The 55699-nt window shown below is 46.2% G+C and carries 73 protein-coding genes (1 of these 73 cut by a window edge); 2 read left to right on the top strand and 71 right to left on the bottom strand.

Translation table 11 applies throughout. The features are described 5' to 3' along the window. The 21 genes from cpaB to DCCM_RS10955 all read right to left on the bottom strand — a co-directional run. Positions 1-682, bottom strand: the 5' portion of a protein-coding gene (gene cpaB, locus DCCM_RS11055; RefSeq protein ID WP_104372461.1) for a Flp pilus assembly protein CpaB. The gene continues 230 nt to the left of window position 1, outside the view; the window shows 682 of its 912 coding nt (coding positions 1-682); its start codon is at positions 680-682; its stop codon lies off the left edge, out of view. 490 nt (positions 683-1172) lie between these two features. Next, positions 1173-4445: an Athe_2463 domain-containing protein gene (locus DCCM_RS11050; RefSeq protein ID WP_128739140.1), complete on the bottom strand. Its 3273-nt coding sequence runs from the start codon at positions 4443-4445 to the stop codon at positions 1173-1175. Positions 4446-4460: 15 nt separating this feature from the next. Further along, complete coding sequence (locus tag DCCM_RS11045; RefSeq protein WP_104372459.1) at positions 4461-4961, bottom strand: hypothetical protein; 501 nt, start codon at positions 4959-4961, stop codon at positions 4461-4463. A 21-nt stretch (positions 4962-4982) separates the two neighbouring features. Then, complete coding sequence (locus DCCM_RS11040) at positions 4983-5981, bottom strand: copper amine oxidase N-terminal domain-containing protein (RefSeq protein WP_165792119.1); 999 nt, start codon at positions 5979-5981, stop codon at positions 4983-4985. Between the two features lie 272 nt (positions 5982-6253). Next, a complete protein-coding gene (locus DCCM_RS11030; protein WP_104372456.1) occupies positions 6254-6553 on the bottom strand; it encodes an AbrB/MazE/SpoVT family DNA-binding domain-containing protein in 300 nt (99 codons plus the stop codon). Between the two features lie 142 nt (positions 6554-6695). After that, positions 6696-6965, bottom strand: a complete 270-nt coding sequence (locus tag DCCM_RS11025) for a hypothetical protein (RefSeq protein ID WP_104372455.1) — start codon at positions 6963-6965, stop codon at positions 6696-6698. An 85-nt stretch (positions 6966-7050) separates the two neighbouring features. Continuing rightward, entirely contained in the window at positions 7051-7260 is a 210-nt protein-coding gene (locus DCCM_RS11020; protein ID WP_104372454.1) for a hypothetical protein, read from the bottom strand. 191 nt (positions 7261-7451) lie between these two features. Then, positions 7452-8234, bottom strand: coding sequence for a glycoside hydrolase family 25 protein (locus tag DCCM_RS11015; RefSeq protein ID WP_104372453.1), 783 nt, complete (start codon positions 8232-8234; stop codon positions 7452-7454). Between the two features lie 50 nt (positions 8235-8284). Then, the gene (locus tag DCCM_RS18630; protein WP_165792118.1) at positions 8285-8446 is read right to left on the bottom strand and encodes a hypothetical protein; all 162 of its coding nucleotides are present in this window, start codon (positions 8444-8446) and stop codon (positions 8285-8287) included. Positions 8447-8489: 43 nt separating this feature from the next. After that, on the bottom strand, positions 8490-8876 hold the full coding sequence (locus tag DCCM_RS11005) for a hypothetical protein (RefSeq protein WP_104372451.1): 387 nt from the start codon (positions 8874-8876) through the stop codon (positions 8490-8492). 11 nt (positions 8877-8887) lie between these two features. Continuing rightward, the gene (locus tag DCCM_RS18320; protein WP_128739139.1) at positions 8888-9163 is read right to left on the bottom strand and encodes a hypothetical protein; all 276 of its coding nucleotides are present in this window, start codon (positions 9161-9163) and stop codon (positions 8888-8890) included. A gap of 6 nt (positions 9164-9169) precedes the next feature. Continuing rightward, positions 9170-9508: a hypothetical protein gene (locus DCCM_RS11000; RefSeq protein WP_104372450.1), complete on the bottom strand. Its 339-nt coding sequence runs from the start codon at positions 9506-9508 to the stop codon at positions 9170-9172. Between the two features lie 2 nt (positions 9509-9510). Further along, positions 9511-10365: a hypothetical protein gene (locus DCCM_RS10995; protein ID WP_104372449.1), complete on the bottom strand. Its 855-nt coding sequence runs from the start codon at positions 10363-10365 to the stop codon at positions 9511-9513. 15 nt (positions 10366-10380) lie between these two features. After that, positions 10381-10773: a phage tail-collar fiber domain-containing protein gene (locus DCCM_RS10990; RefSeq protein WP_104372448.1), complete on the bottom strand. Its 393-nt coding sequence runs from the start codon at positions 10771-10773 to the stop codon at positions 10381-10383. Continuing rightward, on the bottom strand, positions 10773-11579 hold the full coding sequence (locus DCCM_RS10985) for a putative phage tail protein (RefSeq protein ID WP_104372447.1): 807 nt from the start codon (positions 11577-11579) through the stop codon (positions 10773-10775). The genes DCCM_RS10990 and DCCM_RS10985 overlap by 1 nt, the downstream gene beginning before the upstream one ends. After that, positions 11576-12691 carry a baseplate J/gp47 family protein gene (locus tag DCCM_RS10980; protein WP_165792117.1) on the bottom strand — a complete coding sequence of 372 codons (1116 nt, stop codon included), beginning with the start codon at positions 12689-12691 and terminating at the stop codon, positions 11576-11578. The genes DCCM_RS10985 and DCCM_RS10980 overlap by 4 nt, the downstream gene beginning before the upstream one ends. Further along, positions 12688-13074, bottom strand: coding sequence for a GPW/gp25 family protein (locus DCCM_RS10975; protein ID WP_104372445.1), 387 nt, complete (start codon positions 13072-13074; stop codon positions 12688-12690). Before DCCM_RS10975 ends, DCCM_RS10980 begins: the two co-directional genes overlap by 4 nt. A 4-nt stretch (positions 13075-13078) precedes the next feature. Continuing rightward, positions 13079-13444: a hypothetical protein gene (locus DCCM_RS10970; protein ID WP_128739138.1), complete on the bottom strand. Its 366-nt coding sequence runs from the start codon at positions 13442-13444 to the stop codon at positions 13079-13081. Positions 13445-13455: 11 nt separating this feature from the next. Further along, on the bottom strand, positions 13456-14520 hold the full coding sequence (locus tag DCCM_RS10965; RefSeq protein ID WP_104372443.1) for a phage late control D family protein: 1065 nt from the start codon (positions 14518-14520) through the stop codon (positions 13456-13458). 4 nt (positions 14521-14524) lie between these two features. Continuing rightward, positions 14525-15115, bottom strand: a complete 591-nt coding sequence (locus tag DCCM_RS10960) for a LysM peptidoglycan-binding domain-containing protein (protein ID WP_104372442.1) — start codon at positions 15113-15115, stop codon at positions 14525-14527. 12 nt (positions 15116-15127) lie between these two features. Further along, a complete protein-coding gene (locus DCCM_RS10955; protein WP_104372441.1) occupies positions 15128-17245 on the bottom strand; it encodes a phage tail tape measure protein in 2118 nt (705 codons plus the stop codon). A 59-nt stretch (positions 17246-17304) separates the two neighbouring features. On the opposite strand from DCCM_RS10955, the gene DCCM_RS10950 reads away from it, so the two are divergent. Then, positions 17305-17523 carry a hypothetical protein gene (locus DCCM_RS10950; protein WP_104372440.1) on the top strand — a complete coding sequence of 73 codons (219 nt, stop codon included), beginning with the start codon at positions 17305-17307 and terminating at the stop codon, positions 17521-17523. Positions 17524-17648: 125 nt separating this feature from the next. Here DCCM_RS10950 and DCCM_RS10945 read toward each other — a convergent pair whose 3' ends face one another. The 37 genes from DCCM_RS10945 to DCCM_RS10770 form a co-directional block, all read right to left on the bottom strand. Then, entirely contained in the window at positions 17649-18032 is a 384-nt protein-coding gene (locus DCCM_RS10945; protein ID WP_231702748.1) for a hypothetical protein, read from the bottom strand. Between the two features lie 40 nt (positions 18033-18072). Further along, positions 18073-18507 carry a hypothetical protein gene (locus DCCM_RS10940; RefSeq protein ID WP_104372439.1) on the bottom strand — a complete coding sequence of 145 codons (435 nt, stop codon included), beginning with the start codon at positions 18505-18507 and terminating at the stop codon, positions 18073-18075. Beyond that, a complete protein-coding gene (locus DCCM_RS10935) occupies positions 18482-18688 on the bottom strand; it encodes a DUF362 domain-containing protein (protein WP_207655585.1) in 207 nt (68 codons plus the stop codon). Before DCCM_RS10935 ends, DCCM_RS10940 begins: the two co-directional genes overlap by 26 nt. 5 nt (positions 18689-18693) lie before the next feature. After that, positions 18694-20103 carry a phage tail sheath C-terminal domain-containing protein gene (locus tag DCCM_RS10930; RefSeq protein ID WP_104372438.1) on the bottom strand — a complete coding sequence of 470 codons (1410 nt, stop codon included), beginning with the start codon at positions 20101-20103 and terminating at the stop codon, positions 18694-18696. Between the two features lie 31 nt (positions 20104-20134). Continuing rightward, a complete protein-coding gene (locus DCCM_RS10925) occupies positions 20135-20602 on the bottom strand; it encodes a hypothetical protein (RefSeq protein ID WP_104372437.1) in 468 nt (155 codons plus the stop codon). Beyond that, positions 20589-21194 carry a phage virion morphogenesis family protein gene (locus tag DCCM_RS10920; protein ID WP_231702747.1) on the bottom strand — a complete coding sequence of 202 codons (606 nt, stop codon included), beginning with the start codon at positions 21192-21194 and terminating at the stop codon, positions 20589-20591. The genes DCCM_RS10925 and DCCM_RS10920 overlap by 14 nt, the downstream gene beginning before the upstream one ends. Beyond that, positions 21188-21619 carry a phage protein Gp36 family protein gene (locus tag DCCM_RS10915; RefSeq protein WP_104372436.1) on the bottom strand — a complete coding sequence of 144 codons (432 nt, stop codon included), beginning with the start codon at positions 21617-21619 and terminating at the stop codon, positions 21188-21190. The genes DCCM_RS10920 and DCCM_RS10915 overlap by 7 nt, the downstream gene beginning before the upstream one ends. A 57-nt stretch (positions 21620-21676) precedes the next feature. After that, entirely contained in the window at positions 21677-23008 is a 1332-nt protein-coding gene (locus tag DCCM_RS10910) for a major capsid protein (RefSeq protein WP_104372435.1), read from the bottom strand. A gap of 337 nt (positions 23009-23345) precedes the next feature. Then, complete coding sequence (locus tag DCCM_RS10905) at positions 23346-24356, bottom strand: phage protease (RefSeq protein WP_104372434.1); 1011 nt, start codon at positions 24354-24356, stop codon at positions 23346-23348. 26 nt (positions 24357-24382) lie between these two features. Continuing rightward, on the bottom strand, positions 24383-25324 hold the full coding sequence (locus tag DCCM_RS10900; protein WP_231702746.1) for a minor capsid protein: 942 nt from the start codon (positions 25322-25324) through the stop codon (positions 24383-24385). Between the two features lies 1 nt (position 25325). Continuing rightward, entirely contained in the window at positions 25326-26594 is a 1269-nt protein-coding gene (locus tag DCCM_RS10895) for a phage portal protein family protein (protein ID WP_104372433.1), read from the bottom strand. A gap of 24 nt (positions 26595-26618) precedes the next feature. Beyond that, a complete protein-coding gene (locus DCCM_RS10890; protein WP_104372432.1) occupies positions 26619-28253 on the bottom strand; it encodes a phage terminase large subunit family protein in 1635 nt (544 codons plus the stop codon). A 4-nt stretch (positions 28254-28257) separates the two neighbouring features. Further along, on the bottom strand, positions 28258-28803 hold the full coding sequence (locus DCCM_RS10885; protein ID WP_104372431.1) for a phage protein Gp27 family protein: 546 nt from the start codon (positions 28801-28803) through the stop codon (positions 28258-28260). Positions 28804-28807: 4 nt separating this feature from the next. Beyond that, the gene (locus DCCM_RS10880) at positions 28808-29116 is read right to left on the bottom strand and encodes a hypothetical protein (protein ID WP_104372430.1); all 309 of its coding nucleotides are present in this window, start codon (positions 29114-29116) and stop codon (positions 28808-28810) included. Continuing rightward, positions 29113-29448, bottom strand: coding sequence for a hypothetical protein (locus DCCM_RS10875; RefSeq protein WP_104372429.1), 336 nt, complete (start codon positions 29446-29448; stop codon positions 29113-29115). The genes DCCM_RS10880 and DCCM_RS10875 overlap by 4 nt, the downstream gene beginning before the upstream one ends. A gap of 7 nt (positions 29449-29455) precedes the next feature. Further along, positions 29456-29905, bottom strand: a complete 450-nt coding sequence (locus DCCM_RS10870) for a guanylate kinase (RefSeq protein ID WP_104372428.1) — start codon at positions 29903-29905, stop codon at positions 29456-29458. 110 nt (positions 29906-30015) lie between these two features. Beyond that, positions 30016-30354, bottom strand: coding sequence for a Mor transcription activator family protein (locus tag DCCM_RS10865; protein WP_104372427.1), 339 nt, complete (start codon positions 30352-30354; stop codon positions 30016-30018). A gap of 31 nt (positions 30355-30385) precedes the next feature. Beyond that, positions 30386-30586, bottom strand: a complete 201-nt coding sequence (locus tag DCCM_RS10860; protein ID WP_104372426.1) for a hypothetical protein — start codon at positions 30584-30586, stop codon at positions 30386-30388. A gap of 42 nt (positions 30587-30628) precedes the next feature. Beyond that, positions 30629-31207: a hypothetical protein gene (locus tag DCCM_RS10855; RefSeq protein WP_104372425.1), complete on the bottom strand. Its 579-nt coding sequence runs from the start codon at positions 31205-31207 to the stop codon at positions 30629-30631. A 55-nt stretch (positions 31208-31262) separates the two neighbouring features. Continuing rightward, complete coding sequence (locus tag DCCM_RS10850) at positions 31263-32045, bottom strand: hypothetical protein (protein WP_104372424.1); 783 nt, start codon at positions 32043-32045, stop codon at positions 31263-31265. A gap of 40 nt (positions 32046-32085) precedes the next feature. After that, positions 32086-32484 carry a cupin domain-containing protein gene (locus DCCM_RS10845; RefSeq protein WP_128739137.1) on the bottom strand — a complete coding sequence of 133 codons (399 nt, stop codon included), beginning with the start codon at positions 32482-32484 and terminating at the stop codon, positions 32086-32088. Between the two features lie 295 nt (positions 32485-32779). Continuing rightward, complete coding sequence (locus DCCM_RS10840) at positions 32780-33091, bottom strand: hypothetical protein (protein WP_128739136.1); 312 nt, start codon at positions 33089-33091, stop codon at positions 32780-32782. A 44-nt stretch (positions 33092-33135) separates the two neighbouring features. Continuing rightward, positions 33136-33687, bottom strand: coding sequence for a hypothetical protein (locus tag DCCM_RS10835; RefSeq protein ID WP_207655584.1), 552 nt, complete (start codon positions 33685-33687; stop codon positions 33136-33138). An 18-nt stretch (positions 33688-33705) separates the two neighbouring features. Further along, positions 33706-33846: a hypothetical protein gene (locus DCCM_RS18625; protein WP_165792116.1), complete on the bottom strand. Its 141-nt coding sequence runs from the start codon at positions 33844-33846 to the stop codon at positions 33706-33708. A 6-nt stretch (positions 33847-33852) separates the two neighbouring features. Then, positions 33853-34257 (bottom strand): phage protein GemA/Gp16 family protein, encoded by a 405-nt coding sequence (locus DCCM_RS10830; protein ID WP_104372421.1) that lies wholly within the window; start codon positions 34255-34257, stop codon positions 33853-33855. A 57-nt stretch (positions 34258-34314) separates the two neighbouring features. Further along, positions 34315-35295, bottom strand: coding sequence for a site-specific tyrosine recombinase/integron integrase (gene xerA / locus DCCM_RS10825; RefSeq protein WP_104372420.1), 981 nt, complete (start codon positions 35293-35295; stop codon positions 34315-34317). 60 nt (positions 35296-35355) lie between these two features. Beyond that, positions 35356-35901, bottom strand: a complete 546-nt coding sequence (locus DCCM_RS10820) for a hypothetical protein (protein ID WP_104372419.1) — start codon at positions 35899-35901, stop codon at positions 35356-35358. A gap of 31 nt (positions 35902-35932) precedes the next feature. Beyond that, positions 35933-36283 (bottom strand): hypothetical protein, encoded by a 351-nt coding sequence (locus DCCM_RS10815; RefSeq protein WP_104372418.1) that lies wholly within the window; start codon positions 36281-36283, stop codon positions 35933-35935. Further along, positions 36280-36942, bottom strand: coding sequence for a hypothetical protein (locus DCCM_RS10810; RefSeq protein ID WP_104372417.1), 663 nt, complete (start codon positions 36940-36942; stop codon positions 36280-36282). Before DCCM_RS10810 ends, DCCM_RS10815 begins: the two co-directional genes overlap by 4 nt. Beyond that, positions 36935-37192: an AbrB/MazE/SpoVT family DNA-binding domain-containing protein gene (locus DCCM_RS10805; RefSeq protein WP_128739135.1), complete on the bottom strand. Its 258-nt coding sequence runs from the start codon at positions 37190-37192 to the stop codon at positions 36935-36937. Before DCCM_RS10805 ends, DCCM_RS10810 begins: the two co-directional genes overlap by 8 nt. 126 nt (positions 37193-37318) lie before the next feature. Next, positions 37319-37468, bottom strand: a complete 150-nt coding sequence (locus DCCM_RS18620; protein WP_165792115.1) for a hypothetical protein — start codon at positions 37466-37468, stop codon at positions 37319-37321. Positions 37469-37809: 341 nt separating this feature from the next. Then, positions 37810-38880, bottom strand: coding sequence for an AAA family ATPase (locus DCCM_RS10795; RefSeq protein ID WP_104372414.1), 1071 nt, complete (start codon positions 38878-38880; stop codon positions 37810-37812). Between the two features lie 19 nt (positions 38881-38899). Next, complete coding sequence (locus tag DCCM_RS10790) at positions 38900-40816, bottom strand: TnsB C-terminal domain-containing protein (RefSeq protein WP_207655583.1); 1917 nt, start codon at positions 40814-40816, stop codon at positions 38900-38902. A gap of 411 nt (positions 40817-41227) precedes the next feature. Beyond that, entirely contained in the window at positions 41228-41662 is a 435-nt protein-coding gene (locus DCCM_RS10785; protein WP_104372412.1) for a DnaB-like helicase N-terminal domain-containing protein, read from the bottom strand. A gap of 39 nt (positions 41663-41701) precedes the next feature. Beyond that, entirely contained in the window at positions 41702-41923 is a 222-nt protein-coding gene (locus DCCM_RS10780; RefSeq protein ID WP_104372411.1) for a hypothetical protein, read from the bottom strand. 105 nt (positions 41924-42028) lie between these two features. Further along, complete coding sequence (locus DCCM_RS10775; protein ID WP_104372410.1) at positions 42029-42292, bottom strand: hypothetical protein; 264 nt, start codon at positions 42290-42292, stop codon at positions 42029-42031. Positions 42293-42308: 16 nt separating this feature from the next. Continuing rightward, a complete protein-coding gene (locus tag DCCM_RS10770) occupies positions 42309-42515 on the bottom strand; it encodes a Rha family transcriptional regulator (protein WP_104372409.1) in 207 nt (68 codons plus the stop codon). 288 nt (positions 42516-42803) lie between these two features. Here DCCM_RS10770 and DCCM_RS10765 point away from each other — a divergent pair, with 288 nt between their 5' ends. Beyond that, the gene (locus DCCM_RS10765; RefSeq protein WP_104372408.1) at positions 42804-43388 is read left to right on the top strand and encodes a helix-turn-helix domain-containing protein; all 585 of its coding nucleotides are present in this window, start codon (positions 42804-42806) and stop codon (positions 43386-43388) included. Between the two features lie 1047 nt (positions 43389-44435). Here DCCM_RS10765 and DCCM_RS10755 read toward each other — a convergent pair. The 13 genes from DCCM_RS10755 to DCCM_RS10700 all read right to left on the bottom strand — a co-directional run bounded on the left by DCCM_RS10755 (position 44436) and on the right by DCCM_RS10700 (position 55413). Continuing rightward, positions 44436-47672, bottom strand: a complete 3237-nt coding sequence (locus DCCM_RS10755; protein WP_104372406.1) for a hypothetical protein — start codon at positions 47670-47672, stop codon at positions 44436-44438. 34 nt (positions 47673-47706) lie between these two features. Then, positions 47707-48693 carry a copper amine oxidase N-terminal domain-containing protein gene (locus DCCM_RS10750; protein ID WP_165792113.1) on the bottom strand — a complete coding sequence of 329 codons (987 nt, stop codon included), beginning with the start codon at positions 48691-48693 and terminating at the stop codon, positions 47707-47709. A gap of 128 nt (positions 48694-48821) precedes the next feature. Next, positions 48822-49193 (bottom strand): copper amine oxidase N-terminal domain-containing protein, encoded by a 372-nt coding sequence (locus tag DCCM_RS10745; protein WP_104372404.1) that lies wholly within the window; start codon positions 49191-49193, stop codon positions 48822-48824. Between the two features lie 176 nt (positions 49194-49369). After that, positions 49370-49822, bottom strand: a complete 453-nt coding sequence (locus DCCM_RS10740) for a hypothetical protein (protein ID WP_104372403.1) — start codon at positions 49820-49822, stop codon at positions 49370-49372. Between the two features lie 135 nt (positions 49823-49957). Continuing rightward, entirely contained in the window at positions 49958-51061 is a 1104-nt protein-coding gene (locus DCCM_RS10735; RefSeq protein ID WP_231702745.1) for a Fic family protein, read from the bottom strand. 136 nt (positions 51062-51197) lie between these two features. Beyond that, on the bottom strand, positions 51198-51557 hold the full coding sequence (locus DCCM_RS10730; protein WP_104372402.1) for a hypothetical protein: 360 nt from the start codon (positions 51555-51557) through the stop codon (positions 51198-51200). Then, positions 51550-51960: a hypothetical protein gene (locus DCCM_RS10725; RefSeq protein ID WP_104372401.1), complete on the bottom strand. Its 411-nt coding sequence runs from the start codon at positions 51958-51960 to the stop codon at positions 51550-51552. The genes DCCM_RS10730 and DCCM_RS10725 overlap by 8 nt, the downstream gene beginning before the upstream one ends. Positions 51961-51973: 13 nt before the next feature. Then, positions 51974-52780, bottom strand: a complete 807-nt coding sequence (locus tag DCCM_RS10720) for a Tad domain-containing protein (protein WP_104372400.1) — start codon at positions 52778-52780, stop codon at positions 51974-51976. Beyond that, the gene (locus DCCM_RS10715; protein WP_104372399.1) at positions 52774-53193 is read right to left on the bottom strand and encodes a TadE/TadG family type IV pilus assembly protein; all 420 of its coding nucleotides are present in this window, start codon (positions 53191-53193) and stop codon (positions 52774-52776) included. The genes DCCM_RS10720 and DCCM_RS10715 overlap by 7 nt, the downstream gene beginning before the upstream one ends. Further along, positions 53187-53708 (bottom strand): A24 family peptidase, encoded by a 522-nt coding sequence (locus DCCM_RS18615; protein ID WP_165792112.1) that lies wholly within the window; start codon positions 53706-53708, stop codon positions 53187-53189. Before DCCM_RS18615 ends, DCCM_RS10715 begins: the two co-directional genes overlap by 7 nt. Positions 53709-54000: 292 nt before the next feature. Next, positions 54001-54171, bottom strand: coding sequence for a hypothetical protein (locus DCCM_RS18610; protein ID WP_165792111.1), 171 nt, complete (start codon positions 54169-54171; stop codon positions 54001-54003). Positions 54172-54193: 22 nt separating this feature from the next. Beyond that, positions 54194-55120 carry a type II secretion system F family protein gene (locus DCCM_RS10705; RefSeq protein WP_104372397.1) on the bottom strand — a complete coding sequence of 309 codons (927 nt, stop codon included), beginning with the start codon at positions 55118-55120 and terminating at the stop codon, positions 54194-54196. Next, a complete protein-coding gene (locus tag DCCM_RS10700) occupies positions 55117-55413 on the bottom strand; it encodes a hypothetical protein (RefSeq protein ID WP_104372396.1) in 297 nt (98 codons plus the stop codon). The genes DCCM_RS10705 and DCCM_RS10700 overlap by 4 nt, the downstream gene beginning before the upstream one ends. Positions 55414-55699: the final 286 nt, after the last annotated feature.

Genomic DNA, 55699 nt, shown 5'->3' with positions numbered 1-55699 from the left:
CATCGCCGCTGATGGCGGCCTGTGCCACTATTGCCGCGTTATCCCGGTTCACGATGACAATAGCTATAAAGGTTTCATTTTTTGTTGCGTCGTCAACGCTGGCGGAGACCGCCTGCTGTACCATGCTGCCGGCTTTTTGGGTCACCTGGGTTATGGCCTGGCCGGCGCTTTTCCCCTTTATCTCCATGACCTTTGCCCCCTGGGATATCAGGACTGCCGGCAGTTCGGGATTGCTTATCCAATACAAGTCCACGATGTCCCCCGGCATAATCGTCCCTCCTACGCTTTTAACGGAGTTAGACGGGATGGCGATGGCCCTTTCCGTGGGCTGCAGGGATAGGCCGGGATCTGAAAGCTTTTCTTTTCGTATTTGCTCCCCGGCAAAAATAACGGTGCCGGCCATTTTGCCCACCACCTCTTTTGGATTCTGCACCGTCCCGGGCTCCTGGGCGCCCTTGGGGGCGTTACGCCAGCCTAAATAATCCTGGGTTATTACGGTGTACGGCATTATGTCCCGCCCTGCCACCAGCACCCGGGTGATTTCCTGGTTGTTCATGCTGTACTGGCGCAGGGCATAGGCGCTGGCCACGGCGATAACCAAGCTTGCCACAACAGCAATTCTAAGTGGCCAGCTGCTTTTTTCTGTTTTTCCAAAGGGTAGGGACAGTCTTCTTTTGAACAATTTTTTGTTTCACTCCTTCCTTAAAAAAGTTTCTTTTAAAAAAAGCAACTCCCGCTTTGCAGAAGCTACTATTTACTTGTTTGTATGTCCATCTATTATTTTCACCACGCATTCTTTTATATTTCAATTTCATCCGGACGAATATTGTCGTATAATTATCCAGAATATAAGGCCAATTACTGGCATTCCCAGTTCATAACCACTTTTTATCTGAAAAAGTTACACATGACTTTAGCATAATAACAAAAAATTTTTCCCAAAACACACTTTTCTATGGAATTACTCACTTATCTGTTATAGGATTAATTAATAAAAGTAACTTATCCAACAAAATTGTAGTGATTGACCATTGTATAACCAAAACATTTTTACTAAAGAAAAAGAAGAAAGCCAGGCTTTTTATTATGAAAATCAACTCTTGATTTTGCTTGAAAGCAGTGGCTCTTGCATTTCTGCAAGAGCCACTATTATTTCACGTAAAATAATTATTTTAATAACTCAACCTGTAAATATAGTCTATATTTGCTGGCACCAGCGCCGGGCAAAGGTTGCTTTTGTCCAGCTTTGAAAAATCCTTTTCAGTGTAATCAGCCTTGAGGTTCGCAAAGGCTTCCTTGAAGATAAACTGCCTCTCGTCAATCAAATCTTTAATTCGATTATGCGCAAACGCCACGTTCAAATCGTCAAAACCGGAGTACAGATTATTCCCTTCCCTGCAGCCCAATGACCCCAGTTTGGGAGCCGGTGCTATGGGTATTTCCCCCACATAGTCCGGGGATACTTTCACGGCTATTTTATTGAAGGTTATTTTTATCTCCAGTGGTCCGGTTATCCTGTAATACTCATACTCACGGTTACTTATCCTCTCTTCCTTTGTTCCGGGATAGTTTTTGCCCACCCAGTCCATAAGGCTGCCCATATTGCCCATGGTTTGCGCTTCACCGGCTGGGACGGTCTTTCTAAAGGTTTGCTCATAGGTCTTGACCGTCTCCCTGGGATTGCCGAATTCATCTTTCAGCTCTCTCGTATCATAAGTAAACTCGCCTTTTTCAACGTCGCTAACAGTGAATGCCGCCTTCACCGTTACCTCAACGTCCTCCGGCCAGTTTGTGTTATTGGTGAAAACCATGTCTCCAGCCTCATTTACCGCGCAGCTGCCCGGCGGCGGTATTTCCCCCCTTACCAGGGCGTACCCCGGCTCCACACCGGCTTCCTCCACGGTTCCGAGGTTTGGATTGTCGCCCACGGGCATAAATTTATATTTGGGAACGAAGCAAGGTTTCAGGAAAATTCCCGGCATAAAATAATTTTTAAAAGCCAGCCTGGATATTGTCAACTGCCCCTGGGTGGTTTGCTTTAAATAGTGGTCGTAGTCGCTATCATAATAGGGCGCCGGCCCGGAAACTTCGCATTTACTTGCCAGTTCAGGCTCCGCATACCTGGGTATTATGAAATAGCCCTCTTCCTCGGAGTGACATTCAAAGGGGTTTAGCCAGCCGCCCTGGGTCTCCTTTCCTTCTTTATGGTAGCCCTGGCCGTTTGCGCTGCTGACATTAAGCATCCAGGCCGGCCCTCCCGGAGCGTTAAAGCCGGTTACCCCGGTGAGCACGTTGATATGCTGCCAGCCGTCATCACCCCCGGTTTCCAGAAAATTATCCACCTTCGCGTAAAGTTTTTGCCCGCCTTTGAATTCCGCCGTGGTGGTTAATTTATTGCCCCAGTTGTCCACCATAATTTTGCTGGTGGTTGGGAACCGGTTGTTGTTTACCATTTCCACCAGTATGGTTTTATCTTCCGATTTATAATTGACCCAGGTTTTCTTGCGTTTTTTCTCCTCATTCATTTCTCCGTATATGCCGCCGTCCATTCTGCCAGACAGGGTGCGCCAGCCATTTGCCGCCTTGGGGTAAATCACCTTGGTGCTTTTTTCACCAACCGCCTCTTGCAAAACGGTCACCTGCCGTATATATCCCACCCCGGTGAAGACGCCGTTGTCGTTACACTGGGCAAATACTTCTTCCGTTTTTCCGTTTATTGCAGTTCGTATCCAAACACCTTGAACGGTAATTCCGTTAATGTCCTCCGTTTTGAGGTACAGCCCGCTGGCGCTTCTTGAAGCTTGCATATCGCTCCTGCTTCTATAACCCCCATCCCGGGAAGACGGCCACAGTATGGCCCTTACTTTTGCCTTTGGCAAGGGGGCGGGCGGCGGTATGTTTACCTGCGTCCATGTTACTTCCACATGGTCCAAATATCCGGCCCCGGCCTCAAACGCGCCTATGGTATGGTTAAGGCCTCCCTGGTATTTCTCTGGTTCTTCCCTGGCGGTTATGGTGGCCAAGGTAACATTGTCGTCGTAGGTTTCCTCCTCCCCGATGTCAGGGTCCACTATTTTCTGCCATGCTCCATACGCGTCCGTCAGGTTAATGGTGGCCGCTATGTCCACCTCGCCGGCGTCAAAGGCCTCCGATCCGTCCCAGGACCAGCTTTCGTATGTTATCGTGTCATCGCCGGTCAGAAAGAAATGAGAAGTACCTTTACCTTCAAAACCATCACCCGCATCCAGCCACCATTGAATCTGGGCCGGCTTTCCCTTGGCTTTTTCAGGCAGGTTTACTATTTTGAAGGTGGCCCGGATTTTATAGTCACCCTCTGATTCTATTTCATCCACCGGTATTCCGGCCTGGGTTACCTGCACACTCTGGGCTATCAGGTTAGCCTGACTGCCTATATACGGAGGGGGCGGAGGCGGTTGGGGCACTGTCCCGCCGCTTCCGCCGTCCTGAAGCACGGGTATGCTTTTGGAGTTTTCATTGTTGCTATACCTGTTGTCCTCGTTAATGGGGTGTGGGCCCGCAATACCTCCGTTAATTTTACTGAAAAGAGTTACACTGGCGGCGCCGGGAGGAGCTGTCCATTGAACTACAACCTGTTTTAAATCTTCAATCTGCATGTCCTGCTCTTTTATTGTCTGATTGTTCAATTGGACTACAACATGGACAGGCGGTAAGTCCTTAAAGTTACCATCCTCCTGGGTAAGGTTAATTCTTGCGGTATATTCCTGGCCTGGCACCGCCTGGTCCGTTCCCGGGCTGATAGCCGGCACACCAAAATCCGGGTGGGGATCGGGCGGGTTGGGATCTTTGAAATTCACCCGAAACGTCTCGTACCAGTTCTTCCCCTCATGGAACTCCCGTAAAGTCCCCTCCATCCCGCCCAGGCCCTCAAGCCAGGGCGTGCCCTGAACATACCAATAATCGCAGCAACTGGGGTATGTCAGCATATAACTCGGCATGTTTTGGGGAACTTGTTTTAATACGTACTCCCACATTTCCCGGGGAAGCTCAATAGAATTATCAGGGCAGTATCTATCGCCTGTGTTTGGATTTCTTGTATTCCAAGGCTCTTTTATATATTTTCTTTCATTGTGCGGCAGGTGTATCCCCGGATCGTCTGGGAACAAATCGTTTGTGTAGGGGAATCCATCAGCCGTAAACCCCAAATACCTCCATTGTCCGTCCCTGTATTCCTGTTCAGGTTTAATATCAGGGCGGTATTTTTTCACATCTTCCGGAGTTCCGAATACCGTGGTGTTATTATCTATGGCATAAGTTTTATCTAATTTAATTTTTACTTCTTCTTTTCCTTTTACGTAAGTAATGTATATAAATAAACTATTTTCACCAGCTTCATCAGCAAAAGAGTGACAAGGAAAGAATATGGCTAGTATGCAAGCCAAAGCCAATATTTTACGCAACATCATGTCTACCTCCTCTTCTTAAAAGGGTAAAAGCATACAAATATATACTGTTCCGTCATAATCCTGCCAGGTTGTTATGTCCAGGTACGGGCCTTTGCCTTCCGTACCCTTTTGATATTCAATTTTTCCATTCGTAAACACTCCATTCTTTACCTTTAAGCAATTGTCTTCAAGTGCCTTGTCTATTTCACCATTCCAATCTCTAAAATGTTTATGCACAATTTTTTCTATGCTTTTAATATCGACTTGCTCCGAGCTTTTGGGACGCAAATTAATGCCTATGTATTCCTTTTGGGCATCCATTTGGCATCTTATCGTATACGCGTCATTCCTGTAGAACCATTCATTATTTGGCACAGGTCTCATCTTGATTGACAATGTTTTTTCGATGTAGCCGACATTTTCCGGGGTATTGTTTTCGATATTTTTTTGCTGCTGTCCGAGGTAAAAAAATATCCCTGTGCCTATTGCCAGCAAAGCAAAAAAAAGAAAACAACACTTGATTGTTTTCTTTGACACTTATGAATGCCTCCCGTATTTTCAATTAAAATACATATATATTACAACCTGTTTACCACCATTACGCCAATTTTCTATTTCCAACAGTGGAGCCTTATAGGGATCACCATATCTATAAACAATTTTATGCGGTTCCCAAACTGAACCGTTCTTCTTGGCATCAGCCACATTATCCATGAAACATTTATATGCTTCATCAGCCTGTTGAGGAAAAAACTTTTCCAGAGCTTTTTTGAATTTTGGATAAACCTCCGGAGGGGCATCCACTATGTGGAAGCTCTTATCCGCCTGCCTTTGTGGAAATATGCCAATCATAATACATTTGCATTTTTGGGTTTTATTTAAGTAATAACCTAATCCGCTATAACCAACCATTAAAAATTTATCTTTGTAATCCCAACCATGGCCATCTCCCACAAGATTCTTCATCTCAACCCCAAAGGCGCTTTCCAAAAAAACCACTTCAGCAGGTTTCGGCGCCCCTTTATATATTGGCTGGGGTTTGGGCGCTTGCAGTTGCAGCAGGGCCTCTCCAGCCCTGGCCGGTCTTATGTGAACCGCATTGGCCGTTTCATTCCAGTCAACCCCGTAACCCAACGCCTCCGCCACCCACCTGGCGGGGAGCATTGTTCGGCCATTGGTTATTTCCGGCTCAATATCCAACTGATACTTCTTATCATCCAGGGCCATTACCGATGAGCCGACCACAAGGCTTATTTTTTTGTCCCCGAACAGCCAAACGGTCTGTGACGCTTCGTCCCACTGCACCTTTGCGCCCAAGGCCTGGGCAAGATAGCGAACCGGTATGTAGGTTCTGCCGTTTTTGGTGTACGGCGCGACATCAAGTTCTTTTTCCCGGCCGTCAACGGTGTATGCAGTTTTCCCCAGGGTGAATATTACATCGTGTTTATCGCTTTCTTCGGCATGCGCCGGGGTAGGAGTGATAAATTTCAGGCTAATTGTAAATAGGGCCAGAATGATAACAACCAGAAAAGCAATTAGGGCATTTCGTTTTCGCATTTTAACACCACCTCGTATCATAACTAAATGACAAAGATCAAATTTTCTTCAAAACGTCGTGATGCCCGATAGCATGAAGAACAAGGGTGTCACTATTTTGTTCAAATATTATTCTAATATCCTTATTTACATAAGCTTCCCAGAAAAGCGTTCCCTTGATCCTATGTATTTGTAAAGACGGATGTCTAGGATTATCGGACAAAAAACGCAGCGCCTTCCCTGATTGTTTTCGTTCAATTCCGGATAACTTCCAAAAATCTTTCTCAAAGGGTTCAGTCAGAATGATTGTCGGCATCATCTTCACCCAATTCTTTTAAAAGGTCACCGGAATTCGTAAATGTCTTTATCTTCCCCTCTTTAATGGCTTCATCACTTTGCTTCATTTTTTGCTGCCATTCTTCAGACCAAAAATATTCCTGACTTTTGTCATGCCATGCTACAGGCCTGATAAAAACTCCGCCATCTCGAATTTCTAACGCAACATGATCGCCTTCCTTGATAGCAATCTTTTTGGCAATTTGAGCTAAACTTACCAACATCCTTTTTTGAACCTGCTGAATCACCTCAGGCATTATTGCAGCACCCCCATATAAACATCTTTGCTGTAATTACAGTTTATATAATTTGGATCATTCTGTCAATTCTTTTCAATTGTTCTTTTCGGGCGGTGCCAAAAAAAGCATGTCCGCCTTTCATCCCCGCCCTTCGCTTTATTCAGGACGTGGACTTCTCGGCAGGAAAGTTAATTATCTCAATAGACCGTACATGTTTGATGTTTGATACACCGCCACCCTCATTGATTTCTTGATAATAGTGAACATTAATATAATAGCCATTCTTAATATTCATATTTTTAAATTTTCTTTTCATATCGCTGTCAAGACTAAGTATTTCTATTCCATTTTCGGTTTTAACTCTTATTTTTCCTAGTTGATAGCCGATATAAATACCTTTAGAATAACCTCCAGTTGGTATAGGCTGCATTGGTATATGCCGCCTTTTGGATAAATCGTCCTCACAGCCTCGGACAAAAAGAAAAATAATAAAAGCTGCCGCAAATAATTTATATTTACTTACTCAACCTGTAAATATAGTCTATATTTGCCGGTACCAGCGCCGGGCAAAGGTTGCTTTTATCCAGCTTTGAAAATTCCTTTTCAGGGTAATCAGCCTCTATTTTCGCAAAGGCTCCCTCGAAGATAAACTGCCTCTCCGCAACCATCTTTTTAACGTCGTTAAAGGCGAAGGCCACATCTTTATCGCCAAATCCGGAGTACACGTCATTACCGGCCCCGCATCCCCGGGTGAAGCGTCTCACACAAAATGTCCAAAATTCTCACGCAAAATTTCCAAAATTGTTTTCGTATAACTATACAAGAAGCGGTGGGGGATAACACCCCCTCCGCTTTAGTATATCTATAGGTTAAGCAGTCTATGGCATCATTATTTAAAAACAAATTTTCTCAAACCTTATTTGGTAGGCTGTCCAGAAGCTTTTCTAAGCTCATTCGCCAGCCGATTGCACTCCATTTTTTCTTTCGGGTCTGTAACAAAGTTATACAGAGGTCCTAAGAAAGCAGCGATAATTTTGTTTGCGTCTTCAGGTTTCATCTTATAACCCCCATAGACAGATATTAGCTTTTCTAAAGTCCCGTGGTACTCGTTTGTGTCAACATTTCCAGAAATACCTGAAACAGCACCTGAATCAGTATACTGGAGGAATGTCCACTGGCTCCAGCCTCCTGCATTCGGTGGCTGACTAACGCCATACCTGGCAAACCATAAAGGATATACAGCTAAGGATTTATCCAGATAATTAACAGCCATATCATTATTTGCATATATAAGTGGTGTTTTTCCTGAAGCCTTTTTCACTTTCTCAAGCCATTCATGGCAAACGGCGGTTATATTTGCTTTAGTGATACCTTCTTTTGTTTCTATATCCAGAACAGACGGCAAATTAAGCAGATAAAAGCCACCAACCGAGATGATAGTGTTAATGAAGTGGTCAGCTTCTTTTTGTGCTTCCGCCACATCTTTAGCCCGGCAAAAGTGATATGCTCCAACGAGGATACCGACTGCCCTGGCATTTATGATGTTTTTAGCGAACTGTTTATCTTCTATGGATTTACCTTCTGTGGCTTTCAGAAAAGCGAAAGAAGTACCAGCTGCCTTGACTTTTTTCCAATCAATATCTCCTTGCCATATTGAAACATCTATACCTTTGGCATTTTGAGGGCTACGTGTTTGCATTTCTGTTTTTCACTCTCCTTTGACGAAACTCAATGCTGCGCATTTTAAGTCTATTGTGACGTTAACTTCCTAAGCATGTTTTCAATCCTGGCTTGATTCTCCAGAACGTCCGAAAGCATTTCATAAATCATGTCATTAGTAATCTTCGACGGTTTGCCTTCCTGCTTTCTCTGGACCTGACGCTGTTTTATCTGCTCAAGTTCAACACGCATAGAATCTATCGGAACATGAAAATGATTCCCCGTTTTCTCAGCTTTAGGCACTAGCAATCACCGTCACTTTCCCGTTTTCAGCTTGTGGGTTAATTGATTCAATAACATACTCCCCAAGTTCGGCAGACGAAAAGGTTACTTCAGCAACTCCATTTACCGGGGTAATAACTGCCTGTGTTCCTGCAATATTAACAATAATATCAGTGTTGTCTGTTGGGTTGTCAATATAACTCCCGGTTTCTACGTCAAACCTCTGCCACTTAAAAGCAATAACAGCCATGTCCACACCATTATTTAAAATATTTGACTTGTCAGTGGTTACAGATGTTTTATGTTCAAAACAATAAAATTCTTTTATTATGGCCACCTGTGAGGGTGTTACAACTTCTTTTACTGTCATAACAACATTATCTATTACTTCAAAATTCATTTTATATCCTCCTATTCCAAAGCATACATAATTCCGGCATTTAAAGTAGTATTGCTTTTATATTCAAAACCTGTATTAAACCTAAAAAGCAATGGTACATCTCCAGATGGAGAAGGAGAGACAGAAGCATCACCTAAAACAACTACCCCATCAATGATTAATTTAACAATATCAGGACCATATATCAAATACACAAAACCTTTTCCAGTTACACTTAATCTAGTTGTCACTGAAACTCCAGAAGTCAAATTTGTAAAAAATTTTGGAGTTGCTTTTTTTAGATCCATATACCTTCACTCCAATACATATGCAATATTTATTTGAGGACTAGAACACTGGACATATAAGTTTGTTTCAAATGGTAACATAAAGAATAATCTATTATTTGGGGCAAAAGAAATACCATAATTATTAGGTGATTTTAATACTGTAACACCATCAATAATTAATTTTAATGCTACAGTTCCACCTGAAACATTAGATATTCCTATTAACATTCCTTTGCCTGAAACATTTAGAACTTGGTTTACAGCAGTGGCATTTTCTGTACCTTGACTATGTGACCATACAAGCGCCCCAAAATCAACCCCACCGCCACCATCATTTAACCCGCCTCTTACTATTCCCTGCATAGTTATACCACCTTTACTATGTAGTAATCGAAGGTAATGTCAGCGGATTCTGCAACAGTGCTAGTAATGGTGAATGACCCATTTGCACTTGTTACCTTCCATATCCCTTGCGGTGCAGTTCCCGAAGTAATAGTCACCACAACTAAACTGTTTACGGTACAAAAAGCATCGACAAAGGTTTGGGAAGTGTCGTTGTCGGTAAAGGTACCCGAACCAGACTTAAACTTCGCAATATCAGAAGCAACACCAATAACCCCGTTTTCATCTGCGGTGATGGTAGTACCGTTTACCTGCACATGCCCCAATACTGCTTGTGCCGCTTTTTCGGCCAAATGCGTATTAAGGTCCGCCGCAACTTCATCCACCCTGGCCGCCACATTCGGATCCTTTATGGTCCTGGTATCGGTTACTGTGGCAATAGCCCCGGCACCATCGGTTGTCACTGTAGCCACCGGCAGATAATTGGCCTGGGCGCTGTGAGCCGTCCCCCAGTGGTAGGTACCGTCCGGCTGAATATCCAGGTAGTAAGTCGCGGAGGACTGGGCCACCACAAAGAAGTTGGCATCCGCCTCAAACCTTGCCAATCCACCAGAGACTTGCTGCAGATATGCTACCCCGGATGTCACGTCAAGCTGCGTGGGTGTGCTGCCGTTTTTTGTGGCCACCATGCCGGCCACCACAAAACCGGAGGCAAATATGTCTTTAGCCAAGGTTTCCGCAAAAGCTCTTAGAAAAACATCGTTGTTGATGAGCCGCTCAAACAATGGATTGAATAGCTCTGGAGTGGCCGGCTCAATACCTAATAAGTGCAGATCCTGACTAAAATCTTTTGGGGCATGAATCGGTTGGTCAGCCATTTGTCACCAACTCCTTTATAGTTCAATGTCATGGTCAAAGATTAAAGATGTCTCATTATCTTTGGCCTTGCCAGCGAACGTCTTAATTACCGCCACATCACCATCAGCGTCAATAAGGGCTATTTCTGTGAGCACATTCCCGTTTAAATCGGGTTTGGCGAGGGTGCATGTTACCCGCGCCGTGGTGGCGGTAGGAAACGAATATCCATCAATGTTCTTCCGGCTGTCTGGTATTTCCGCCTCCAGGGCCGTTGCCGTGGCCACCGGGGGAACCGGTGTGAATGGATCCCCTGGCGCATGGCCACCGGTACCGAAAGCCATTTGAGTTATTTCCGGCAGCGGGGCATCCCCAACCATAGCTTTAGCCATTTTTTCCTTATAGGTATTTGTGGTAACCGCATTAGCCATTATGGCACCTCCGTTATGGTCAGGTTATGTTTAGCCGGGTGATGATATATCGTTTCTTTCACCCCGTCGAGCATGTGCGACCCATCCAATAGCCAGCTCCCATCTAACAGGAGCGGTATGTCTTCTTTTACTTCGTTGAACCACTGCTGGGTTTGCAAATGACCTTGGAGAGAATTTACCACACTGCCTGATTCCGCCCTGATGCCATCCAATAGCTGGCTGCCATCAAGCAACCAGGTGCCGTCCAAAAGAAGGGGTTTAACTTCGCCGCCATAAAAATTATTTGCTGATACTATATGACCTGTGATGGTTGCATCCAGAGATATTAATATCAGGGTTAGTATGGTAAGTAACGGGATAAATTCTAAATGGGCCGGTTTGACTTCTTCAACAGTTTTAATCATTTGTGAGTGCCACACTATGTCATCAATGGGTATTTTAGCTTCAAATGCATATTCACCCGGAATAACGCTAATCTTTGCGGTTTGATTCACCACAAACTGGTTTATAACCTGCTCAATTTTCTCCAGGGTCATTGTTGGAAAGCCGAACAGCTTGGCCAGCACCCTTGCCCGGCGAAGTTCTATTGTATCGCCAGCAGTGGGAACAATTCCAAGGTCTTTTTCCCACTGCTCAATGCCCCAGTTGGCTGCCTTTGCAAAAATCTGGTCTATCAAATCAAAGGTCAGGGTTTTAAGCTGGTCAAACTGTATACCCAGCACATCAAGCAGGGATCTGGTTTCTTCGACACTGTAGTACCGTGGGATCATGGCCAGCATTTCTAATGTGCTATTTGCCAAAGTCATGATAATGTCACCGTCCCGGGAACGGCCACGGATCCGCTGGCAATGGGTATATTAGCTGTGCCCTCATTGACAAGCAGGTCGGAGTAATCAATAACCCCTACAGTATCAAGAATCATTGTCCCAATCCTTGAATATCTGACCACGGTATCACCAGAAAAGGCAATGCTTTTCAAATAACCAATCAGCGCCGGCATAAAATCTGTTTGAATTTCTTCAATCGTTCTGGTGCCGTCAGTTATAATCGTCGCGGCAATGTCAACCGCCACAGAAGTGGCCGGCACCACCGTTACAGTTGCCCCAATAGGAGCCTTGCCTTCGCCCTGCCCCGGGTCAGGGGCAATATATGCCTGAACTGCATCAACAAGCTCTTGTGAGGCCGGGTTTTTATCGCCATCCAAAACGATTATTTTTACCGTCCCGCGCCCGGACCAGAGCGGTATAACCTGCACTCCACCGACACCATCAACCTCCAGCGCCCATTTTACATAATCTGCTTTGTTTCCGGATGTGCCTGGTGCCCGCAGGTATGCCAGGTAACGTTCCCGGAGTTCATCATCCGTCTCAACATCCACGCCGTTTTTAAGCCCCGGGGAGGCTACGGATATTGTCTCAATCAGACTAACCGCAATGCCGACTTGCTTTAGGGCCACACCCTCCTGGAGGTTCCCGGCAGCACCCACTTCAGTGGCCACCACGGAAACCTGTACAGAGGTTGAGCCAGCGGAGAAGGCGACATCTGTAGTGCTTTGCAATTCCACCAGGCCGTCCTCGGTCGCAAACATGGTTCCTGCCGGGATAAGTTCAGATATTGGTGCCGGCGTGCTCCGGCTGCATGATATATTTCCCGATGCCTTTTGCCCCTGGTTCCTGCTTAGACCACGTTCCGCAGCGCGCATATCAAGATAGCTTCCCGTTGTTGTTGCAGCGAAAAACAGATTTAACACCTGTTCAGCCGTGTAGTAGCTTTCATCGATTTTAGCTGCCGCAACTTCAAAAAATGTCCGCAATATTGAATTAGGGTTGAGATCCGAAAGTTTTGTCCCCTTTTCAATGAGCAAATCAATCATTTCTTGCAGTATTTGATCAAAGTTCTTAAATTCCGGGATACTCACAGAAGGCTTGCCTCCCATACAACATTATCGCTTCGCGGGTCATCAAGCAGCTTATAGGCAATGGTGAACCGTGCAATTCTATCCTCCGGAAAAATCTCAACACTGACCGTATCAACGGAAATTCGCGGCTCCTGGGCAAGACACTGGCGAATGGCAGTTATCGCCTTTCCTTTCCAGCTTTCCGTCATGATGTCCGACAAAATATCATATAGGGGGTTTCCATATCCCGGGTGGAAAAGCAGTTCGCCCACCGGTGTATTCAAACGGCGTATTACCGCGCTTTTTACATTTGCAGCATCGGCGGTTAGCTGGATATCACCCTGGTTTGATATCACAAGGTCATCCTTAAACGCCATGTCAACACCCAACTTGGGATTATCCACATTATCACATCCTTGCCACTATGACCCCCTGATTGATGTCGCCGGCCAGGAAGACCACAATTACCTCATCGCCTGTTCGTAAAGTCCCCCAGGTTACTTTTTTCACCGTGCCGGCGTGGCCGTTTATGTCAGTGAAAAGGGTAGAGGGGGGAGGGCTTTCCTTTGGCGGGTGCTGGATGGTGCTTGACGGGTCGGCTGTTATTACGGGCCTCTCCAGTTCGGCTTTTTCTTCATATACCAGATTTGCCGCCACCCGGATCCAATCAGTCTCCAGTTTCATCAGCGGGATAAAAACTTTAGCCTCTTTCCCATCAGGATTGTCCGGATCCGTCCGGAGCGACGTTACTATCCCTGCTTGTGGGTACATCATCTGAGGCACTTTTAAATCACCTTCGCATTGTTATCGTATAGGTCTTGCCGGTACTGCTGGGCATTATCGGGCCGCAGGTTCGTTATATCAAACGTGGTTGTGTATCCACCGGATTTGCTGTAACTATGACGTGCTTTTTCAATATAATAAGCCCCTTCAAGACGCCCGAAGCCTTTTGTTTCCACACGCTTTTCCGCTATCAAAAGCGGGTTTCCGAAGGTTCTGCCGGTACCGGTAACAACCGACCGGGACAACTCCTTTAATTTTCTGTCCGCGAATTGCTGGGCCAGGGCTACAGTTTTGGCCTTGCTTTCATAGATAACCCGTTCCTTCACCTGGCCGCCCATAGCCTTTAAAAGGCTTTGGTTAACCGCCGAGGCTTCTATAAGCCTTTTGTTTTTGCCCATCCAGTGCCGTATGGTAACTTTATTGATTACTCCGATTTCCGAGTCATCGAATTCTATTTCGCAATTTGCCTGGCCGGGTACCCGGTAATATAACGTGCTGACTATGTTTTCGTCATCTTCCTTCCGGGGACCGAAATACAATTCTTTCTCGCGGGTGACATAGCAAACGAAACCCTCCAGGTCCGCCAGGGCCTGCAGCACTTCCCATTCTTTTTTGTTTTCATACAGCTCCTTATCCACAATAACGGTTGTGGCAGTGACAACCGGTTTTAAGCCGTATTTTTTCCCGAACAGGGCTGCCAGTTGGCTGGAAGTCCGCTGCGCATAGGCCACTGAATATTCGGTGTCTATCATCGGAGCCGAATAGTCCCGGCATATTATTTTTACGGTGGTGCCATTGCCAAAGTTTGCCTTCAGCCCGTCCACCGTTCCGGTAAACATATGAGACAAATCGTTTTTTGTCCAGTTATTCGGGTCTTTGACGTATCCCAGGTACAGCTTCACTTCCTGGCGCTTTCTCAACCAGTCAGATAACAAAAGCTCATTTTTAAAGGTTGCTTCAAAACTGTCCGCCGCAAGGTATAAGGTGTTTTCAAATTCAAGATCAACCAGGTCCGTCCAGCGCACGTCAACCCCGGCGACTTCTACAGCTGCCCTGGGCGCTTCCATATCATCACCCCGAAATTACTATTTTTTGCCCAACCTGCAATTTGCTTGGATCCAGAATTTTATTTGCCGAGGCTATTTCCCGCCACCTCGTTCCATTGCCCAGGTTTTTTTGTGCCAGCGCCCAAAGGGTATCCCCCTGTTTGACGGTGTAGGTTTTCCCCTGGGGCTGCGTTTGGACCGTTGTTCCCGATGAGCCGGACTGCGCAGGTGCCTGCTGCAATACTTTGGACGGGGTTGGACTCACTGTGTCCACCACAAGCTCAATGCTATAGTTTACCCGGTTCTGCCGGAGCAGATCCCAGTCAAATTTCCGTATGCGCACATTCTTGCTGATTTCCGCATATATTCCCACCTGGAGGGCCACTGGCTGCCCGGCATTCTTCATGTTTTCAATTTCTACGGCCCGGGCATAAGCATTATCGTCAATAAAAACGCCGGTCCAGGATATGATGGTTTCATCAGCCCCCATGTCCTGGTATGTCGGGGCGGCCCCAGGAATATCTATTTTAGCGATTGCCCGGGGGTTTGAATAGTTTATTTGCCCCCGCGGGCCGGGGGTAACGGTAATACCGCCCAGCACAACCGTTTCAGCCATATTATCACCCCGTTACATGGAAAAAGCCGGGTCACCCAGCCGGGGATCCCTGGACATTTGATATTTATCCATTCCGCCCGTAACTTTACTTACTTCCGCTGCCGCTTGTTTCGGGTCCGTGCTTTTTATGTTTATGTTATATTGCCTGTTATCATTTGCCATGCCCCCGCCTTTGACCACCGGTGGCTTTTCGTATTCGGCCATTTTGAAGTCGCCAGCGCCTTTTTTCATAAAGTCCAATTCTATCAACGACATTCCCAGGAAGGATCGCACCCTGTTTATTGCCCGGACAACAGTTTCAACGACGCCCAAGACGAAATCCCGAAAGCCGCCAAAGTTTGTTTTCCAGGCCGCAATTCCGGCGATAACGGCCAGGGTAACGCCTCCGATCACCCAGCCTACCGGCCCCAACCCGATTATCCAACCCCAAGCCAGTTTTGCACCCATAACAAGCCCCTGGGTGCCCAACCATAGGAGCCGGCCTCCGAAACGCCCTACTGTTGATATTATCCGCGCCATTGTTGGATTACCGAATGCTACAGCTGACCATAAAGACCTGAATATGCCTGCTCCTTGGCGAAAATACTTAAATGCATCATAAAAACCTTTAGCGCTGCCGCCAGCTTTCAGCAGAAAACCAGCGATACCATTAATTGCTACACCGGTCCCTCCAAGCATAAATTTGAGTCCACCAAAAATGATTCGGCCAGCTGCCATATAACCAACTATTCTTATAATCCCAGCAGCTAATTGAGGATTTGCATTAGCCCATTTACCTAAAGAGTTCATTAAATTAGTTATATCCTTTACAATACCACCAACCTCATTTGTTAAAGGGCTTCCCGTTTGCGTCATTAGGGTTTCCCAGCTACCCTTAAGCGTTTCAACCCTCCCAAGCAAAGTATCCTGCCACTCCAGCACCTGGTCCTGTATGCTCTTTGCCCTCTCGGCTTTTTCCACCATTTCCTCATAGCTGCCTTTGCCGGGGGTAGCAAGGCCGATGGCCGCACGCATGCCCTGTATTCCAAAAACATCCTTAAGATTCTGTAAGGCTTCCAGTTTATTCTTTGCTTGAAGGAGCCGTTCAATTTCCTCTTGGGGCAGTAGATTTCCTTTCTTATCCCGCATTTCTTCAGGCTTTAACCCGGAGTTATTGTATAGAACCTGCCTAAGCTTTTGTACCATTAACTCGGCACTTCTGATTTGCCCATTCTCATCGAAAAGGGAATTGGTGCCGCCGCTGATTTTGACATTTCCGGACTTCAGTGTTTTCACTGTAGCACCTTCGAGCCAGCCCATGGACTGCAAAGCTTTCCTTGCCTTGGGTGTTACCTTGTCCAAATTAATCAGCATATCGTTCAAATAGGTTCCAGACGCATCTCCCAGGCCCATGTTGTGCAAAGTGCCAAGTAAAAGCGTTGTTTCCTTTACTTCCAATCCCAAGGTGTGGGCTGACATACCGGTCTGCTGCAAGTCATGCATGATGTTCTCCACTCCGGCGCTGGATGCGTTCGCCGCCCTGTTTACATCATCCGCCACCTGCAGCAGTTGATTACCCTGCAACTGAAACATATTGGTGATTTCCGAAACAGCATCCGCCGCAGCCATCGGGGCGGTTTCGGCAGTTTGTGCCAGGTACATGGCCGCTGTGGCCCCGCCCTCCAGCACGTCTTTATATTCCATACCGTTTCGGAATAGCATTAACTGTGCTTGCGCGGCTTCAAGATTGTTAAATGTGGTTACGGTTCCCAGTTTCTCAGACTGTTTTTCAAGTTCTGCCAACATTTCTTTCTGTTTTTGAAGAGGGATTGAACTGTCATAAAGGGCATTTTCAACCTTTTTCATGGCCCCTTGAAAGTTAGCCGCATGCCTCAACGTTTCTTCAACCGGCACCAGCATCATTGCACCGGCCTGGATGTCTCTAGCCCCGCTATCCCTAATTTGATGGTATTTCTCCATACTGCTCTGAAGGTTCTGCATTTGCTGATTGTAGCGGCTGACCTCCCCAGCTGTCTGGCGTACCTGATTGCTGTATTGGCGCAGATTATCTTTCGACTGATTCATCACTGATGACATGGAATTAACCGCCGTAAGCACCAGCGCCACGGTAAAGCTTTTATTTGAGGGCATCAAATTCACCCTTTACTATTTTTGGTGAATTGTGTAAACTTTGAACGAGGTGATAATGTATGTTTAGCTTAATTAATAATCTTTTAAATTTAGGTTTGTATCTATTGGTCGGAATACCGGTAGCCATTTTCCTTGTATACATACTTTCATCCATTGGCAGTAACTTTTTTGGCGGTCCTCTATGGATATGGTTTATAGGTAATTCCGTAATAGCTTTTTTTGCCATCAATGAGAGCTACAACAAAGCCAAACTTAAACAAAAAAATGGAACAGATTAACTTCATTGAAACCCCAGGGGCTCAATCCCCTGGGGTTTCATCATTTATTTGTTCCGCCATCCACTCAAACGCCAGCCATATCGCTTCCCGTTCAACATCGGTCCTGGCCAGCCATGACTCAAAACTTACACCGTGCTTGCCGAGCTGGATCCACCGGTATAGGTCTGCCCTTTCAGCAAAAAAGCTGCCGCCTCCTTGGCCCGGTTCATTGCATCCTCATTTATCCCAAACATGCTTTCGAAAACCACCCGGTAAAACATTATATCTTGCTGCGGCCAGTCATTCATTAGCCGCTTATAATCCCCGTCAGTCTGTTTCCCGTCCACCTCAGTCACACACTTCGCCGCAACATAATCATCCACCAGCATGGCGTCAGATATGGCGCTATCCCTGGATATTTCAGTCATTTGCAGCACATTGGTACGGTCAAGACCGAGAGGGGCGCGGAATTTGATTTGTGCGCCGCTGGGCAGTTCCAGAGGACCGTAAACCATTTTAGTTTGAGCCATTTTGTTACCTCCTCGTTAACACTTTGTTTTAAATCAGTGCTCAGGCTTCCGTAAGTCCCTCCGCCCGGAAGGACAAATCTTTTTTTACAACACCTTTACCGGCAGCAATGCTGATTGAAAGCTCTGGGAAAATTGCCTGTTCAAACTTATAGCGTCCGGAAAGACCTTTTTCTTTCGCCTTTATGCTAAAGGTGATTACAAACCGGGGGCTTGCCGGCAGCCTCTCCCCCCGGCGCAGAGTACCGGAACCAAAAGCAGACTCCACCACGTTTAGAGACATCCATCCCTTTTTAAGTTTCCCTTCAATTTTCACTTCTCCGTCCAAGAGCTGGGCTATCCTTTCCCCCAGTTCAAGGTACTCTTCCAATTCATTTTTTACGGAGAACTCAGCTTCCTGATATTCCCCGGCAAGCTCCGGCCCGCCGGAGCCTATCACCTGGACGCTCACATCAAAGCCCTGAATCGGTTTTTTCATCAGAATCCTCCTCCGGGGATTTTTCTATAAGCCCTATGGGGCAAACTCTTTTACACACCCCGCAGCTGACGCAATCCGAGCCGATTGTCACCGCCAGGCCGGGGCCTTGGGCAATGGCCCCCACCGGGCAGGCAGCGGTGCAGGCCCCGCATCCGGGGCAGCCGTCCTTAACCCTGTACAAGCTTATCACTCCTCGTTTCCGACCAGGCGCTGAATCCTGTGGTCGATGTAGTCGGCGGCATACAGGGGGCGCACCCTGATGGTGGTATTCAGGATCCTGGCCTGGATAGTTTCGGGGGTATTGTTGGTGTCGTCGCAAATGGTAGGCTTGAAATCATATATTTCCCCGCGCATTTTCTTACCCACCAGGTAATTGTCAATCTGCGCCGCCATGGCTTCCCGGAGCTTTTCCGTGTTGTTTTCGCTGATTGCCCACTGGGTGGCACCATAAATCTCCATTTCCAACTGGTCAAATTGCCGGCGAATATTTGTCTGCGCCCAGGCCGGGTCACTGGAGAGGGTGACCCCGTTCCGGAACCGAAACCCCCTGCCCTCAACCAGTGATATGGGGCTTACTCTCGCCTGGGTCAGAGCGTTGAGCTCCGCGCCGGCCAGAAACCGCTCCGTTTTGTTTATCCCCGTTATGAATTTGTTGCTGGGCGATGCGGCTGCATCCAGAACCGAAAGCCGCCCGGCGTAAATACCGTCCGGGGCAACCAGGTCGCCGGCCAGGTCGCTGAGTTCCACCCAGGGGTACGTGAGTATGCCGCGCATACTGTCCATGGCCGCTGTTTCCGCCACGGCCTGGGTTGGTGTGACGCCTTTATTGATATTTAATACTGCCATTCTCAGACCGAAGTCTATTGTCATATTGGCGCAGTGCGTAAGCAGGGCATTTCTGATTGTAGTGCTGTACTGTTGGGCGCATATAACAATGGCGCAGCGGACAGTCTCCAGCACCTTTAATCCGGACCTGTTCCCGTTTACATCAATGGTGCCAACATAATCCGCATCCGTTGTTGTTACGCCGTCATCCCCTCCGGCAAGTGGGGTGGAGGAAAGGTTAGCCGGGATATTTGTGGCGCCTGAAACTTTTGCGGCGGAAACAAACTGTGACGACACTTTGGATGCAACGTTATCCAGGGTCAGATTATCAAAGGTTTCCTGCTGGGTGCCGTAGGTTATTATCAGCTTGAAGGTGCCTCCGGTGGTGCCGGAGGCCACAGCCACCTTAAGGTCATTCGCCCAACTGCCGGGGGTATTTGCCACAATCACCACGGAATTGGCCGGTGTGGAATCCTGGAGTGTTTTTGAGGCGCTGGCAATAGATGACCCGCCTGTCCGAATAACATAAAAATCATTGGCCCCCTGGGCCAGAGCCCCCAGCATGGACAGGTACCCGGTCAGGCCGTCCTTATGCTCTCCAAATGTGGTCACAAGCTGGTCAAGAGAACCCACAAGAACCGGCTCATTTACCGGTCCCCGGGAAAAGGTGCCCACAATGCCGATTCTTGAAAGGCTCACTGACGGCGTTGGCCGTGGCCCCACATCGCTCTCATCAATCGACACCCTGGGGGTGATGTACTCCCGAGCCATATTTTTTCACCACTTTCTGATATTTTTACATTTAATCAAAGTCGTTATTGACGGATTCAACCGGGTTTAACTCCTCCGGCAGGGTTCTTTCGGAATAATAGGTAACCCGGTAATCAATTTCCGCCAGGTGCTGAATAAGGCTTTTCTCGGCATCAGCGGTCGCATATTCAATACTTTTAACAAAGCTGTCATCCACCGCGCCGCCCAGAGTCCTGCTTGAAGTTAATATCAGCCTGCAAGCTTGGGCGTATAGTCGTATTTGAGCCTCACCCACGATAGGATCCGTGTGCTTGACCCACAGAACCAAACGCATATGGGCCGTAACCTCATCCAAATCCCGGGTGTATTCGTCGAATTCCTCTTTGTCAATGCCAATGCTGCACCCGGGAGCCTTCAGGGTAATCAGCCCGGTAACCTTTTTCCAATCCTTAATTTCGGATAGCTCTGTGGAATCTCTCAGGATATCGTGAACCAAGTCAATCAGTTCAGGACCGTTCATATGCAGCCTCCAGCAGGTAATCCTTTGTAGCCATCATTATGGTAACCCCGTCCTCATCCTGGAGTTCGAGGTAATTTCTTGCCGGAATTGTTACTTTCGTAACCCTCAGATATTTCCCGGAGCCGAGGGGAATTAATAAAGATCTTTTGGTCTTTGGTCTTATGACCCCGCCCAAAGCGTGAATCCTCGCATATACCAGGGGAGAACCGACTTCGGCGCTTTCCCTGGTGATTTTCCCGATTACTATTGACTTTCTCAAGTCTCCTGACTGCTGCAGCAGTTTACTGCCGTGCTTTTGAATATACGCCGATTCCCGCCGCTCTCTGGTCGCATCTTTTTTTATCTTTTGATACCCGGCTGTGGCTTTAAGCCTATCCAACAGCCTGCCGCTGTATATCTCCTGGGTAAGAGGGGAAAGGGGTTTCCACTTCGTGGGCCGTCCCTCGGCTTCAAAGTTTCTGGCTACGGACAAGAGCATGATATTGCTGATGCGCCCCATTAGGGGTTTGGTATTATTGCCCCGGGCCGCCATGCTGGCAATCACATTCGCAACCGTATCCAGCCCTTTTTCCTTTATGTACAGCTTTACCATTGTCCCAACATCGCCTCCACCGGGCTTTTACCGGGGGTTGTGGTTCTCATGGCCGGCTGTCCGGTGGAATTCGGGTTTTGTGTCAGTTCAATGCCGGGGAGTCCGTCCAGGAGCATTTCATTCACGGCGTTCAACAGGTCGGCTTCCGCCCGTTTCAGATACTGATTACTAAGACTGATCAACTCCTGGCTTGGCCGGCTGGCGAAGTTATCCGCCAGCACGAACCCCACAGCCATGTCCTGGGTGATGGATTCAATGATTCCGGGAACCGGAGCCGCAAGCGGTGTTTTGTACCGTTTGGAAAGCACAGTGTCAATTCTGGCCTGCGCTTTGGTTATTGCAGGCGTAATCTTTTCATCGGGAAACATTTCGGCATCAGCCAGCAGTTCGTTCGTTTCCCGCAGTTTTTCAGCGGCACAGTACATATAGGCGGCAGCGGCTCTTATTTTTAGAGCCGCTGCCTATCACCTCACAAAGTTGTATTATGACGCCTCGGCAACGTCCCTGACCACTACCCAGTCCGGGTGCAGCAGGTAGGGCATGCCGGCCCGGCCAACCTGGACCAGCACCCCGGGGGCCGCAGGCGGTACCGTGTCAGCCGCCCGGCTCCAAATACCCGGCTTGCCCTGGGGGTGTTCTCCCATGACGTAGTCGGTGCGCCCCAGGGGGTCGCCGCCGAAAGACTGGCAGGCAACCACAATTTTGTGGTCAGGCACCATCTTGGTTACGGCTTTTACCAGGCCGCTGCTGGAGACGGCAAGAGGGGAGCCGGCCACAGTGGCGGTTATATTTCCCGTAGTGGAAATGGCCAAGCTCTGGTTCTGCAAATGATATTTGGGCGTCAGGGTAATCACCGCCCCGGCCACGGTGGCCACAACCGGAATGGCAGGATTGCCGTTGACAAAATTGGACAGGTTCGCTGCAACGTTTTGAGCTGTTTCGCCGGCCACCGCTGTATATGTTCCGGTTTTTACGCCGCCAGCCGTAATATAAATGTTATCCCCTTCAGCGGGCTCGGCCTCGGTAATGGTTATTGTGGCGGTGGGCACGCTTGCTGGGCTTAAGGCTTCGTACACGGTATCCTGCACCACAATCTCCAGCCCGGAAATCCTGGCAAGCTCCCCATCCTTGAATACCACAAATCCTGTATCCCTGGCCGATTCACCCCGGGCCAGGACCTGTTTGTTCCGGGACAACTTGGAGCGGCGTATGGAATTCATCATTATATGAGTAGGGGAAACCTTGCCGTCATCTTTTATCAGCAGCTTTATTTCCTCCAGGTCATCGATAACAGGCGCATCGGAATCATCCCAGTCGGTGGTGGGGACGTCCGTTATTATGTGGCTGGCCGGGATGCCGGCACTCAGCTGCGTCCGTTTGTTGGTCCGGGGGTCGGTATAATCCACGCCGCCCTGCAGCATCTGCGTTTTCAAAAAGTCGAAAAGCAAGTCATTCCGGGCAACATAGCGTTTCATTTCGTCGGCAACATACTGGCGGCCATATTTCTCATTCAGGGTTCCGGGCATGCGCAGACTGTTCAGGGTATTGGTATCAACGCTGAACGACTCACGGCTGAATACCGGATCAACAGCCGTCTTTTCAAATTTCGAATTTTCTCCGAACACATCAGGTTGGCCAGGGGTTACGGTCGGGGCCATACCCACGCCGCCGTATATTCTTTCCGTCTCAACTTTTGCCGCCGGGACTTCCCGGGGAGGAAGAAATACACCGACATTTGATTTATGGTTTTCAAAAGTTCTCGCCAAGTCGGTCAGAACCGTCGTGCCAAGGGCAGTAATATCCTCAATAGGCATTCTATCCACTCCTTTAATATTGCTTGAAATGGCTCCATAACGTTGGTAACAGTTCAATAACAGTCGATAACGCTTAGGTAACACTTTTCTAACACCATGGTGTTATAGGCGTTACTTCCTTTATTCCCAAGGCTTAGAAGGTTTTTTGCCTCTTTAAGATGATTATTAGAACCATTTATTGGTTGTCGTAATTATTTTAAAATGCTTCTCAGACGCTTTTATTTGCCTTCTGACAAAAGCACATCCCTTGAAAGGTATTTGGACCTACTTTTTTAAGTAACACTTAGTAACGCCGCTGTAACGCTTAATAACACCAAAGTAACACCTGGATAACAGATCACTTGTCACTCAACTGGGGCACAACGTCACCATAGCATTCCTTGACCGTTGCCTGGCCGGGCTTGGTGCTGGACTGCGCTCCCATCTGAGACAGCTGGATCCTATGCTCTTTAGGCAGCGCGTCCAGGGTGGCGTATACCTGTTCCGCCATTGTAATTTCCTTGTTGTCGGCCAGCTTAATTATGGTGGTGCCCATGGCGGCGTTGGCCAGCAGGATTGTTTTTGCCTGGTCGCACATCGCCGGGGGAACACCAGCGGCAACCAAAGTGGTTAAACGCGCCTCCACCTGACTTGCCCAGGCGTTTTGTTCCGCCAGGGACACCTTTGACTGAGTTTCCTTCAGTTGTTGCTCTGCGCTGGCTAATTTGACCTTCATCTCATCCACTTCCGCAAGCTTCTTTTTCTCATCGTCGCTCAATCCAGCGGATACCGCATTTGCCGCGCTTCCCAGCTTCAGAAAGTCAAAAAATTTAACGAATCCTTCGGCCAGCTTCTTAATGGCATCGTTGTTTTCAGGCATTTTAAAAACCTCCTCATGATCAAGATATATAGTGTCAGGCGGGTCAGCCAGCATTACCGTTTCCGGAAGCCGGGTTAAAAAAGGCTCGTTAGTCAACCCGACAGCCTCCAGGACCGGCCCCACCTTATTACCGGTTTCCTTGTCAAGGTAATCGGGGTTGTACTCCGGACTGGCGAAGCGGTACCGCTTATTCTTTACCGCTTCCACAATGCTGGAATTTGTTGGCCAGGCCAGTGCGTACAAAACGTTGCCTTCCTGCATCAGTTCCGACACCCACGCTTCTGCGGGCGCATCTCCAAAGGTAGCCGCATTATCCTTCGTATGTCCCAGGCGCACAAACGGAGGGCGGCCCAGTACATTCTTACGGAAATTCTCAATAAAACCGTTAAATTTATCCTGGGTACCCTCAATTACCCCGTATGCAGGATGCTTCCAGCTGCCTATCCTGAATATGGGGATTTTAAGCCTTCCCTCGTTTGAGTCTGCCATTGCGAATCACCAACCCTTAAAACTATTTATGCCGCGCTCTTCCAACCTTTCGGCAGCGGTGCCGCTAAGCTCCAGTCAAGCCTTTCGGGAGTTATCAAGTCGCCTTGATAAGCCGAATACAGCGGGACAAGCACCGACCTACACCTCCCATGCAGCGGGGGAGTGTTTCCCGGAAGGGCGGGGTCATCAAGCCTCATAACACGCCCGTGCCTGCTTCTGCACTGTGGAGAGGTTCTGGAGTCGTTCACAGCGGAAAACTGAACATAATCAACCCTATTTTCTGCAAAGCTGGCCAGCCGGCCACGGTTATATGAATAGGTGCTCTCAGTGGTGGCTATGTTACTAGCCCTGTCCCAGGAAGATTTCAAAATGTCCTTCAGGGCGTTCTCCGTCTGCAGCCTGCTGGTTCCGGCCAGAAACCTAACCATGGCTTTTTTTACTTGGGCAACCAGGTCGGCCTCCACATCACCGGCCAGTACCATGGCCCTGGCCTCCATCGCGCCTATGGCCTTCTCCGGAATAACCTTCGGGTCTTCATCATATTCAAAATCAAACCCGGGCAAGTCCGCAAACTTCCTTGTTCCATATGTGATTGCAGTTATATCGTCATCCTGCGCCGGAAGAATAATTTCAACCGGCATAATGGGCGGCAGCTCCAAAAACCTTTCTGAGAGCTTTCTATTTCTGAACTTGCGGTGAAGTTCCTCGACCAGCAGGTCACCGTGGGCCTGGCCGGCAGCCACCATTTCAGCGCCATGGTCCGCCAACATCCCCGCAAGAGAGCCGGCATCCGGAACGATAATGGGAGGGAGCCGGCTAAGAACCCCCGGCCTGGATCCGGACCTGGCAGCTCTCTCGATGTCACTCCAGGGGATTGTCTTAAAAGATGCATTCAGCCAGGAATCCCATTTGGAGAGCAGCTTTTCCTCTGCAGCATCCAGTTGTCTAAACATTGCCTGTTGATTCAAGCTACTCACCGGCCCTTTTATATCTTTCATAAGCTGCCTTGACCTTTAAGCTATTATTGGGAGCTCTGTCCGGCAGCCCCATCTTTGCCCTGGCATAACGAAAATCTTCTTCAATTGCCGGGTCAAAGGTTCCTGACCTGGTAAGGCCGTCGAAAATCTCTGTCCACAGCTTTAACTCTTCGGCGCTGGGGGGCCGTTCCTGGAAGTCTCCCCAGTTCTTTTGCTTGCCAAAGTTGTACTCAATTAACCTGCAAATGAATTGATCTAAAAGCACCTCTTTAAGCTGAACAAATATCGCCCTGGCCATGAGCAGGAAGCCGAAAAAGTGGGATGTCCCAAGAGCCAGGCTGCCGGATCTCGCACCTTCGTCGAAAACCAGGGAGGGCACCAGCAACCCACGGCTAATCATTTTATTGAAGTATCCCATGGCGCTTTCAAAGGTATCCCCAACACCGGATCCTCCAGCGACCAGAGCTTTAACATCAGGCACCTGGCCGGAACCGGTGCCGCCCCCTCCTTTGGATGACAGGGCAAGGGCCGTGCCGCTTTGAACGTTAGCCAGCATTTTTGTGGCATATTGAAGCTGGTCAATATCTTCGCCGCTTTCCGGATCCTTAATGGTGCCGTCCGGAACGATGGCCACCAGCAGGGGAGTGCCGAACTTGTCCGCAGCTCTGGCCCACATTTTTAGAAAAGCATCTTTCAGGAGCCAGTTTTTCCGCACGGGTTTAAAGGCACTCTTGCCATAGTGATTGCCAAACCTCTTCCGGTAGGAGAACACAATACATTTTTCAGGCGGCAAATCCGCCCCGATAGCATTAAAAACCGTGAGCTGTTGAATGTTTTTCAGCCGTCCCCGCTCAGTAACGTCAAATGTAATAGTTGACGGGTGATAGGTTGCCAGGTAGTCCAGCATCAGCCTAGTGCCCACAGCCTTCCAAATAATCTCGGTTACTGAATACCCAGCCCAAACCGATGAAAGAATGTCCTCGCAGGCCGGAGCCAAGCTGCCCTCCATCTCTTCAAAGCAGTCCATGACAAATTGTGTTATTTCCGGCTTGTCAGGATGGTTATATTCCCCCAAAAAACTGATAACGCAGAGGGTGAGAAAATAGAATGACGCGCTGACGGTTTCATCCGTATCCAGCATCCTTTCATACTCCGGCACCAGGGCGGCATCGGGGTTAATAACCGCGCCGTCAAAGAGGGAAAACGTGGTATTTAGCTGGCTTCCGATTTGCCCGACCGCAGGCCGGTAAGCTTCTGACATTTTATAAGTCCTCCGTTACCAGTGTTACCAGTTAATATCAGCAACCGCATTGCGTCCAACAACGGTGATTCCGGTTAGGCCCCGCCCAGCATATCTAATCTTTCTGAACACAAGGGCAATTCTGGCTGAGTTAATCGCCATACCGTAGTGGTTTTCAACGTTCTTTTTGTATGAAATCTTCTTCTGTCCGTCAGGGCCTGCTGTTTCTTCCTTTACAAGCTTTTTCAGGTGCCGCTTTACCTCATCAAGAGCTTTTTCTTCATCGGTGTTCCTGGGTTTGAATAGCAGCGCCTGGGGAGGATTGATTGAGAAAAGCGATGTGGTGTCATCCAAGGATTCATCACGGTCAACGTGAATAACCCTAACCTCTTTCTCATCTTCTCCCTCGGTTGTTTCCTTGTAGGTGGATTTGAAATACTGAATAAAACCCACGGCTTCTTTCAGAGCCCTTACAACCCGCTTTGATTCAGTTTTATAGGGCATGGCGTCGATTATTAACGCCCCCAGGTTATATGCTTCTTCCCATACCGGTATTAAATTAAGCAGGTCTTCGACGTCAACGTGAAAAGCGGCGATAATCCGGAATCCTTCCTCTCCCAGGGGGGCCACGACAGCGGCATGGGCGCGGTCGCCCATGTCTATTCCCATCGCGCAGACTTCATCTGACCTGTCCTGGAAGTGGTAATTACTGCTTGCCTCTACCAATTCCAGCACTTTTCCGGTAATTGGCTGCATGTTGCCGCTGTCCGCTATGCCCAATACAGAACGCCTGAAGCGTGCCAGCTTTGCCGGTTTCCCCTGAACCTTCAGCCACCTGTCCCAGATAAGATCCAGGCGCGTGTTCTTAATAATCAGCTGCGGTGCCCTATAGCCTCTTTGGGTGCGCTCGGGGTGTTCGGGTACCCAGCCGGCATTGTCCACATCCAGGGGCTTTTCACACTTGGGGCATGCCAGATAGATTTTGCCTTTTTTCTTGCGCTCATCGCGCACATTATCGGGGAATTCTTCCTCGACTATTGACTCACGCCTGCAGCCTTTACATATGACCAACCATTTCCGCATATCACTTTCGCGATACAGCTCATCTATCCCGTCCTCTTCAAAAAGCGGAGCGCTGAAATATCGCTGCCAGCCCAACTTAGAGGCCAGGATCCTGTCTTGCGCCAGCTCCATGTTCTCCCTATTGATTAAGGCTACTTCGTCAAAGAGGACTTCATCGGCAGGGATGGAAATTGCTCCAGTTTTACTCACCAAGCCCAACATGTAAAAGAAATGGGTTCCAATTTGTTTAAGCCCGGCCTGGTCTGTGCCCATGAGCCGGGACTGAATGTATTTACTTCGTTGCACATATGGGTCAAAGCGGGTCTGGCCGAACCTGACAGCCATCTTATCAGTGGGGAGATAATATATTAAGTTGGCTCCTAGGATATCCACCATGTATAACCCATGGGCAAGGAACAGAGTGCTAAAGCCTGTTTGAGCGCCTTTTGAAATGGTTATATGCGGGTGAGAAAAGACGGCCTCAACAATCTCCTTCATGAAGGAACGGTTTAGGACGTTGTATGGAGTTTTGTCGTCGAGGATAATATGCTGATAACAATATTCCTGAAAATCAAGCCCTTTCTGACTTTCCCCCACCAATTCTTTCAGAATGCCCAAACCATCACTTCCCCTGATTAAACGCCTGTTCTTTTGACTGCTCCACCAACTCAATAACCCGTTGCATGAGCTCCGGGTCCGCCTCCAGTTCCTTCCTCAGTGCTTCCTTTATCCTCACGGATGCCGCTTCAACACCCTTGTTGAATTGCAGCTTCAGGGCTTCGCGCTTTGTAGACGCATCGGCCAGCTTAGGGAGCACCTTGAGAAGTTCTGTTACTTTTTCCCCCTGGAGATTATCAAGAGACGTTAATGTTTCCATAATCATGGATAGCGCCAGTTCGCTTGTGGCCTCTGCCAATTGCGTTCCCGGAGTGTCTTCATTGCTATCCACGATAGCCTTCGCCTGATCTCTGATCTGCCTAAGTCGTTCAAATTTTGTTAAAAAGTCTTTGCTATACCTACCAACAGAAGCTATAGATACGGGTGTGCCCATTTGGCCCAAATAGTTTACTATCTGTTGATAGGTATGCCCTTTGACCAGCATATCATTGACAGCTTCCACGATTTCAGGCGGCAGTGTTGCCACCTTGTGGTGCTTACGGCGTGACATATTACTACTCCTCCGGTATCGTCAGTACCCCGGGATCCTCCGGAATGTTGCCTTCCAGCAAGTCAATTCCCTTGGCTGTAATGTAGACCATTTTGCGCACTATTTTGAGCCGATTATTTTTAATCTCATCCACCCGGACATACCCTTTCTCTTCCAGGTACTCAATATGCCCGGCTATAAGTCCCGTGCTTACGTCAAACTGGTTTTGTTCAGCAGTCGTCTGAATTAATTGTTCGCTGCAGCCATGAGGGTAATTGACCTTGCACATATTTAAAACAAACCCGCGAAGTTCTTTACTTTGGCTTATTATCATTCGTCATCGCCTCCACCGGTTTTTCTAAAAATCTTAGCCAGGCCGCTTACCTCACGAATTACACGATCCATCTTCAGATTCAGGCTGGATATTTCGCGAACATAATCATCTCTCATAACATAAACATGGGGCATTTGGGCTTTAAAATCAGCCAACTCGTCTTTCACGTCCTGGATGGCCTTGTCTTGCTTGTCATCCTTCTCTTTTTGCATCACCTTGATGTCTTTTAAAAAATATCCGATTATCCCAACCGCCGCTGATAATATTGAGATAAGAATTAATAGCGCAGGAAATAGCAGGGAAGGGGGAAGAGCTTGGGCAGCTCCATCCATTAAGCCACTACCCCCTTAAGTTTTCTTTTGCTTCTTTCATGCGCTTTACTTGAGCCTCAACCGTACTCAAAACGTATGTCTTCAAATCTCCCAGGTTTGCCCGTAGGACATTAACAACATCCGGCTCCATTGTTTGGAGAATTTCATTACAAGCTTTTTCTCCCAAGGCCACAAGCTTAGAACGGTCCGCCTTGCCATTTTTTACAGCCTGGCGCAATTCTTCGGCCACGGTCTGCTCTGTTTTAGCTACAACCTTTTCCGCCGTATCTTCCAGCCGGTCAATAGCCTGCCACATCAATTGTGCCTGAGTCTGGTCTTGGATACGGCTGGTTTCGGCTTTTAGCTTGTCTGCCCCCCTTTTGAGGTAGTATGATGCGGCGGCCCCGGCCAGGGCCAACAACCCAGCGGCTACACTCACCAATGTGTCATTAAATTGTGCGTTTAATTGCTCCCACATTTACAATCACTCCTTTAATTTTGGCCTAAAAACAAAAACCGGCCATAGCCGGAATATATCATTTTTGAATTGTGCATTTCTACTGAAATATTTCTTTAATTTGTTTCGCGTTAAATATCGAAAAGAGACGGCTGGATTAGTCTTCTATCTGCTGATTTCTTCCCTTTATCTTTTGGTTTTATATCCTTTACTATCTGCTGCACTCTTCGAATTGAGATATGATGTTTTTTTGCTAAAGAGCGTATATTATACCCAGTGAATTCTTCTTGTATTCGCCGGTTCCTTGCATAACGATTCAAGGAGGTAAGGCGTGGAAAATATACCGATTCACCACCTAGTTTCCCGGCTAATAGAAGCGTATTTTCTAAACCGATAAGACTTGCAATTGTCATATACAGTTCAGGCAGATCATTGGTTGAACATATATCTTTTACCAATTTTTTGTTCAACACCGTTACCTCCCATCACATTAGATTTTATTTAGCCTGTTTCAACATTTTTAAATTCCTCTAATTTATCCCACAATAATATCCATGAGCATCCACCCCATGGTTTTCCTGTTTTGGGATGAGGCCATATGTCATCAGTTGTATTAACCGTAAAACTATCTTCTGCTATTTCGGCCACCACTACAGGTCTTCCAGTTGGCAGATGAATTAGTTTCTGACCCTTACTAATCATGTTACACCTCCTGTGGCGCAAAATTGTTGAAATATGCAGCAACTACCAAATTTCCAAAACCCAAAAGTCCTCTATAATAACACCACATCCAGAAAGGGGCTGAATTGTGTCCCCGTGTATGGTTTTGTCAGTGCTTATCATAGCCTCTATCCTTACATCAAGATTTTCTGGCAACTCGACTTCATAAGTCTTGGCTTCAATTTTTACCTGATCAATAAATTGATCTTTCGTTACGCCTTCACAACAACAACAAACACGTTCATTATCGTCGCCCCAGATTAAATTGGGCGCTTCTCCGTTACTACTCATACCGGATAATAGTCCGTACCAGAGACAACTGCCCGATTTACAGAATATTTCTTTTTTGGATTCATGGCAGTCGCAGCAAGGAGTGTGTCCATGTGCACTCATAATATCCCATACCTGCTGTGCATAGGGTTCGTCGATATTAAACACTAGGTAAGTATTCGGCCACTCATTTTTTCCGTCAACTATCCTGCCAGCATGAATACCACAGATAATATCTTCAAGATTTTCCTTTTGGCTGGTATTTAAGTGTTTTTCAATGTCCTCCTGTTTAAAAACATGAAACCTCGGGGGATCAACTATTATATTTTTCAATTTATATGCCTCCTTAATTATTGGAATGTACACTAAATCTTATGGTGTGTGCACGCTACTCTGGGAGCATTTTTATGGCTTCAACGGGTTCAAAGACAATACCTTGATCTTTGGCAGCTAATAGAATCCGCCTGACCATATCCTCATAGCTTGCCTGTAGTTGTAATGCTTTGGTTTTGTACTGCCCTTCTAGTCTGGTATATAGCGATTGATTCATGCGCAACCCCAGCATAAAATCATCGTAGCTGGTGAGCAGGGCGCGGCATTCGGCGATAAGCCTTGTTTCATTTTGTAACTGAAGCCCCCGCACTTTTTCGGCCATGTAGTAAGCAAATGTAGGATATGTTATTCCGTACACCGTTTTGCCACGCGCCTGCATAACCCGGTTAAAAGCCCCGATCATTTCAAAGTCGTTAAAGCGGTTCAGTTTTCCCAACTCGGCGGCGTATTCTTCGATAATTTCTTTGTAGTCTGATTTATAGCCGTTAAGCATCTTATCAATAAACAGCTTCTTGAAGCCGATCCTCTTTGCCAAATCTGAATCAATCAGAGCGTCGTACACTATGTCATGGATTTCAATGTATCCATCCTGGTCAATCTGCCACACAGCTAGGTCCATAAGCCACATTTTATTGCCGTAATCGCTCAGTTTTTCAAATTTTTCTTTGAGTACGGCGCCTTTATCTGTGTAATAGTAGTCCTGCCCGTCATAGCTCACATCGGCAAACATTTCGCCCAATATGCCCATTTCCTCGGTCTGCGTCAGCTCACACAAAGCATCATAAATACTCTGTGCTGTTGAATATTTTGGGATGCCCGTTTCAAATGGATCATTCATTTCAAACTCGCCTCCTTATGTCGCATTTTTAACATTGTGTTCAGCAACACCCAGCATTGACAAGCGCCTTTTTCGCTTTCTCAAGTGTCGCCTTATCAACTATTAACCTATGGGTTCCATCCTCGGAAAGAGGTGTTTCTTCAAAGCATCTTATTAGCTCGTTTATAAACTCAAATGCTGCATCTTTCTGTACTCCCAGTTCATCAATATAGCATCCGTCATGATGCCCTTCAGCGCAATCACCACCAAAGCATATCGGGCAATTACCGTTTTCTTGAAATCGAATTGAGTCTTTTTGCCAATCATAGTGGTCGAAATACATGCAATCTTCATCGTTAGCCTCTATGGTGATTTCCTGATCCGGGTCAAGTTCATACTCCTTCGAGCCAATGCGGAATTCTATTTTGCCACTCAGTTGGTTCTTGATATGCAGCTTCATATATTTATCACTCTTTCTGTGAAACTCATAAATTAATACCCCCACCATATTTTACATACCCTATTTTATACCCCCATACCTATCTTATAACATGTGCAATTGATCTTTAAATATCAACAAATTTTATAGGTATATACTTATACCCCCTACCCCCATAGTGTAAAATTGAAGTATACCCCTATTTTTACTTTTAAATAGAAACACACGCATATTTTTTAAGTCTTCTCTAAAGCCCTTCTAAAGCCGTCTACATCGATTTATACTTCTATTACTTTAAAGTTAACAGTGTGCGTCATTAGTCTTCTACCTCCAAAGGCAGTAAAAGCCTTGTAAAATGCGTTACATGGTCAGGAAAATCACAATCCAATGGACTTCCACAATAAGGCGGTTCCTCAATGGGGAATGTCCACCACAGGCAGTCGCCCATATCTTCATCCCATTCGTCAAGTGGCCTCGGAACCAATGCTCCTTCTAATTCTCCCAACCTTTTAACTGCCATGCTGTAGGCATAAAAAGCATGATAATCATTAAATTCGTGCGTTTTATGCTTATAATTTTTCAAATCATACTGGAAACAACCTATTGATTTTTCTGTTAGTCGTTCCACTGTAAACCAAGCCTCCAGAAACATATAGAATAGATCATACCGCTTCATAACAACATCTTTTCAATCAATTTTGCACGTTCAGTCTGAAGCATGATTATTTCCTGTTCACCGCGACGTAAGAATAATGCTATTACATCACGCCGGCGAAGCCTGTAAAGGGATATTTCATTGACTTTCCGCTCCCGGGCAAATCTTGTCGCTATGGCCTGGTCAAGCGTATAGCTAATCCAGTCTTTTTCCTCATACCTGTGAGCCCTATATACCAAAATGTTATTTGGCAGTGTATTAAATATCGCGAGTTCGCTTGGCTTCATGATTGATGTCAGTCGAGTAGCCCTTTTACTGGCGAATAAGCGTTTCCATAATTGTAGCTCTGATTTTCCGGAATAGCTGACCCAGATGGTTCCAAGAAAAAACCAATAGCTGTAATCGGTAAGTTTATCGCATACATCATCAAAGAAAATAACTGCGCGGGGCGACCCTTCGTACTCCAATAGTTTTGTGGCAACATAAGTATCAAAACTGTTCGGGCGAAAGTTTGGGGAAATGTCATTCCACTGGATAGCTGTGCCCATCTTCATCCAGAACTTGTCCAAGGTCATTGCCTCCTGTTTTCAACTCTCCTCATGGCTCTCCACGGCCTCCTGCCAATCCTCCGGCCACTCTCCGTAATGGTGGCAGTAATAACAATCCTCATCGTCAGCAGGGTTGCAGCCAAGGAACTTAAGCCAGCAGCATCCAGGTTTTTGACGCATTATTAATCACGCTTTTTGCTCATTTTTTCCCTGCCGCTGAAGTATTTTTTTCAGCCCCTCAATAACCTTGTAGGCTCCAGCCGCCGTCAGCCACTGTTCCCTTTCCACGCCGGCAGTTTTTTTAATAAATCCTGCAAGGCGATTGGGATTATCACTCCATCCGAGTTGAGCCGCCAGTTGGTGTATCTTATAGAGTTGTTGTTTTGAGGCCGCCTCTTCGCGGTAATTGCGGTTAAGCTTGTCAGACAGGTAATCAATAATCCTGCCAGCCTGGGTCTTCGTCATTTTGGATATATGCTCTGAGCGAGTCATGTTATAAACTAATCCGTGCAGGTCTTCATCATCCATGCCCAGCTGCTTCGCAGTAATATAGAGCTTTTTAATCTGAGGAGCTGTAATTTTACCGGACATTTTATCATCCTCCTTATATGTACACCCGGGAACCTAAAGCGGCTCCCGGGTTTATGCTCAAATGACGTGATGCTTTTTGTACTGCTCTTTTTTTCTTGCATTCGACGCTTTCGCGTAAATTTGGGTTGTCCCAGGATCCGCATGCCCCAATATTTCTTGAACCGTTGTTATATCGGCTCCATGATTCAACATTAATGTGGCCAGGGTGTGCCGGAAAACATGCGGATGCACATTTTTACTAAGTGCCGCCCTCTCAGCGATTATTTTAATTTCCCTCTGTATGCCACGCTTCGAGAGTCTTCTGTAAGGTTGTCTTTGTGTTATAAATATGGCCGGTATCGCGTCGGCTCTGGAATTAATGTATTTCTTAAGGTGGTAAAGAGCCTTAAACGAAAAGTATACAATCCTTTCAACGGATCCTTTTCCGATAACACTTGCCTCGCCGTCTTGCCAGTCAATATCTTGCCTGTTCATTTGCTGTATCTCGCTTAACCTGCAGCCGGTGGCATAATAAGATTCAACCAGAGCGCGTTCCCGCAAGGTTCTGCAGCTTTCGCGTAAAATCTCCAATTCCTCAACTGTCAACGCTTTTGGTAAACGCTTTTCTGGTTTTGGGGTTTTGATTTTTCTTGAAGGATCCCGGGCAATTACTTCCTCATCAGTCAACCATCCGAAAAAACTCCTGAGTACATGCAATCTTCTTGTAAGACTGGATTTCTTTAGATGCTCAAATGAACCCAAAAAACTCCTTAAATCCTGTGTTGAAATCGCTTCAATTGGCTTATTTACGTAGCTGCCGAAGATTTTAAGCTCTAAAGCATACCCGTCGAGAGTAAGTTTGCTTAATCCTTCCAGTCTTTTTGCTGCAATAAACATTTTTGTTTTCTCAGCAATATCCGGGTGTCCTGACAACAGTTTTATCGGCTTGAATTCGTACCTGGCCATAACCCCTGCCAGTTTCACCCGGTATTCCAGCAAGTCAGCTGCTGGATTAATACTATTGATAACGCCCAATACTTCATTCAATACTGTCTCCATATACCAGCTCCTTTCCACAAGGTTATATTTGGCCGGACGAATTGACGCCCAGCCAAATGGTTAGGCATGTTTGACGTTTAATTCTTCCACTCGAAAGCTGGTGGAATAGACCAACCTCTTAGCCTCCGCAATGTATTCTTTTTCCGTAGACTGAACATTTTTAAATATTTTTGTTTTTGACGCCAAGATTAATTCCCGTTTTGCTTGAATAGCTTCAAGCTTTTTTTGCAATAAATCTATTTCACCGTCTATTACTGTGATTTTTTTATCAAATTTTTCATATACTTTGCTTGCTTTGGATTTCTCAGAAGATAAACGCTCTTTTAGGCTTAATACTCTTTCAAGCTGTAAACGACAAAGCTCCATGTTTACAGATTCACTGAAACCAAAATTGATGTCAATAACGGTAATTATAGTGTCTGTTACCGGCGTATACACAAAAAGAACGTTTTCATGTACTAGAAATTCCTTTGAGTCGCCGTTAACCCCTTCTTCATAGACAGCTACTGCCTTTTCATAGCAGTCTATTATTTCTTGTTCAATATTTTCGGTATCGCTATTAATTCTTTCACGATAACGCTTTTTCGCATGCCTTGTTATATTCATGTGCCACCGCCTTTTTAACCCGGTGGGAATGCTATCTCATATAGAGCTTATCCAACATTTCCGATTTCTTTTTTTCATCATTTATCGATTTGATGAGTCCCCCGGCCTTGTTACCTTGTAGGGAGTATTTTGTCCGAAGTCTTTCCACAGCGGCCAGGTGGTCAACTTTATCACACCAGAATTTGTCCGCCAGGCACCAGTCAATACAGGCTTTCCATTCATCCAGGTTGGGGGCGTTGTCTCCAGCCAGCATATACCTGGCGCTTGACAACTGTTTTAGGTGCCAGTCCCGAGGGAACTTTACTATCCCCCGGGAAATTAATTTTGATTTCAGGTATTCGACCAATGCCTTCTCTTCATCGGTGTATTTATTTTTGCTCATGCTACTTTTTCAATCTCCAGGCTTACCTTGATGCCTTCTTCAACCACCACGGCGTGCCGGATAGCCTCCAAGGCAACTTTAAACTCCTGGCTATCACGGGCATGACCTGCGGCCTCCAACAGATGCAAAATCTTTTCGTAGTTCTTGGCCTCCTGAATGAAATAGGCAAAATGCTCCGCTTCCTCTTCATTCAGCCCGGCGATGACCTTCAGATTAGCCAGGTCTTTCTCCCAGTTCCCTTTAAGTTTCTTCTTTAGTAACTTCCTGGTTTTTTCGTCATCGCTTATCTGAGCGATGACATCTTCCACTGGCTGCTCCATGTAATCACCCTGGAATATGGCGGTTAGGATGCGCTTAAATGGAGCGGATAGATTATAATTGGGCTCTATCTTTACAAAGTCCCTTAATAACACTTCCCCGATGACCTGCAGCAGGAAATTATACGATACCAGCTTTAAGGTTTCACTGGTGGTTACCTCGACTTTAGCGCCGGCGCTTCCCCAAAACTCCACCCGCTTAACCTTCTTGTTTTCCAGGTCTTTCATTGCCTGCTTTTGAAACTCACCCTTTAATTTGTCGATTTCCTTTTTAGCATCCTCCGCCAAGCTCATCCACTTAGCCAATTCATCAACCTTCGCCATCCATACAGCCTTATCCAATTGTCCCCACATCCTTTACCATAGCGGTTACGCAAGCTTTGCAGACATACCTGTCCATGTGCTTGCCAACGCCTTCATGGTTATTGCAGAAAATGCAGCGCGGTGTGTGCTGGCTTACCAAAATGCACCCGTCCTTAACTGCGATATCCACCGCCGCGCCGCTGAGGAAGTTGTATTGCCTTCGAATGTCTGCCGGGATTATCAGTCCGCCGCCTTTGCTGATTACCTTGTGTCTCATTGATTGACTCAACTCACCTTCCTTTTTAATTACTTGTGGCCTGCCGCCAGGCGCTCCTGGCCCGCATCCTTGCGGTCGTCAGGTGGGGGGAGGCCATCCACACCCCACGAACCCCGGCATGCTGCCGGGATTTTCGGCTTATTCACCGTGTTTTTCTATCACCACATTAAGCTGCGCCCAGGCTCCAATTACGTCATCGAATACTTCACTGCCCTCTGGAATATTTTCCATGACATCCTCAATGAGGGTCCGGGCTTCAATGAGCTTATTCCTTAACGATACATCCATTTATCCCATCCTTTCAGTTATATCGCTGCCTTGTCTCCCCACGCGCCCCGGAGAAACCTACCCTGCTTTCCGCCCCTTTTCTTTTGTGCACTATCAGTTATTGCTTCCGTAGAAATAACTGATTGCTTCTTGGGAACGTCGGCATCCGCATTAACGACTGGCATTTCCCGTTGTATCCGCTTATCATATTCCTCCTGGGTTAATACGCTGCATTGCTCATTAAACCAGACCTCATCCAGCCTGCAATAGCCTTCTCCGGTTTTCACGTTTACCCGAGCAATAGGGTTATTGAACCGGCCCCAAAAACACATGTAATTCAACCCCTTCCGAATAAATTACCTCTAAAAACTAAGGCCAAGTGTTTCCGGGGTAACCAGCAGTGAACATGCCAGCTGTATAATCTCAAGGGTGATTTGTTCGCCTTCCTCCGTCATATCAAGGGCATTCTGGAGTATCCTTGACAATCGTCTTAATCCCCCATGGGTTAGGGACGCTCCCCTGGTGAGAAGGTGCTTTTTAGCCGGTTCATCCATATTAAAATTGTCCAGTATTTTTGTTAACTCATCCTTGGATACGCCTTTCATCTTGTATCCTCTCTGGATCCTGGAGTAAATCTGAGCCAGGTTCTCGTCACCACCAGGGCCTTTAACAATAAACTTGGCTAATTTAGGCATTCCGCAAATAACCAATGCTATTTGCGCCTGGTCCCAAATGGCCCGGAGAGTTTCAAGTCTAACCACTGAAAACCTGTCCACCAGCATGTCAGCCTCATCGACTATTATCATCTGAGGGTTAGACTTAAGTTCAGCCACTATCTGCCCCAGCATTCTCTCCTTGCTCCCGGAGATTATTCCCAGGCCGATGGCTTCCCCGATTGCCAAAAGCAGGCCCTTTACCGTCATTGTGATATTGGCCCGAATGAGAACTACATCAGGCCGCCCTTTGGCGAACTCTTCCAGAACCGTGGTTTTTCCGGACCCGGCATGCCCGATAATTGCGCCGATTGTACGGTCTTTGTAGCATTTGGAGCATATCCCAACGGCAGAAAGAAAATCTTCGGTTTGCTGTATGCCAAATTCATGTGAATATTTCTTTGGCATGAGCTGAGATTGTGGCGGGGGAGGGGATTGTGATTTTTTCGACTGTCCAGCATTTACCTGAACGTCGGCCTCGGTAGTTTCCGGCTCAATCCTGCCTCTTAAAGCCTTGAGATTATCGATAAGATTCTGATTATATTTGCCATGGTTGATAAACTGGCTGAGAAGAGAACGGTTAATATTGGCCTCGGTAGCCATGGTGGCTACTGTGACGCCCTGGTTTTTAACATAGCCGGCTGCCCATTCCTGCAATTCTTGTATTTCCTTATCAACTATTCCAGGCATAGTGATTATCTCAGCTCCGTTCATACTCATTTGTAATACCTCCTCGAATTTATTGGGCCAGGGCTTTCCGGCCCTCTTCCAAAAGCATCTTCTTAGCCCGGCTCATTTGGGCCGGCTTATCAGGCCCCGGATTGTTTGCTGCCTGTTCTAACGCCTGGGCAGCTGCTGCGGCATCCTTTTCATGCCCGGTTAGCCGGTGAACGTTATTCTCACTATTAACATCCGGTCCAGTTATATATCGCTGGCCCTTTCTTTTACGATTTAGTACATCCTCCGGCAATATTTGGTCAAGATCATCCCCCAACCGCTGGGCATATTCATCAATACGGCGGCGTGTTTCTTTTTCAAACTTCGCTTTTGCCTTTTGCTCTGCGGCAAGCTGAACCCTATCCTCGCCGTGTCTGAGAGCTTGCTTATTTTCAGCTGTGCCCACGATTTTACCGCCGTACCATATCAGCACCCTGCCCATATTGTGAAAGTCATACCAAACATCAACGTATTTGCCAACCAACCAGTCAATTTCAGTTCCGAATGTCCAGAAATCACGGCCATAAAGGCGAATGTATCCAGGATGAACCTTAACATGGCTCCGCTTCATAAATAATACCTGAAGCACCTGCTGCTCAACTTTGCCGGGGCGGAAGTGTTCCACACTTGATACAACATTTTTAGGTGTATCCTTTAGCTCGCCATGAATCGCATTGTTATATTTTTTAACCCAGGTTGCGAATTTTTCGGCAAGCTCATCAATCGTCATTAGCTTGCCTGCCTGCAAAAGCTTGTTCTGATTAAAACCTGCTGGCCTGTTCTCTGGATTGTTTCCGCAATAACCGGGCTGATACCGGCTAAATTTATCCGTTACTTCACGGAATAGCCTTTCTATGAGCTTTGATTGCGGTGTTTTAGGTATGCAGTTTCTAATGTCTATATCAAGGTCTTTGCATACCGCTTCAATATAATCACTCAGATAGTCTTTTCCATTATCGGTATATATTGTCCCGGGTAAACCATATGATTCTATTGCATGTTTGAGAGCCAGCCCGATACTTTCACTGTTGGCCTTGGCCGTGATGCACCAGCCAACGATAGCCCTACTCCGTAAATCAACCCAGGCGCTCAATTCGGCCCTTATTGCCCGGCCTTCCCAGTTGACGAAAATATCCCATTTATGGCCGTCTCCAACTATTTCCTGCATCACCATGAGGTTGTCGTATGTACGTTTAGTTTTGGGTTTAACCTCTGCCTTCCAAGCTTCTTTGCCCTTATGGGCCATAACAACCTCAGATTTGGATATTTCGTCTATCACACGGTATATTGTTGCTTTGCTCGGCAGTTTCCAGCCTTTTATTTCCGCAGCTTTCTTCAATTGCTCATAGATATGGGAGCCTTTGGGCTTCATATTTCGTAAAAACATGGCTATAATGAAATCTCGCATTTCCTGGTTTACCGCTCTGCGTCCTTTGGCTTCCAAACCATCTGCCGGCTGGCGGTATTTCTCATGCACCAGGCCGATCAACCCCTCTGTTTGATATTCCTTGATCCACCTTCCTAAAGTCTCCCGGGTTATTTTGTGCTTTTTAGCAATCTCCTTAAGCTGCCTGGTCTTATTCCCTTTACAACCCTGGATTTCGATAGCTTCAAGCACGATTTTTTCCCGTTTAAGAGGCGTGGCAAGTATCTCCTTAGCTTTTTTGTTACCGTATTTAGCCGTCAAATCAGCTACGGTATTTATTTTTTCAGTGAGCTGAGCAGGGGAAGATTCACGTTGCTCGATAATCTCTTGGACCTCCGCCTGCTTTTGCATCCAGTACGCTTTCTGAGCTTCAATAGGAAGGGATGTTACCGGTATACGAAAAGACTTTCCGTCTTTAACCGTGGCGTTTGCCATAATCTTGCCGGAACTAATATGTCTGCGTACTGTCCTTTCAGAAGCTCCGGTCAATTCTGCGGCTTGAGAAACTGTCAATAACGCCTCTATACCTAACAACCCCCTTCCTATAAACTCCATCATTAATGAGCCCTAAATTGCCTTTAGATGAATTGTCTGATATAATTTATTTGCATTTTTTGCTTGGGCGAAAGCCCATTTTTTTTATCTCACGGCCCCGCCAGCTTTGAAATATTGCTTCCACCTCCGTGCTTTCCGCCGTATTTCCAACCAGCGGAAATACATATCAACTGCAATAACGATTATTCTCACATGTTCACCTCTTTCTCCGTTTGCTTAAATCAACAAGCTTTCTCTTTTTTTCCTTTTGCCCTCCGAAATGGCACTCTTCGCATGAATTAACTCTTTTGCAACAGCGCGACATGCATTCCCCATTTTCATCCATGTCTCTGAACACGCATTTACAATCAGGATATTTGCCCAGAAACCCTATAGGTAGGAGTGACATCTTTGCCCACCCGCCATCACGGATTCCATAACATTTTCGGCCATAGCACTTAATAACAGCCTCAATAATGCTTTTTCAAGCACTCGTTTAGCGTAGTGCTCAATATTCGATGATGTCGGAACTGCTTCTATCAAAACGGTCAAGTATTCTATTCCTCCGGCATCAATCAGCTTTTTAGCTCTGATTAGCTCCCCTACTACTGGGATTAGATCTACTCTTAGCCCCTTTTGATAAAGGTTTCTAATTGTTGTGTAAATCAATTGATGCTCGTTCTTTTGAAAATCTTCCGGCTGCAGTTTGTTAATTACTTTTTCTATAGCCATGTTATCAATGAGTAACGCGCAAAGCACGTTCTGTTCTGCATCAATATCGGTAGCTGAAACATCATCGAGAAAACGGTTGAATTTCTCTTTCAAAACGCCACCACCTTTCCTAACATTTCCTTAACAACCAGACTAAGCAGTTTCCCTATATGCGTATAGCACTTGTTTGATAGTCGATCCTGCCGGCACGAAATGTACTTCTCCATTTTCCAACTTCAGTATCACCACGCCGGCCAAGCCGCGCTCCACTTTATACCCTTCGCGTTCATGCTCTTTGGCCAGGGTATTCAGCGCCGAGGACATTCTCATGATATCCCCGACAACCCGGAAGACCTGCTCACGGATTTTCTTCACTCTCCAGCACCTTCTTTAAAAGGCATTTAAACCTTAATTAAACTGGCTTTAAACGGTTTTTGAACATAAATTTTTAATGTATTAATGCTTTTTCCAATAACCAAACTAAGCAATTTTATCGTTAGCATCGTTACTGCCGCCCTGACTCCATTCCTCCAATAGTCTCGACATTTCCTGATTAATAAGGTCCCCAATTTCCAATAGCGCCTGGCGCTTTGCCTTAATGAGCTTAATCTCATTATCCAGCGCCCTAACTTGGTCGAGTTTTTCCATCAAAACATCTTTCAGCGCATTAATCCTAAAGTCCCGTTGTTGGTTAAGAACAACCTCATCGCTGATTTCTTCCTTGGCCCGTTTAAGTTCAAGCATCTCCTAGCACCTCCTTTCAGGATGCTATTATCTCCTGTTCGATTCCCAGGAGTTTAGCAATTTTATCCCGATACCTCTTGCCCGGCCTTACTCCGTAGAGAATTTCTGACATTCTGTTTTCGGGGATGCTGTGTGCTTGACAAAAATCCTTTTGCGATATTTTCTTTTCCAATAGGGCCATTTTAACGGCAACTCCAAATCCGGTTAGCTGTTTTTCATTCATTGCGCACACCTCCCGAATTTAAAAAGTGTTATTCTCAGTTAGCCTTTTTCAATACTCCTTTCTGCCCATTCGACAAACCGAGAAAAATGTGAAAACTTTTGTCTTGTCCATTAAACAGGGGCAATGATATATTGGGGTTGTGGAATTTTTTCCCGTTAAAAATATTATATATCGTAAATACGATGTACGCAATAATAAATTATCGTAAATACGTTTATTGCTAGGCGTCATTGTTTATTTTTAGCAGCAACTCAGCCCATCGTAAATACGTTACACGGAGGTGTATTAATGGATGACATTATGACGAGATTAAAATATCTTAGAAAAGTTAATAACTTATCTCAACCAAAACTTGCCAAATCAATTGGTGTTTCACAAGGTAATGTTGGTGATTGGGAAAGTGGCAGGTCAAAGCCTAGTCTCCAGTCAATAGCAACAATATCAGAGAAATATAATGTATCAACAGATTGGTTAATTAAAGGAACCGGTATTGGGCCTGGAGAAGAATATATTATAAATGACAATAATAGCACCTTAATTATGGAGGAATCAAAAAGATATACACAACCTTCTAATGAGGCAGCCTTTATTGACCTCGACGAAGAAATATTATTTCTATTTAGTAAACTAGATAAAAAAGATAAGGAGGAGCTTTTAGCACTTACTAGAATCAAAGCTGAAACAGGGAGGTTCCGCCATAACGGACTTAATGACATAGAAAATGACATTATAGATATGTTTCGTGGACTGGATACGGAAGACCAAAGGCAGGTGATTAACTTTATTAAGTTCACGTATCAGAATAGAACAATTAAAAAGGGAGAATCGTTTGTATCAACTTCAGAAGAGGCCGCAGGTAGAGAATCAGCCTGATTTTTTTTGGCGGTATTTGTGGAATTAATTCCACAAATACAATAATTAGTCGAGGGGGGTTCGACACGGAAAACAATCTTTCTCCCGTTGCAAATGTAATTGATTTAAGCATAAACGATTCTATTCTTGTCCAATGGATATGTGCCCGAAAAACAAAAGAAAAAGAAGGTGTCTTTACATCAATTCAACCGAGCTCCAAAAAAGGAAACGCAACGGCTTTCATTCGTGTATTAGATATTAATCCCAGGAAAACTACAGTCTCATATAATGGAAAAATGACCTGGGTTCATGATGAAGAAATGGGATTTAGGCTTTTCGGTGATTTTCAAAATGATGTTTGGCATTTTTACTTAATCAGCACATTTCTTAATGAGAAATGTTTTCACCTTATTGAGGCCGCCTTGGATGATCTTCTTAAGCTGGGTAGAGGGGTCTTAGACAAAAATTACCTTCGCCGGTATTTATCAAAGCATAATAATATCGCCAGTATAATTAACAGATTATAATCACCCAAAAAGTAAACATGGGCCTTCAACAACACATATTAGATGTTATTAAAGGCCCATGTTTACTTTTTTCAATGCATAAATATGCACAGCATGTATAAATATACATTGAATTTTTATTTTTTTGGTCTTTTTTATGTCCGCAAAATTGCATTTGTTTGCATACTGACTATCGCAAAAAATCCATATATATCAATATATACAGCCTCTTTCCGCCATAAAAATTTGTGTCCGCAACTTTGTCCTAACTTATATTACCACTGATGCCATTAAAACCCATCTCAATAGTGTAATTTTTATTCACATTATAACCTTGTAACGCCCATGATAACTGACTTTTAACACTATTGTAACACTAATAACACCGTCCCGTTATTTATAACACCAAAAGTGTTATAATGGTAAATGATGGTTCCAAATTGATAAAAGCCACCCTCGCCGGCCAAAATTTTTTAGTTTTTTCTCATTCCAAAATGTCCAAAACTTTAACCCCTCAAGTCCTTATATTTTATAGGTTTTTTCCGTTTTTTTCCCTGTTTTCTCACCTAATATCTTTGGATATTTTATTTGAGAGTTTACACCGGGAGTCCAGTTTGGGCGCCGGGGCCACGGGTATTTCCCCCACATAGTCAGGAGTTACTTTTACGGCTATTTCATCAAAGGTTATTTTGATGTCCAGGGGGCCGGTTTGCCTGTAATAATAGTACTCCCCGTTGCCAATCCTATCCTCTTTCGTTCCCGGATAGTTTTTGCCTATCCAGTCCATAATTCCGCTCATGGTGCCTATGGTTTGGGCTTCACCCGCAGGAACGGTGCCTTTAAAGGTTTGCTCGCAGCTTCTGACCGTCTCCCGGGAACTGCCCAATTCATCCCGCAGCACCCTGGTTTCGCCGATAAACTCGCCTTTCTCAACGTCGCAAACCGAGTATGACGCCGTTACCGTTATCTTAACGTCCTCCGCCCAGCTGGTATTGTTGGTGAAAACAATGTCTCCGGCCTCATTCACCCAGCAGTCGCCGGGCGGCGGTATATCTCCCGTAACAAAGGCATAGCCCGGCTCCACTCCGGTCTCCTCCAGGGTTCCTATGTTTGGATTGTCGCCCGCCGGCACGAATTTATATCTGGGCACGAAGCACGGCTTCAAGAATATACCCGGCATGAAGTAGTTTTCAAGAGACACCCTTGATATTGTCAGCCGCCCTTGTTTGGTTTCCTTTAAATAATGGTCGTAATCGCTGTTGGTATACGGGGCCGGGCCGGAAACCCGGTATTTGCTTTTAAGCCCGGGGTCTTCATATTTGGGTATTAAGAAATACCCCTCTTCCTCGGAGTGGCATTCAAAGGGGTTCAGCCAGCCGCCCCCGGTGTCTTTTCCATTATGGTAGCCCTGGCCGTTGGCGTTGGCCACGTTAATCATCCAGGGTGGCCCCCCGGAAGCGTTAAAGCCGGTTACCCCGGTTAGGACGTTGATGTGCTGCCAACCGTCCCCCCCGGGCTCCAGGAAATTATCAACTTTTACATAGAGCTTTTGTTTGGCCTGAAATTCCGCCGTGGTGGTTAATTTGTTGCCCCAGTTGTCCACCATAATTTTACTTGCGGTGGAAAATTGGTTATTGTTTACCATTTCCACCAGTATGGTTTTGTCGTTTAATTTATAATTAACCCAGGTTTTCTTGCGCTTTTTATCCTCGTTCAGCTGTCCGTATATGCCGCCGTCCATTCTGCCGGACAGTGACTGCCACTTATTTGCCGCCTTGGGATATATCTGCCGGGTGTTCTTTTCACCGGCTGCCTCCTGCACCATGGTCACCCGCTGCAAATACCCTTTTCCGGTGAACCTGCCGTTGTTGTCGCACTGGGCGAACACTTCCTCCATTTCTCCATTAACCTCGGTTTGTATCCAGACACCCTGTATGGTGGCGCCGTTGATATCCTCCGTTTTGAGATACAATCCGTTGGTACTCCTTGAGGTTTGCATTTCACTTCTGCTTCGGTAACCGCTGTCCCTCGAGGGCGGCACAAGTATTGCCGTCACCCTGGCCCTCGGCAGGGGCGGCGGAGGCGGTATGTTTACCTCTGTCCAGGTTACTATTACCTCCCCCGTATATCCGGTGCCCGTGTCAAATCCTCCTATGGTATGGTTTATATCGCCCTGGTATTTCTGTGTTTCTTCGTCCTTGGCGGTTATTGTTATGGATGGGGTAACGTTGTCATCATAGGTTTCTTCTTCGCCTATTTCGGTATTAGAAAGCTTTTGCCATGTTCCATTCACGTCAGTAATGTTGATGGCGGCCACTATGTCCACCTCATCACTGTCAATGGCGTCGGAGCCTGTCCAGATCCATTCATAAGTTAGAGATTTGTTGGGTTCCGCGTAAGCATAATTCGAAGCTTTCATTTTACGTTCATTACCGTCCAGCACGTACCAGCGAATATCAACCGGGGCTGTTTTTTTAATGTTGCCTATTTTGTAGTTAGCCCTGACGGTGTATATTCCGGTATCCTCTATTTCGGTTACCGGGCTGCCGTCCTGCAATACCTGTACGCTTACCGCCTGCAGGTTTACGCTCTGATCATCATTTTCTTCATCTTCCTCAGGTTCCGGTGTTTGGCTCTCTAAGTTTAACTGTACCGTGGCAATATTATCATCATAAGTTGATTCCCTGGCGCCGCCGCCGTAAACGATACTTTCCACCAGGTTGCCCTCGGGAAGCCTGGACCATAAATATAAATTCTCATCTATCCACCGGCCGTTTTCATATTTTTTATTGATTGTATAGTAAACGGTTGCGCTCTTTTTGGGTGCTTCATTAACGGTAAATGCCCATGTATTGATTTGCCTGTCCGTGTCCTGTTCACCCAGATCAAGAGCCAGGCTGTTAAGGGCAGTCTCCTTGACCAGCCTGAGCGTCCCTCCTTCTTCCTGAATATATGCTCTGAGAGTAGTTTTGGAGTGAATGGGGATATATGGGGCTTTATCCCTGAAAAACATTGTGCTGCATTTAAGCTGATTGCCTGAAATTTGGGCCTGGGCATTGCCGACCTTCAGGTTCAGGTTGAATTTAAGTTTGAAATGGGCGTAACCCCCTAATTCTTCACCGTGTATAAGGTTTTTCATGCCTTCGCCATCTACGCGAATATCCCTATAGCCCACAAGCTGTCCGTCCACCCTGTCAAGGATGTAGTAGTAATAAGTGCCGTCGCTGACTATATCTGCAGGGTCATTTTGGGCCTCTGCTTTATACACAATTTTGGGATCATCCTTGGTAGCCGTTAGTTTTTGCGCCCTGCCTTTCCAGTACATTTTCAGCTCATCATTTTTTATTTTATTAAGATCTGCTTCACTCATATCAATGGGTATTTTATGACGGTTTAAGGAATACTCCACCCAGTCAGTCTCGCCAATGTCCAAATAGTTTACTTTGCTGCCCCAGTCAGGACCGCTGGCCAGGTAAAAATCATCATGGCCCTCTATTTGGGGCCAGTTGACCAGTCCGAAATAATCCACGTACAAGGAAGAGTTTTTCGGTATGTCATCCGTGTGAACAGCCGTCCAGCCCGTATTCTTTTGATCTTTTACAACATAAGCCGGGCAGTACAATTCACCTATATACCTGTTTGCATTTACTCCATCGTTTGTGTAAAACTTTACGAATGCTTTGTGGCTGTACTCCCGTCCTTTATATGGTGAATCCTCTACACCTGCGGCATATGCCAGTCCACCTAAAAGCATAAGAAATAGAACCGAAAATACAGCCATCTTCCTTTTCTTATTCATTCTTCATTCCTCCTAAAAAAACGCCAACCCCGAATCAATCGGGGTTGGTATCGACAATAAACTCAGTATATTCACCGCCGCTATCTATGGCGTCAGTTATGTCGCACCCAGTTCCAAACAACATGTCCTCAAAATACAGTTCCACTCCATGTTGCACCATCCATGAGCCATTCGGTGCCCGGTAAGGTTTTTTATGATCGACCCAGTATTCATTGGAAAAAGATTCTGTCCATTGTTCTGCTTCAAATATTTTCTCATCGCCAATTGCCATTTTTGCTTTCCAGCGTCCACCGTATAGGATTAGGGTATTACTTTTTTCAGTCAAGTTATAATCCACTGGAAATCCGTATATCCTGAGCATTTCCTGAAAAGGTACTCTGAACGTATCATAAGGAACACTGAAAGCATCTTTAACCGTATATTTCCCCGCGATTGTTTCCACCGCAGCATCCTTGTGGTTCATGTATATTTTCATATAAGTGGTTATCGGGTGAATATTCTCTTTTGGCACTCTCCAGCCGCCCTCGAAATAAACCACCGGCCAGACGTGAACTGTTTTCAGCTTTTCAAACCAGTACACCTTGTACCCTTCAGCCTCGGCCACCCACCTGGCCGGAAGCATTGTCCTGCCCTTGTAAATCACCGGGGCTACGTCCATTTTGGTCGGGTTGCCGTTTACCAGCATGGTTTTACTATTTACCACCAGCTTTATTTCCTTTTTGCCCTTTAAACTCACCGTTTGTGATGCCTTATTCCACTCCACGGTCATTCCCAGGGCTTCGGCCAGGTATCTAACCGGTACATATGTCCTGTCGTTTGCGGTGTAGGGTGCCGCATCCATTGTGACCGTTTTTCCATCCGCCTGATAGGTGGTTTTACCCACGAAAAACACTGTATCATGTGTGTTATTTGTGCTTGCTTCGGCATGTGCCGGCGTTGGCGCAATATACCTCAGGTTAATTGTGAATAAAGCCAGGACTATAACCGCCAGAAAAGCAATTAAGGCATTTTGTTTTCGCATTTTCACACCACCTTTTATAATCATGACTGAATGATAAAGATCAAATTTCTTCAAAACGTCGTGATGTCCGATAGCATGAAGAACAAGGGGGTCACTATTTTGTTCAAATATTATTCTAATATCCTTATTTACATAAGCTTCCCAGAAAAGCGTTCCCTATCGTTCACCACCAAAACCGAAGACCCCACCACAAGCCGTATTCTCTTGTCCTTTGTCAGCCATACGGTCTGCGATTCTTCGTCCCACTGCACCTTTGCGCCCAGGGCCTGGGCAAGATAGCGAACCGGTATGTAGGTCCTGCCGTTTTTGGCGTACGGTGCGACATCAAGTTCTTTTTCCCGGCCGTCAACGGTGTATGTAGTTTTGCCCAAAGTGAATATTACATCGTGCTTATCGCTTTCTTCGGCATGCGCCGGTGTTGGCGCAATATACTTTAGGTTAATAGTAAATAAGGCTAGAATTATCACTGCCACAAACGCAATAATCGCTCGTCTTTGCATTCGCACACCATCCCTATGTAATTTTCCTATTTCTTACCATACATTATACTTAATTATTAGCTTTAAGTCAATTATTCAATCGTTAATATCGTTAAGTTTAATTTATATCATTTTCTATAAATCATAATAGGTTATTATCTTTATATGAGATTCGACATTATAAACATTAACGTTTATCAAGTTTTTTCAAAATAATCGTTCTTGCTGTGTTTGTCAAATTTTTTCATAATGATTGTTTCTGCTACGTTTGGCAAATCATAAAATTTGTTTGGGCGTTCATCATAATTGTTTTTAGACGGAAGGCAAACTCTCATCACATTAAATTCTTTTCCAATATATTCGAAAATTAATTTAATACGTATTTCTTTATCGCGATCTGCCAGTACTAAATCCAACCAGTAAGGGGTTTTTTTATAATTATATTCATACTCTTTAATGTCGTAAATTTCCTTCTCAAACACATATATTCCTGTTCCGTTCTCATTTAGCACGAGTCTAACTGGTGTAGCTAAAGGATTGTAAGTTTTCCAATAGCCTACTATCGGATCCTTTTTCTCCCCGCATGCAATTACAAACAGACTTAATGCAATAATTAACAACATACAAAGTGAACCAGTATTTTTCCTCATTACTTACCTCCTCGCTTATGAAATTGATTGTTTTTGTCTATCCCGTCACACTGGTGCATCAGGCGATTATGCCACCTGCCGCAGTCCTTGTCCAGCCTGAGCAAAGCGAAGGGAGGAGTGGGTTCACCACCACCTTTAGAAAATATCTTCAAACTTTAATTCACGGTATTTAACTCCCAGAACATATGAAGTTATTCTCTGTTTTCCACTGGCAGGTTCAAGCAGTTGTATTGTCAGCCATTCTTTTACCCATTCCTGCATAGTACGTTTCGTTACTCCAAACCAGTTAGCCATGGTTTCTAATGATAATGGCTTGCCTTCAAAACGCAAGGCTAGTTCTAATAATTTAATTTCTTTTCTGGATAGTTCCAGAAGTTTTCCCCCGGTTGCCTCATGCAATCTATCCGCTGATGATGCGATATTTTCAAACGCCTCCGTCATTGTCTTTAGAAAATAAGTTATCCAGGGGGTTGTGTCGGCATTGTTCCTGCCTTGGTAGTATTCCACCGGCAAGCCCATTTGCAGGTTGCCGTAATACGCTTGGATGTCTTTAAAATAATATTCCTCGATCGAAAAGTATCCGTTAAGGTCATAATCCCCAACCATAAGTATATATAGGGACAACGCCCTTGCCAGCCTGCCGTTTCCATCGGAAAAGGGGTGAATGGTTAGTAACTGATAGGCTGCAATGGCGGCCTTCACAGGGACGGGTATATCCACGGCTTTATCAATCCAGTGAACCAGTCCGGTCATTAATACCGGGACATCATCGTAAGCCGGAGGAATATAATCTATCTCACCTGTTACCGAATCTCTAATGCAAAACAAAATCCCCGGCGGTGTTTGGCCCCGGTATTCGCTTTGTTTTCCTCTACGGCCAGGTCCTCTCACCTCAATGATTCTGTGAAGTCGCTTGATAAAATCCTCCGATACTGTTATTTTCATGGCTTTTGAAACTCTTAAAAAAGCCATGGCACGCCAGTAATTCCGTACCTCCTGAGCATATCTGTCTTCTGTTGCTTCGGGGCGTTTCTTTATCAATCCCTCAACTTCCCGAAACGTAAGCGGGTTGCCTTCTATAGCCGTTGAATAATGCGTACTCTTAAGTCTTGCCCGCTGTTTTAAATCACTTGAAATATGTAGTGGCAGTTTTTTGTCCTTTAATTTACCCCGAACGAATTCTATCCGCCCCAGCAACCCTATAATTTCCTGGGTAAAACTAAACCTTGGTGTGTACATAATCATCACCTCAGGCTAATTTTACCATATTCCAGATCATTCTGCAATTTATTTCCGCTAATTATTTCTCTTATTATCCGCAAACCAATATTTTTGTTCTCAAAAAATAAGGCCGCCGGCCTCTATTTGCACCTCCTCACCCCTTCATATCATCCATTGGCTGCCTTTTCTCATTGATAAGCTCAATATGTCTCACATATTTAATGCCTGACTTAATATTACCCTTGTAAACTTCTCGATAATAATCGACATGAACATAAGAACCCTTCTTTATATTCATACCTTTGATTTTTCTTTTCATATTGTTGCTAACGTGAAATATTTCCATGCCATGATGGTTTTTAATTCTTATTTCTCCTGTTTGGTAACCTGCGTAACTGCCTTCCGAAGAAAATGCCAACGGTATAGGCTTGGGTTCCGGCAATTTGTTTCCGCAACCCTGAACAAAAAAGAGAAATATCATAAAAGCCACTGCATGAAATTTATATTTACTCATTTAGTCCACTCCAGTGAATCGCCAAAGCCCTACCGTTATTATCCATTACATCTATTTTCATCCCCGGCTTTAATGTATCCGCCAGGCTTACCGTGTTGTGACCGTCAATTATTTTGGAATCTTCCTGCAGGGTTGTTTCCGGGTCTACTTTTACAGTTATTTCTTTGCCTTTAATAGAATTATCACCCGCCTGGTCAACCTTAAGTGTTATCTCACCGGGCTTGACATCTGTAATCACACCGCTGCGAACCATTTTATCCATTTTCTCCTTTTGTTTGGCTATCATTCTCTGAGTCTTTTGCACCGGATATATTTCGTCAAAATAATACATGCCCCCGGCGCCGAGCAATACGCCTAAAACCAGTATGGCCGCCACAGCGAGTGCCAGTGTTGCCTTTTTCAAATTCGCACCTCCCTTAACTTGGATTCCAGTATGATGATGAGTCGCTTCTCAAACTTTCCTTAATGTCTTCCACATCAGCCGGCAGTTCAACGGTCATTTCCGCCCCGGCCCGGGTTTTTTCCGTATCGGGCCGTAGTATTGCTATGGACTCGGAGTCTACGTATATGGGCAACTGCTCATCATATACAAACCGTAAAAAGCCCGGATTTGCTTTTAACCGCAGCTCCGAGTAGTATCCCGGCCATTGCGTCTGATAGACCCCGGGGAAATTTTTTATTTGGCTTGTCACAAGCCCGGCATAACCATCTCCATTAAGGGTTTCCCCATAATACCCCCGGTCCGGCGATGCCACCCCCATATCCGGCCAGTTTGGTGTATTTGCCAGGGCCGCGTCTATGGCGCTTTCCCTTGCTTTTTGCGGATCAGTTATAACTGTTTGGGGATTTACAAAGGTTTGTTTAAGGTCAACATAATCTTTATAGCCCACAATAACCTGCACGGGATAAGTGTAAGCGCCGGTCTCGTAATGCCCCCCCTCCTGGCTTTCGTCGGCTGCCCAGTACTGATATGACTCTGTTACCATCTGTGTTTCGTAAATCGGAACACTGTACTGGTTTTCCTGAAATTCGGAATCATATTTCACCTCGGCCGTCATCGCCCCGGCCAGGGACGCCGAATCTGCTATTGTCTGCATCTGTCCCCGGATAATGTGGCTGCGGCCTATGTCCAGCACCAGGCCGGTAAAGGCCAGGAGAATTATAAATAAAACCGGGAAGGCCATTGCCATTCCGCGGTTATCTTTTATAAGCCTTTTTACCATGAGGGCACCGCCTCTTTTACAAACCTGGCGGTTGATGATACCTGCATATGATTGCCAATAATGGTGTTCACTCCGATTAGCCTGAACATAGCCGGCACCGCCACCGGCACCCGGTAGTTGACCGTGGCCGCGGCGTATTTCCCTTCATCGAAAAGAACTATATCGCTTCCGGGGTTAAAATACTCTCTGTCACTGTTCAGGGTTTGAGTTATTATATTTTCCGCCGTTGTGCGGGCCAGCTCCCGGTCGTGGCTTACCGCATAGGTCCGGGCGGCCTCCCTGGAGGCGGTTATCAAGGTGCTCTTGGAATACTCCGCAAGACCGTATGTCAGCATAAAATTCAGCAAAAACAGGGTAATGGGTATTATAAACACTACCATCACCATTATGTCGCCCCTTCTGTCCTTTAGCATGTCTTTCCCCCCTGGAATAGAAATAGCATCAAAATCCCCGGCAAGAAAAAGGCTCCAAGCGGTACAGTCTCTTTGATCAGCTCCGCCTGACCGGCGGGCCTTTTAAAACCGGCGACACGTATGAATCTTATAGTAAAAGTAGTAAAAATACTGTCCTTAATCCAGCCAAGAGCCTTTCCCCGGGTTAACTTAATAATAAATATGTAGGCTATCGCCAGCAGGCTGGTAAAGAACAGCGCCTCCACACCTCCTCTATAACCCAGGAGCGCACCCATGGCTGCGGTCAGCTTTACGTCCCCCCCGCCAATACCGTTAAGACAGTATAGCGGCAGGAGAATTATAAAGCATCCCAAAAAGCCCGTAACCGCGTCGTGAGGCTGTAGGACAAACCCGGTCGCGGCTAAAGCCAGCACCGCGGTATTGGGGATAATTCTGAAACGTATATCCGTATAAGCCGTCCATACCAAAAGAGGAAGGATTAAAGACCATGGCAGAGGCAGGATACCCGAATACATAATTAACGAGGTCCCCCACAGGATAGCAAGCCATAAAAGGAACTCATACTTAAAAGTTTGATAGGTTATGTAAAACATTTTTATATAAAACATTAAAAACATAGAGGTGTGTCCCCTTTCCTTAATTGCCTGTTTATCCCCGGCCTTTGTGGACGGGGTCTTACAGGCTGTCAGCGAGATAAAATAAAGGCACCTTCCCGGTGTTTTATATTTCAGGTGAAATAACAATTCCAGCCTGATTTGTTCCGGCCTCCGGCAGTTTGTGCCGGAGGCCGGAAGGAAGAAGCGACGCTTATTCATCACCTGTATTGTTTAAAATATCAGCCTGCCTTTCTGCCGAATCTTGAAAGGCAGGCCGCAGGATACTTGTCCAAACAAAATAAAATCCACCGAGCAGAAATGCCCAGATAACCGCCTTTTCCAACGGCCCTCCGGTTCGATCTAAAATTAACCTTTTAAGCATTGCCTTTATCCTCCTTGTAAATCTAATGGCTATACGGTGTGGCGGCATCCACCATGTGGTTTATTACACCAATGTTTTCTGCTGCCAAAGGCCCCACCATAAGAGTAATTGCCGCCACCATCATGGTTGCCGTGAGTATGCCCTCTATTGAGGGCCTCATCTTAACAATCTGGATTTCCGCCTCCCTTTCCCGGCTGTCCCGCAAATCACGGGATAAATCCGCAAGAGAGCTGGAGATAGGAAGGCCCTGCACCTCCGCCTGCTTCAGGGATACCGCCACTTCCCTGGCCTCAGGCACGCCGTAGTCGTCCGCAAGCCTGGTGAATACAATGTGTGTCAGTTTACCCATTGCCACTTCGCGGGTTAAGGATTTTAACAACTGCGCCAAAAGGCTGTTGCCCTCAGACGCCCATTCCAGCACCCGCATGGGCGTCAGCCCCGCCGATGTGCCCAGTTCCAGCCGCAGTATAAGGTTAATAGTTTCCGTGCCCAATCGATTCCGGCCGGCCCCGGCGCCCGCGTCCACCACCAGGTGAGGTAAAAATCCGGCAAGAGCAACCAGGCCGAAGGCAAATAACGGCTGCAAGACTCCGCTTAACGCCAATATGGTGCCGGCAACCATGGCTGCGGCAGCAAGCGTAATCCAGGCCCCGCAAAACTCTTCGGCGGATAGATTGAACGGGCGGCCGGACAGAAACAGCTTCCTGTCCAGAGCAGCCATATTGGTGTTGATACCGGCTTTTTGCAGGAGGCGCAGAAAATGGCTGCTGAGTAATCTTAAAACATCTCTCCTGGTGGCTATACGCTGTCTATTTACCTGCTCCATCCTCTCTTTTAACCTGGAACGGTTCAACCAAAAATAAATGCCGGACGCCAGAGCCCCGACACAGGTTAAAAGCAGCGCGGCAATGATTATGTCGTACCGTATTATCTCCTTTTCCCCCTTCAAATGGTTTGCAATAGAGTATTATAAATTACCGCCCCCCAGGCTATGCTCGCAACCAGCACCCCGGGATTTCGCCAGGCCGTGGCTATAAACATGAAAACGGCGGCAGCCTCGACAAGTGCGATAACCATTGTTCCGCCCCTGCGGCCAAGCCAGGATAAAATCAGCGCTCTTAGCACGAACCGCAGCACCAGGAGAACAATGCTTATGGTCACAGCCCCGGCCAGCGCGTTGTTAATAAAAAAGTCATACATCCCCAGTTTTCTGCCGGCATCCTCCGTTATGGAGAAGAACATTTGGTCAATTTTTATCTCCCAGCGTATAAAGCCGTAAACAGGTTGATAAACTACCGCCCGGGGCCGTTCGAAATTGCTCCTGCTGCAAGGCGCGGCAAGGCCTTAAGCTTTAAAGTGCACTCCCAGCACGTTGAGCGTTGAGGCTGCGGCCGCAGCCGCAACGCAGCAGATGGACTTTTTCAACGGCCTCCTAGGAGAGTGTTGAAAAACTCTTGATTTAGAGAGCCACTTTTCTTAGCGAAACAAGGTAATCATCTCTTAAACGTCGAATTATAAAGAAAACAGG

Source organism: Desulfocucumis palustris, assembly GCF_002933875.1.
GTDB lineage: Bacteria > Bacillota > Desulfotomaculia > Desulfotomaculales > Desulfocucumaceae > Desulfocucumis > Desulfocucumis palustris.
This window is presented reverse-complemented; position numbering and strand designations above follow the sequence as displayed.

Bases quoted from the DNA above. Each gene is read 5' to 3' on its own strand.
- DCCM_RS11050 (WP_128739140.1), bottom strand. From the start codon at position 4,445: ATGATGTTGCGTAAAATATTGGCTTTGGCTTGCATACTAGCCATATTC.
- DCCM_RS11040 (WP_165792119.1), bottom strand. From the start codon at position 5,981: ATGCGAAAACGAAATGCCCTAATTGCTTTTCTGGTTGTTATCATTCTG.
- DCCM_RS11030 (WP_104372456.1), bottom strand. From the start codon at position 6,553: ATGCCTGAGGTGATTCAGCAGGTTCAAAAAAGGATGTTGGTAAGTTTA.
- DCCM_RS11025 (WP_104372455.1), bottom strand. From the start codon at position 6,965: ATGCAGCCTATACCAACTGGAGGTTATTCTAAAGGTATTTATATCGGC.
- DCCM_RS11015 (WP_104372453.1), bottom strand. From the start codon at position 8,234: ATGCAAACACGTAGCCCTCAAAATGCCAAAGGTATAGATGTTTCAATA.
- DCCM_RS18630 (WP_165792118.1), bottom strand. From the start codon at position 8,446: ATGCGTGTTGAACTTGAGCAGATAAAACAGCGTCAGGTCCAGAGAAAG.
- DCCM_RS11005 (WP_104372451.1), bottom strand. From the start codon at position 8,876: ATGAATTTTGAAGTAATAGATAATGTTGTTATGACAGTAAAAGAAGTT.
- DCCM_RS18320 (WP_128739139.1), bottom strand. From the start codon at position 9,163: ATGGATCTAAAAAAAGCAACTCCAAAATTTTTTACAAATTTGACTTCT.
- DCCM_RS11000 (WP_104372450.1), bottom strand. From the start codon at position 9,508: ATGCAGGGAATAGTAAGAGGCGGGTTAAATGATGGTGGCGGTGGGGTT.
- DCCM_RS10995 (WP_104372449.1), bottom strand. From the start codon at position 10,365: ATGGCTGACCAACCGATTCATGCCCCAAAAGATTTTAGTCAGGATCTG.
- DCCM_RS10990 (WP_104372448.1), bottom strand. From the start codon at position 10,773: ATGGCTAATGCGGTTACCACAAATACCTATAAGGAAAAAATGGCTAAA.
- DCCM_RS10985 (WP_104372447.1), bottom strand. From the start codon at position 11,579: ATGACTTTGGCAAATAGCACATTAGAAATGCTGGCCATGATCCCACGG.
- DCCM_RS10970 (WP_128739138.1), bottom strand. From the start codon at position 13,444: ATGATGTACCCACAAGCAGGGATAGTAACGTCGCTCCGGACGGATCCG.
- DCCM_RS10965 (WP_104372443.1), bottom strand. From the start codon at position 14,520: ATGGAAGCGCCCAGGGCAGCTGTAGAAGTCGCCGGGGTTGACGTGCGC.
- DCCM_RS10960 (WP_104372442.1), bottom strand. From the start codon at position 15,115: ATGGCTGAAACGGTTGTGCTGGGCGGTATTACCGTTACCCCCGGCCCG.
- DCCM_RS10955 (WP_104372441.1), bottom strand. From the start codon at position 17,245: ATGCCCTCAAATAAAAGCTTTACCGTGGCGCTGGTGCTTACGGCGGTT.
- DCCM_RS10950 (WP_104372440.1), top strand. From the start codon at position 17,305: ATGTTTAGCTTAATTAATAATCTTTTAAATTTAGGTTTGTATCTATTG.
- DCCM_RS10945 (WP_231702748.1), bottom strand. From the start codon at position 18,032: ATGGCTCAAACTAAAATGGTTTACGGTCCTCTGGAACTGCCCAGCGGC.
- DCCM_RS10940 (WP_104372439.1), bottom strand. From the start codon at position 18,507: ATGAAAAAACCGATTCAGGGCTTTGATGTGAGCGTCCAGGTGATAGGC.
- DCCM_RS10930 (WP_104372438.1), bottom strand. From the start codon at position 20,103: ATGGCTCGGGAGTACATCACCCCCAGGGTGTCGATTGATGAGAGCGAT.
- DCCM_RS10925 (WP_104372437.1), bottom strand. From the start codon at position 20,602: ATGAACGGTCCTGAACTGATTGACTTGGTTCACGATATCCTGAGAGAT.
- DCCM_RS10920 (WP_231702747.1), bottom strand. From the start codon at position 21,194: ATGGTAAAGCTGTACATAAAGGAAAAAGGGCTGGATACGGTTGCGAAT.
- DCCM_RS10915 (WP_104372436.1), bottom strand. From the start codon at position 21,619: ATGTACTGTGCCGCTGAAAAACTGCGGGAAACGAACGAACTGCTGGCT.
- DCCM_RS10910 (WP_104372435.1), bottom strand. From the start codon at position 23,008: ATGCCTATTGAGGATATTACTGCCCTTGGCACGACGGTTCTGACCGAC.
- DCCM_RS10905 (WP_104372434.1), bottom strand. From the start codon at position 24,356: ATGGCAGACTCAAACGAGGGAAGGCTTAAAATCCCCATATTCAGGATA.
- DCCM_RS10895 (WP_104372433.1), bottom strand. From the start codon at position 26,594: ATGTCAGAAGCTTACCGGCCTGCGGTCGGGCAAATCGGAAGCCAGCTA.
- DCCM_RS10885 (WP_104372431.1), bottom strand. From the start codon at position 28,803: ATGTCACGCCGTAAGCACCACAAGGTGGCAACACTGCCGCCTGAAATC.
- DCCM_RS10880 (WP_104372430.1), bottom strand. From the start codon at position 29,116: ATGATAATAAGCCAAAGTAAAGAACTTCGCGGGTTTGTTTTAAATATG.
- DCCM_RS10875 (WP_104372429.1), bottom strand. From the start codon at position 29,448: ATGGATGGAGCTGCCCAAGCTCTTCCCCCTTCCCTGCTATTTCCTGCG.
- DCCM_RS10870 (WP_104372428.1), bottom strand. From the start codon at position 29,905: ATGTGGGAGCAATTAAACGCACAATTTAATGACACATTGGTGAGTGTA.
- DCCM_RS10860 (WP_104372426.1), bottom strand. From the start codon at position 30,586: ATGATTAGTAAGGGTCAGAAACTAATTCATCTGCCAACTGGAAGACCT.
- DCCM_RS10850 (WP_104372424.1), bottom strand. From the start codon at position 32,045: ATGAATGATCCATTTGAAACGGGCATCCCAAAATATTCAACAGCACAG.
- DCCM_RS10845 (WP_128739137.1), bottom strand. From the start codon at position 32,484: ATGAAGCTGCATATCAAGAACCAACTGAGTGGCAAAATAGAATTCCGC.
- DCCM_RS18625 (WP_165792116.1), bottom strand. From the start codon at position 33,846: ATGCGTCAAAAACCTGGATGCTGCTGGCTTAAGTTCCTTGGCTGCAAC.
- DCCM_RS10830 (WP_104372421.1), bottom strand. From the start codon at position 34,257: ATGTCCGGTAAAATTACAGCTCCTCAGATTAAAAAGCTCTATATTACT.
- xerA (WP_104372420.1), bottom strand. From the start codon at position 35,295: ATGGAGACAGTATTGAATGAAGTATTGGGCGTTATCAATAGTATTAAT.
- DCCM_RS10820 (WP_104372419.1), bottom strand. From the start codon at position 35,901: ATGAATATAACAAGGCATGCGAAAAAGCGTTATCGTGAAAGAATTAAT.
- DCCM_RS10815 (WP_104372418.1), bottom strand. From the start codon at position 36,283: ATGAGCAAAAATAAATACACCGATGAAGAGAAGGCATTGGTCGAATAC.
- DCCM_RS18620 (WP_165792115.1), bottom strand. From the start codon at position 37,468: ATGGATGTATCGTTAAGGAATAAGCTCATTGAAGCCCGGACCCTCATT.
- DCCM_RS10795 (WP_104372414.1), bottom strand. From the start codon at position 38,880: ATGAGTATGAACGGAGCTGAGATAATCACTATGCCTGGAATAGTTGAT.
- DCCM_RS10775 (WP_104372410.1), bottom strand. From the start codon at position 42,292: ATGCTTGAACTTAAACGGGCCAAGGAAGAAATCAGCGATGAGGTTGTT.
- DCCM_RS10770 (WP_104372409.1), bottom strand. From the start codon at position 42,515: ATGAATGAAAAACAGCTAACCGGATTTGGAGTTGCCGTTAAAATGGCC.
- DCCM_RS10765 (WP_104372408.1), top strand. From the start codon at position 42,804: ATGGATGACATTATGACGAGATTAAAATATCTTAGAAAAGTTAATAAC.
- DCCM_RS10755 (WP_104372406.1), bottom strand. From the start codon at position 47,672: ATGAATAAGAAAAGGAAGATGGCTGTATTTTCGGTTCTATTTCTTATG.
- DCCM_RS10750 (WP_165792113.1), bottom strand. From the start codon at position 48,693: ATGCGAAAACAAAATGCCTTAATTGCTTTTCTGGCGGTTATAGTCCTG.
- DCCM_RS10745 (WP_104372404.1), bottom strand. From the start codon at position 49,193: ATGCAAAGACGAGCGATTATTGCGTTTGTGGCAGTGATAATTCTAGCC.
- DCCM_RS10740 (WP_104372403.1), bottom strand. From the start codon at position 49,822: ATGAGGAAAAATACTGGTTCACTTTGTATGTTGTTAATTATTGCATTA.
- DCCM_RS10735 (WP_231702745.1), bottom strand. From the start codon at position 51,061: ATGTACACACCAAGGTTTAGTTTTACCCAGGAAATTATAGGGTTGCTG.
- DCCM_RS10730 (WP_104372402.1), bottom strand. From the start codon at position 51,557: ATGAGTAAATATAAATTTCATGCAGTGGCTTTTATGATATTTCTCTTT.
- DCCM_RS10720 (WP_104372400.1), bottom strand. From the start codon at position 52,780: ATGGTAAAAAGGCTTATAAAAGATAACCGCGGAATGGCAATGGCCTTC.
- DCCM_RS10715 (WP_104372399.1), bottom strand. From the start codon at position 53,193: ATGCTAAAGGACAGAAGGGGCGACATAATGGTGATGGTAGTGTTTATA.
- DCCM_RS18615 (WP_165792112.1), bottom strand. From the start codon at position 53,708: ATGTATTCGGGTATCCTGCCTCTGCCATGGTCTTTAATCCTTCCTCTT.
- DCCM_RS18610 (WP_165792111.1), bottom strand. From the start codon at position 54,171: ATGCTTAAAAGGTTAATTTTAGATCGAACCGGAGGGCCGTTGGAAAAG.
- DCCM_RS10700 (WP_104372396.1), bottom strand. From the start codon at position 55,413: ATGTTCTTCTCCATAACGGAGGATGCCGGCAGAAAACTGGGGATGTAT.